Annotated in this window: 56 protein-coding genes (2 of these 56 running past the window's edge); 32 read left to right on the forward strand and 24 right to left on the reverse strand. The window is 68.8% G+C overall.

All coding sequences use genetic code 11. The annotated features are described in order from the left end of the window. A protein-coding gene (tkt, locus tag Q5696_RS10000; protein WP_305094973.1) for a transketolase crosses the window boundary here: on the reverse strand, positions 1-765 show its beginning. The gene continues 1,338 nt to the left of window position 1, outside the view; the window shows 765 of its 2,103 coding nt (coding positions 1-765); its start codon is at positions 763-765; its stop codon lies off the left edge, out of view. 206 nt (positions 766-971) lie between these two features. Between tkt and Q5696_RS10005 the strand changes: the two genes are divergently transcribed. Next, on the forward strand, positions 972-1,961 hold the full coding sequence (locus tag Q5696_RS10005; RefSeq protein ID WP_305094974.1) for a heme o synthase: 990 nt from the start codon (positions 972-974) through the stop codon (positions 1,959-1,961). Between the two features lie 76 nt (positions 1,962-2,037). Here Q5696_RS10005 and Q5696_RS10010 read toward each other — a convergent pair whose 3' ends face one another. After that, complete coding sequence (locus Q5696_RS10010; protein ID WP_305094975.1) at positions 2,038-2,625, reverse strand: hypothetical protein; 588 nt, start codon at positions 2,623-2,625, stop codon at positions 2,038-2,040. 104 nt (positions 2,626-2,729) lie between these two features. Next, positions 2,730-3,695 (reverse strand): quinone oxidoreductase family protein, encoded by a 966-nt coding sequence (locus Q5696_RS10015; protein WP_305094976.1) that lies wholly within the window; start codon positions 3,693-3,695, stop codon positions 2,730-2,732. 23 nt (positions 3,696-3,718) lie between these two features. Here Q5696_RS10015 and Q5696_RS10020 point away from each other — a divergent pair, with 23 nt between their 5' ends. Continuing rightward, a complete protein-coding gene (locus tag Q5696_RS10020) occupies positions 3,719-4,072 on the forward strand; it encodes a hypothetical protein (protein ID WP_305094977.1) in 354 nt (117 codons plus the stop codon). 67 nt (positions 4,073-4,139) lie between these two features. Here Q5696_RS10020 and Q5696_RS10025 read toward each other — a convergent pair whose 3' ends face one another. From Q5696_RS10025 to mptB, 6 genes are all read right to left on the reverse strand, one after another. Beyond that, positions 4,140-5,108, reverse strand: a complete 969-nt coding sequence (locus tag Q5696_RS10025; protein WP_305095221.1) for a COX15/CtaA family protein — start codon at positions 5,106-5,108, stop codon at positions 4,140-4,142. An 84-nt stretch (positions 5,109-5,192) separates the two neighbouring features. After that, entirely contained in the window at positions 5,193-6,482 is a 1,290-nt protein-coding gene (locus Q5696_RS10030; protein ID WP_305094978.1) for a hemolysin family protein, read from the reverse strand. A 137-nt stretch (positions 6,483-6,619) separates the two neighbouring features. After that, the gene (locus tag Q5696_RS10035; protein ID WP_305094979.1) at positions 6,620-8,209 is read right to left on the reverse strand and encodes a hypothetical protein; all 1,590 of its coding nucleotides are present in this window, start codon (positions 8,207-8,209) and stop codon (positions 6,620-6,622) included. Positions 8,210-8,265: 56 nt separating this feature from the next. After that, the gene (locus tag Q5696_RS10040; RefSeq protein WP_305094980.1) at positions 8,266-9,063 is read right to left on the reverse strand and encodes an ABC transporter permease; all 798 of its coding nucleotides are present in this window, start codon (positions 9,061-9,063) and stop codon (positions 8,266-8,268) included. Further along, a complete protein-coding gene (locus tag Q5696_RS10045; RefSeq protein ID WP_305094981.1) occupies positions 9,060-10,016 on the reverse strand; it encodes an ABC transporter ATP-binding protein in 957 nt (318 codons plus the stop codon). Before Q5696_RS10045 ends, Q5696_RS10040 begins: the two co-directional genes overlap by 4 nt. Before the next feature lie 11 nt (positions 10,017-10,027). After that, positions 10,028-11,671: a polyprenol phosphomannose-dependent alpha 1,6 mannosyltransferase MptB gene (mptB, locus tag Q5696_RS10050; protein ID WP_305095222.1), complete on the reverse strand. Its 1,644-nt coding sequence runs from the start codon at positions 11,669-11,671 to the stop codon at positions 10,028-10,030. A gap of 243 nt (positions 11,672-11,914) precedes the next feature. On the opposite strand from mptB, the gene Q5696_RS10055 reads away from it, so the two are divergent. Genes Q5696_RS10055 through Q5696_RS10090 form a run of 8 tightly spaced genes read left to right on the forward strand, consistent with a single transcriptional unit; the run spans position 11,915 to position 18,767 of the window. Then, the gene (locus Q5696_RS10055) at positions 11,915-12,607 is read left to right on the forward strand and encodes a helix-turn-helix transcriptional regulator (protein ID WP_305094982.1); all 693 of its coding nucleotides are present in this window, start codon (positions 11,915-11,917) and stop codon (positions 12,605-12,607) included. 59 nt (positions 12,608-12,666) lie between these two features. Next, positions 12,667-14,112 carry a Fe-S cluster assembly protein SufB gene (gene sufB / locus Q5696_RS10060; RefSeq protein WP_305094983.1) on the forward strand — a complete coding sequence of 482 codons (1,446 nt, stop codon included), beginning with the start codon at positions 12,667-12,669 and terminating at the stop codon, positions 14,110-14,112. A 26-nt stretch (positions 14,113-14,138) separates the two neighbouring features. Continuing rightward, the gene (gene sufD / locus Q5696_RS10065) at positions 14,139-15,308 is read left to right on the forward strand and encodes a Fe-S cluster assembly protein SufD (RefSeq protein WP_305095223.1); all 1,170 of its coding nucleotides are present in this window, start codon (positions 14,139-14,141) and stop codon (positions 15,306-15,308) included. Between the two features lie 54 nt (positions 15,309-15,362). After that, positions 15,363-16,148 (forward strand): Fe-S cluster assembly ATPase SufC, encoded by a 786-nt coding sequence (gene sufC, locus Q5696_RS10070; RefSeq protein ID WP_305094984.1) that lies wholly within the window; start codon positions 15,363-15,365, stop codon positions 16,146-16,148. A 4-nt stretch (positions 16,149-16,152) separates the two neighbouring features. Further along, positions 16,153-17,412 carry a cysteine desulfurase gene (locus tag Q5696_RS10075; RefSeq protein ID WP_305094985.1) on the forward strand — a complete coding sequence of 420 codons (1,260 nt, stop codon included), beginning with the start codon at positions 16,153-16,155 and terminating at the stop codon, positions 17,410-17,412. Between the two features lie 2 nt (positions 17,413-17,414). Then, a complete protein-coding gene (gene sufU, locus Q5696_RS10080; protein WP_305094986.1) occupies positions 17,415-17,900 on the forward strand; it encodes a Fe-S cluster assembly sulfur transfer protein SufU in 486 nt (161 codons plus the stop codon). Continuing rightward, the gene (locus tag Q5696_RS10085; protein WP_305094987.1) at positions 17,897-18,295 is read left to right on the forward strand and encodes a metal-sulfur cluster assembly factor; all 399 of its coding nucleotides are present in this window, start codon (positions 17,897-17,899) and stop codon (positions 18,293-18,295) included. The genes sufU and Q5696_RS10085 overlap by 4 nt, the downstream gene beginning before the upstream one ends. Further along, a complete protein-coding gene (locus tag Q5696_RS10090) occupies positions 18,273-18,767 on the forward strand; it encodes a DUF1990 domain-containing protein (protein WP_305094988.1) in 495 nt (164 codons plus the stop codon). The genes Q5696_RS10085 and Q5696_RS10090 overlap by 23 nt, the downstream gene beginning before the upstream one ends. Before the next feature lie 4 nt (positions 18,768-18,771). On the opposite strand, the gene ku is transcribed toward Q5696_RS10090, so the two are convergent. After that, positions 18,772-19,614, reverse strand: a complete 843-nt coding sequence (gene ku, locus Q5696_RS10095) for a non-homologous end joining protein Ku (protein WP_305094989.1) — start codon at positions 19,612-19,614, stop codon at positions 18,772-18,774. Positions 19,615-19,787: 173 nt separating this feature from the next. On the opposite strand from ku, the gene Q5696_RS10100 reads away from it, so the two are divergent. After that, positions 19,788-20,786: an alkaline phosphatase family protein gene (locus Q5696_RS10100; RefSeq protein ID WP_305094990.1), complete on the forward strand. Its 999-nt coding sequence runs from the start codon at positions 19,788-19,790 to the stop codon at positions 20,784-20,786. A 10-nt stretch (positions 20,787-20,796) separates the two neighbouring features. Here Q5696_RS10100 and Q5696_RS10105 read toward each other — a convergent pair whose 3' ends face one another. Then, positions 20,797-21,918: a lycopene cyclase family protein gene (locus Q5696_RS10105; RefSeq protein WP_305095224.1), complete on the reverse strand. Its 1,122-nt coding sequence runs from the start codon at positions 21,916-21,918 to the stop codon at positions 20,797-20,799. Beyond that, a complete protein-coding gene (locus Q5696_RS10110; protein WP_305094991.1) occupies positions 21,915-22,685 on the reverse strand; it encodes an SDR family oxidoreductase in 771 nt (256 codons plus the stop codon). Before Q5696_RS10110 ends, Q5696_RS10105 begins: the two co-directional genes overlap by 4 nt. 121 nt (positions 22,686-22,806) lie before the next feature. Between Q5696_RS10110 and Q5696_RS10115 the strand changes: the two genes are divergently transcribed. The 3 genes from Q5696_RS10115 to Q5696_RS21455 all read left to right on the forward strand — a co-directional run bounded on the left by Q5696_RS10115 (position 22,807) and on the right by Q5696_RS21455 (position 25,288). Further along, on the forward strand, positions 22,807-24,438 hold the full coding sequence (locus tag Q5696_RS10115) for an ABC-F family ATP-binding cassette domain-containing protein (protein ID WP_305095225.1): 1,632 nt from the start codon (positions 22,807-22,809) through the stop codon (positions 24,436-24,438). A 118-nt stretch (positions 24,439-24,556) separates the two neighbouring features. After that, complete coding sequence (locus Q5696_RS10120; protein WP_305094992.1) at positions 24,557-24,781, forward strand: helix-turn-helix domain-containing protein; 225 nt, start codon at positions 24,557-24,559, stop codon at positions 24,779-24,781. 315 nt (positions 24,782-25,096) lie between these two features. Beyond that, positions 25,097-25,288, forward strand: a complete 192-nt coding sequence (locus tag Q5696_RS21455) for a PLD nuclease N-terminal domain-containing protein (RefSeq protein WP_370654914.1) — start codon at positions 25,097-25,099, stop codon at positions 25,286-25,288. Here Q5696_RS21455 and druD read toward each other — a convergent pair. Genes druD through Q5696_RS10135 form a run of 3 tightly spaced genes read right to left on the reverse strand, consistent with a single transcriptional unit; the run spans position 25,257 to position 29,915 of the window. Next, the gene (gene druD / locus Q5696_RS10125) at positions 25,257-26,273 is read right to left on the reverse strand and encodes a Druantia-type antiviral defence protein DruD (protein ID WP_305094993.1); all 1,017 of its coding nucleotides are present in this window, start codon (positions 26,271-26,273) and stop codon (positions 25,257-25,259) included. The two genes, Q5696_RS21455 and druD, sit on opposite strands and share 32 nt — an antisense overlap. Continuing rightward, positions 26,270-28,402 carry a hypothetical protein gene (locus tag Q5696_RS10130; protein ID WP_305094994.1) on the reverse strand — a complete coding sequence of 711 codons (2,133 nt, stop codon included), beginning with the start codon at positions 28,400-28,402 and terminating at the stop codon, positions 26,270-26,272. Before Q5696_RS10130 ends, druD begins: the two co-directional genes overlap by 4 nt. Before the next feature lie 43 nt (positions 28,403-28,445). Beyond that, on the reverse strand, positions 28,446-29,915 hold the full coding sequence (locus Q5696_RS10135; protein ID WP_305094995.1) for a competence protein CoiA family protein: 1,470 nt from the start codon (positions 29,913-29,915) through the stop codon (positions 28,446-28,448). 115 nt (positions 29,916-30,030) lie between these two features. Between Q5696_RS10135 and Q5696_RS10140 the strand changes: the two genes are divergently transcribed. After that, positions 30,031-31,587, forward strand: coding sequence for a hypothetical protein (locus Q5696_RS10140; protein WP_305094996.1), 1,557 nt, complete (start codon positions 30,031-30,033; stop codon positions 31,585-31,587). A 13-nt stretch (positions 31,588-31,600) separates the two neighbouring features. On the opposite strand, the gene Q5696_RS10145 is transcribed toward Q5696_RS10140, so the two are convergent. Next, the gene (locus Q5696_RS10145) at positions 31,601-32,167 is read right to left on the reverse strand and encodes a TetR/AcrR family transcriptional regulator (RefSeq protein WP_305094997.1); all 567 of its coding nucleotides are present in this window, start codon (positions 32,165-32,167) and stop codon (positions 31,601-31,603) included. Positions 32,168-32,268: 101 nt separating this feature from the next. Then, positions 32,269-35,070: an aconitate hydratase AcnA gene (gene acnA, locus Q5696_RS10150; protein WP_305094998.1), complete on the reverse strand. Its 2,802-nt coding sequence runs from the start codon at positions 35,068-35,070 to the stop codon at positions 32,269-32,271. 295 nt (positions 35,071-35,365) lie between these two features. On the opposite strand from acnA, the gene Q5696_RS10155 reads away from it, so the two are divergent. From Q5696_RS10155 to Q5696_RS10195, 9 genes are all read left to right on the forward strand, one after another. Beyond that, complete coding sequence (locus tag Q5696_RS10155; protein WP_305094999.1) at positions 35,366-35,893, forward strand: Rv1476 family membrane protein; 528 nt, start codon at positions 35,366-35,368, stop codon at positions 35,891-35,893. 157 nt (positions 35,894-36,050) lie between these two features. Continuing rightward, positions 36,051-37,490 carry an NlpC/P60 family protein gene (locus Q5696_RS10160; RefSeq protein WP_305095000.1) on the forward strand — a complete coding sequence of 480 codons (1,440 nt, stop codon included), beginning with the start codon at positions 36,051-36,053 and terminating at the stop codon, positions 37,488-37,490. 65 nt (positions 37,491-37,555) lie between these two features. Next, a complete protein-coding gene (moxR1, locus tag Q5696_RS10165; protein WP_370654892.1) occupies positions 37,556-38,653 on the forward strand; it encodes a chaperone MoxR1 in 1,098 nt (365 codons plus the stop codon). Positions 38,654-38,730: 77 nt separating this feature from the next. Continuing rightward, on the forward strand, positions 38,731-39,627 hold the full coding sequence (locus tag Q5696_RS10170) for a DUF58 domain-containing protein (protein WP_305095227.1): 897 nt from the start codon (positions 38,731-38,733) through the stop codon (positions 39,625-39,627). Beyond that, positions 39,624-40,604 carry a VWA domain-containing protein gene (locus Q5696_RS10175; RefSeq protein WP_305095001.1) on the forward strand — a complete coding sequence of 327 codons (981 nt, stop codon included), beginning with the start codon at positions 39,624-39,626 and terminating at the stop codon, positions 40,602-40,604. The genes Q5696_RS10170 and Q5696_RS10175 overlap by 4 nt, the downstream gene beginning before the upstream one ends. A gap of 78 nt (positions 40,605-40,682) precedes the next feature. Continuing rightward, entirely contained in the window at positions 40,683-41,405 is a 723-nt protein-coding gene (gene fabG1 / locus Q5696_RS10180; RefSeq protein ID WP_305095002.1) for a 3-oxoacyl-ACP reductase FabG1, read from the forward strand. A 58-nt stretch (positions 41,406-41,463) separates the two neighbouring features. Continuing rightward, positions 41,464-42,297 (forward strand): NADH-dependent enoyl-ACP reductase InhA, encoded by an 834-nt coding sequence (gene inhA / locus Q5696_RS10185; RefSeq protein WP_305095003.1) that lies wholly within the window; start codon positions 41,464-41,466, stop codon positions 42,295-42,297. After that, the gene (locus Q5696_RS10190; protein WP_305095004.1) at positions 42,242-43,348 is read left to right on the forward strand and encodes a ferrochelatase; all 1,107 of its coding nucleotides are present in this window, start codon (positions 42,242-42,244) and stop codon (positions 43,346-43,348) included. Before inhA ends, Q5696_RS10190 begins: the two co-directional genes overlap by 56 nt. A gap of 355 nt (positions 43,349-43,703) precedes the next feature. Continuing rightward, positions 43,704-44,285, forward strand: a complete 582-nt coding sequence (locus tag Q5696_RS10195; RefSeq protein WP_305095005.1) for a dihydrofolate reductase family protein — start codon at positions 43,704-43,706, stop codon at positions 44,283-44,285. Between the two features lie 42 nt (positions 44,286-44,327). Here the strand turns inward: Q5696_RS10195 and Q5696_RS10200 are convergent, their stop codons facing one another. Next, positions 44,328-44,864 carry a GtrA family protein gene (locus Q5696_RS10200; protein WP_305095006.1) on the reverse strand — a complete coding sequence of 179 codons (537 nt, stop codon included), beginning with the start codon at positions 44,862-44,864 and terminating at the stop codon, positions 44,328-44,330. Between the two features lie 106 nt (positions 44,865-44,970). Between Q5696_RS10200 and Q5696_RS10205 the strand changes: the two genes are divergently transcribed. After that, entirely contained in the window at positions 44,971-45,453 is a 483-nt protein-coding gene (locus Q5696_RS10205) for a helix-turn-helix domain-containing protein (protein WP_305095007.1), read from the forward strand. Between the two features lie 12 nt (positions 45,454-45,465). Continuing rightward, positions 45,466-45,924, forward strand: coding sequence for an SRPBCC family protein (locus tag Q5696_RS10210; protein WP_305095008.1), 459 nt, complete (start codon positions 45,466-45,468; stop codon positions 45,922-45,924). 4 nt (positions 45,925-45,928) lie between these two features. Here Q5696_RS10210 and Q5696_RS10215 read toward each other — a convergent pair whose 3' ends face one another. Further along, positions 45,929-46,747 carry an Rv1486c family protein gene (locus Q5696_RS10215; RefSeq protein WP_305095009.1) on the reverse strand — a complete coding sequence of 273 codons (819 nt, stop codon included), beginning with the start codon at positions 46,745-46,747 and terminating at the stop codon, positions 45,929-45,931. Between the two features lie 65 nt (positions 46,748-46,812). Between Q5696_RS10215 and Q5696_RS10220 the strand changes: the two genes are divergently transcribed. The 3 genes from Q5696_RS10220 to Q5696_RS10230 are packed head-to-tail and all read left to right on the forward strand — an operon-like array spanning position 46,813 to position 49,290. Next, complete coding sequence (locus Q5696_RS10220) at positions 46,813-47,631, forward strand: DUF3097 domain-containing protein (RefSeq protein ID WP_305095010.1); 819 nt, start codon at positions 46,813-46,815, stop codon at positions 47,629-47,631. A 55-nt stretch (positions 47,632-47,686) separates the two neighbouring features. Continuing rightward, the gene (locus Q5696_RS10225; RefSeq protein ID WP_305095011.1) at positions 47,687-48,118 is read left to right on the forward strand and encodes an NfeD family protein; all 432 of its coding nucleotides are present in this window, start codon (positions 47,687-47,689) and stop codon (positions 48,116-48,118) included. Positions 48,119-48,123: 5 nt separating this feature from the next. Beyond that, positions 48,124-49,290, forward strand: a complete 1,167-nt coding sequence (locus Q5696_RS10230; RefSeq protein ID WP_305095012.1) for an SPFH domain-containing protein — start codon at positions 48,124-48,126, stop codon at positions 49,288-49,290. Here the strand turns inward: Q5696_RS10230 and Q5696_RS10235 are convergent, their stop codons facing one another. Genes Q5696_RS10235 through Q5696_RS10250 form a run of 4 tightly spaced genes read right to left on the reverse strand, consistent with a single transcriptional unit; the run spans position 49,291 to position 51,956 of the window. Continuing rightward, positions 49,291-49,812: a hypothetical protein gene (locus Q5696_RS10235; RefSeq protein WP_305095013.1), complete on the reverse strand. Its 522-nt coding sequence runs from the start codon at positions 49,810-49,812 to the stop codon at positions 49,291-49,293. Continuing rightward, positions 49,809-50,390 carry a hypothetical protein gene (locus Q5696_RS10240; protein ID WP_305095014.1) on the reverse strand — a complete coding sequence of 194 codons (582 nt, stop codon included), beginning with the start codon at positions 50,388-50,390 and terminating at the stop codon, positions 49,809-49,811. Before Q5696_RS10240 ends, Q5696_RS10235 begins: the two co-directional genes overlap by 4 nt. A gap of 39 nt (positions 50,391-50,429) precedes the next feature. After that, positions 50,430-51,101: a TVP38/TMEM64 family protein gene (locus tag Q5696_RS10245; RefSeq protein ID WP_305095015.1), complete on the reverse strand. Its 672-nt coding sequence runs from the start codon at positions 51,099-51,101 to the stop codon at positions 50,430-50,432. Between the two features lie 24 nt (positions 51,102-51,125). Then, positions 51,126-51,956: a PaaI family thioesterase gene (locus Q5696_RS10250; RefSeq protein ID WP_305095016.1), complete on the reverse strand. Its 831-nt coding sequence runs from the start codon at positions 51,954-51,956 to the stop codon at positions 51,126-51,128. A 171-nt stretch (positions 51,957-52,127) separates the two neighbouring features. Between Q5696_RS10250 and mutA the strand changes: the two genes are divergently transcribed. From mutA to meaB, 3 genes are read left to right on the forward strand one after another with little or no spacing between them, the layout of a single operon-like run. Further along, positions 52,128-54,041 carry a methylmalonyl-CoA mutase small subunit gene (gene mutA / locus Q5696_RS10255; protein WP_305095017.1) on the forward strand — a complete coding sequence of 638 codons (1,914 nt, stop codon included), beginning with the start codon at positions 52,128-52,130 and terminating at the stop codon, positions 54,039-54,041. After that, a complete protein-coding gene (gene scpA / locus Q5696_RS10260; RefSeq protein ID WP_305095018.1) occupies positions 54,038-56,299 on the forward strand; it encodes a methylmalonyl-CoA mutase in 2,262 nt (753 codons plus the stop codon). The genes mutA and scpA overlap by 4 nt, the downstream gene beginning before the upstream one ends. Then, positions 56,286-57,287: a methylmalonyl Co-A mutase-associated GTPase MeaB gene (meaB, locus tag Q5696_RS10265; RefSeq protein WP_305095019.1), complete on the forward strand. Its 1,002-nt coding sequence runs from the start codon at positions 56,286-56,288 to the stop codon at positions 57,285-57,287. Before scpA ends, meaB begins: the two co-directional genes overlap by 14 nt. 65 nt (positions 57,288-57,352) lie before the next feature. Here meaB and Q5696_RS10270 read toward each other — a convergent pair whose 3' ends face one another. Continuing rightward, positions 57,353-57,671, reverse strand: partial view of a ScbR family autoregulator-binding transcription factor gene (locus tag Q5696_RS10270; RefSeq protein ID WP_370654893.1) — the end only. Its footprint extends 359 nt past the window's final position; only the last 319 of its 678 coding nucleotides appear in the window; its start codon lies beyond the right edge, outside the window — the gene reads right to left on this strand; it ends in the stop codon at positions 57,353-57,355.

The raw sequence follows: 57,671 nt of genomic DNA on the forward strand, positions 1-57,671 counted from the left end.
CGCCTTCGCGGCTTCGACGGCGTCGAGGATCGCGGAAACGTTCTCGCCGCCCTCGACCCGCTGCACATGCCAGCCGTAGGCCTCGTAGCGCTTCGCGACGTCCTCACCGAACGCGATCGCCGTGTCGTGCTCGATGGAGATCTCGTTGTCGTCGTAGAAGACGATGAGGTTGCCCAGCTGCTGGACGCCCGCGATGGACGACGCCTCGGAGGTGACACCCTCCTGCAGGTCGCCGTCGGACGCGATCACGTACACGTAGTGGTCGAACGGGCTGGTGCCGGCCGCGGCGTCCGGATCGAACAGGCCACGCTCGCGGCGTGCCGCCATCGCCATGCCCACCGACGACGCCAGCCCCTGACCCAGCGGCCCGGTGGTCATCTCGACACCCACGGTGTGCCCGAACTCGGGGTGGCCCGGGGTGAGCGAACCCCACGTACGCAGCGCCTCGATGTCGGCCAACTCGAGGCCGTAGCCCGACAGGTACAGCTGCAGGTACAGCGTCAGGCTCGAATGCCCGCAGGACAGCACGAAGCGGTCGCGTCCGACCCACTCGGCATCCTTCGGGTCGTGCCGCAGCACCCGCTGGAACAACGTGTAGGCGAGCGGTGCCAGGCTCATCGCGGTGCCCGGGTGGCCGTTGCCGACCTTCTGGACGGCGTCCGCGGCGAGAACGCGAACGGTGTCGACGGCCTTGGTGTCCAGATCGGTCCAGTCGCTGGGATGGACCGGCTGGGTGAGGACGCGGATCTCGTCTGTGATCGACACGGGCAGATGTCTCCTGACATGGTTGGACGTGGAGCCGGAGGGTGGCCGGATGATGCGGTGGGCGTCGCCGAGCCTCTCGTGCGTCTCCAGACTAATGTGCAGCCCACTTCGGGTCGATTCGGTTGCCGTCCGAGCGGCGTCTACCATCGGTCGTAGTAGAGCACCGGCAAAAACGAGGATGTAGTCGCGTGGGGCAAGGAGACAGCGTGCGTACAGGGCATAGGCCGAGCGGACACGGCTTCGGCGGCCCTGGCGACGCTCCCGAATCGAACACTGCGCGGGACACCTCGACGCTGTGGGGTCGTGTGACATCGACCGTTCTGGCGTACGTCGCGCTCACCAAACCGCGGGTCATCGAGCTGCTGCTCGTCGCGACCATCCCGGCGATGTTGCTCGCCGACCGCGGACACGTCGACCTGGTCCTCATCATCAGCACCCTGTTCGGTGGCTGGATGGGTGCCGCGAGCGCCAACTCGCTCAACTGTGTGGTCGACGCCGACATCGACAAGGTGATGAAGCGCACTGCGCTGCGCCCCCTGGCCCGGCAGGCCGTGCCCACGAAGAACGCATTCGTCTTCGGCATGATCCTCGGCCTGGCGTCGTTCCTGTGGCTGTGGTGGGCCGCCACCCTGCTCGCCGGCATCCTGGTCGTCGTCACGATCGCGTTCTACGTGCTCGTCTACACGATGGTCCTCAAGCGCCGCACCTGGCAGAACGTCATCTGGGGCGGCGCGGCCGGCTGCATGCCCGTCATGGTCGGCTGGGCCGCCGTCACCGGGTCGCTCAGCTGGGAGCCGGTCGTCCTGTTCCTGATCATCTTCTTCTGGACGCCGCCGCACACGTGGGCCCTCGCGATGCGCTACAAGGAGGACTACAAGGCCGCGGGTGTGCCGATGCTCCCCGTGATCGCCTCCGAGGAACACGTCACCAAGCAGATCGTCATCTACACGTGGGCCACCGTTCTCGCGTCCCTGGCCCTGGTGCCGGCCGCCGGCTGGATCTATGCGATCGTCACCCTCCTCGCCGGAGCCTGGTTCCTGTTCGTCGCCCACCAGCTGTACCGCAGCGTCCGCGGCGGCACCCCCATCAAGCCGCTCAAGCTGTTCCTGCAGTCCAACAACTACCTCGCCGTCGTCTGCTGCGGCCTGGCCGTCGACTCGATCCTCGGCTGGAACACCATCGCCGGCTACTTCTGACAGGCAGGCCTGACCGGGCCGGGCCGTGAAGCATGCGACACAGCTTCGGCGCTCCACGCGGGACAACTGGCCGGCGTCAGTTCCAGTACAGCGGCTCTCGCATCCGATCGTCGAGCACCGCATCGATACGCCGGTCGACCACGACGAGGTCGACGGCTTCCGGATGATCTGCGCCGATGGAAGCGAAGTGGGGGTCCACATCGTTGGCGATGCACCATGCGCGGTCGGCAGGCCAGATGAACGCAGGATCGGGACAGTCGCCGTACCGCCACCGTGTGGGATCGCTGCTGTTCCAGTCTGCATAGTCGGCCAGTGCGCCTCGGAACAACCAGTAGTCGCGGTTGGGAATCAGAAAATTGGGTGAAGCGTCGACAGTGATCGTGCCCCACCCGTCCCACATGCAGAAATAGCATTCGTCCGGCGTCGTCGTGTACCGGGACAGGATCTCCAGTACGACGCCGACCTCGTCCTTCTCCGACAATTCATGCTGTTCGAAATCGACGTCCCTCGTCCGCTGGCCCGGAAAGCTCGGATCGGGAATGAACCGCAGCCGCGCATAGCGTGAGTATCCGGACGGACCGTGCACCGCCAGCCGATCCCACGGAAGACCCTGACCGACCAGCCATTCGGCGGCTGATGCATCACTGCACAGTTCGAAGCTCACCCCGCCATTGTGCGCATGCGGTACCGGCAACTCCTACTCTTATCGGATGCGGGGAGAACGCAACTACGATCTCGTGACCATCGAACTCGGCCCCTACGCGAATCTCACGGCACCAGCACGATCGATCCTGTCGTCCGCCGCCCTTCGAGGTCGCGGTGTGCTTGTGCGGCGTCGGCGAGGGGATAGCTGCCGCCGACCCGCAGCTGCAGGGTGCCGGCAGCGAGGGCGCCCAGGACATCCCCGGCCCGCCACGTGAGTTCCTCCCGATCCCGGACGTAGTGGGCGAGCGTGGGACGGGTCACGAACAGGGAGCCGCCCGCATTGAGGCGCTGCAGATCGAACGGTGGCACCGGCCCGCTCGCCGCCCCGAACAACACCAGCGTGCCGCGGATCCGCAGCGACGCCAGACTCGCATCGAACGTGTCCTTGCCGACACCGTCGTACACCGCGGCCACACCCTCACCGCCGGTCAGCGCGCGCACCCGATCGGCCAGGTCGTCGCCGTACCGCAACACCTGCCACGCGCCCGCCTCCCGGGACAGCTGCTCCTTTTCGTCCGTCGACACCGTCGTGATCACGCGCACGCCCTTCGCGGCCGCCAGCTGCGTCAGCAGCAGCCCCACACCGCCCGCCCCGGCATGCACCAGCACCGTGTCGCCCGGCTGCGCCGCATACGCCGACTCGATCAGATAGTGCGCCGTCATCCCCTGCAGCAGTGCCGACGCCGCCTGCTCGGGGGCCACCCCGTCCGGCACCGGCACCGCGACGTCCGCGGGCACGAGCACCTGCTCGGCGTAACTGCCGGGCGCTGCCGCCCACGCCACCCGATCACCCACCGCGAACCCGGTCACGTCGGCGCCGAGGGCGGTGACGACACCGGTGCCCTCGTCACCCGGGATGTACGGCAGGTCCCGCGCATAGATTCCGGTGCGGATGTAGGTGTCGATGAAATTGACGCCGATCGCCTCGGTCTCCACCAACAGATCACCGGCGCCGGGCCGGGGCGCCGGTATCTCCGACGGGGTGAGGACGTCCGGACCACCAGTGTGGGACACCACGATTGCGCGCATGATCCGCACAGTAGTCTGACCTCATGAGCACCGACACCCAGAGCACCGCCGCGGCCCCGGTTCTGCCGTCGGGCACGGTCGCCGCGATCCGCACATTCCTGTCCGAGCACGGCGGCACCGCCAGCGCCGTCGTCCAGCCCGTCGGCCGGGCCGGCGTCCGCATCACCCTCGTCGGCGCCGACGGCATCCTCGGCGACCAGGTGGTCGACACCCTCGAGATCGCGAACGCCGTCGTCGCGTCGTTCGACGAGATCACCGTCTCCGAATGGGAGCGCGAGCTGGTCAGCGTCGTCACCCCCCGCCAGGGCCACTGGGCCAAGATGGCCGGCTGGGTCGCGAACCAGACCCGGTTCCCCAAGGCGCGTAACGAGCGCTGACCGCAGCAGACGCCGAAGGCCGGGACCCGATCGGGTCCCGGCCTTCGCCGTCTGCGGGACATGTCTGTCAGGCCGCTGCGGTCACCCGGTCGGGTGCGGGGACGGTCTCACGGACCCGACCCGCGGCGTACAGGGCGGCGGTCGCCGCGGTACACGCGCCGGCGAGCGCCACGTGGATCGTGACCAGGGCCGCCGGAATGTCCATCCAGAACTGGATCAGTCCCACGCATGCCTGCGCCACGACGAGCCCGATCACGACCTTCAAACGCAGCTTGATCGCCGCCCGCGCCCCGATGGCGTACAGCGCGAATCCGAGACCGACCAGCAGCGCCAGATAGCCGACCAACAGTTCGGCGTGCAGATGCACCAGGTTCGTGATGTCGAGGTTCAGGCGTTCGACGGTGCGCTCGGGATTCTTGTCACCGGCGTGCGGTCCGGCGCCGGTCACCATCGTGCCCGCGACCAGCGTGCCGGCCAACACCACACCCGACAGGGCGGTCAGCCAGCGCAACTGCTTGGGCAGGGTGGTGGTGTCGACACCGTCGTCCGGTTGATCGATCTTGTGGTAGAGCAACACCGACAGCCACACCATGCCCATCGACACCAGCAGGTGGATCGCGACGGTCCACCACAGCAACCCGGTGAGCACGGTGATACCGCCGATGATCGCCTGCGCGACGGTCGACGCCGGCATCAGCCACGCATAGAACTGGACCTCGCGGCGGCGGGCCGCACGAGTGACCGCGATGACGATGGCCGCGGACACCGCGACCACCACGAACGTCAGGAGTCGGTTACCGAACTCGACGGCCTGATGGAACCACGGCGCCGTCGAATCCCCGGTCGGGACGAAACTGCCCGGATAGCATTGCGGCCACGTGGTGCACCCCAGCCCGGAGGCCGTCACACGGACCACCGAACCGGTGACCGCGATCCCGCCCTGGGCGACGATCACCGCGAACGCGATCCACTTCTGGACCGCGAGCGACGGTAGCGGCAGACGATTGACCAGGTTCACGAAACCGCGATACAGCACCACACCGACGATCGTAGAGGTCCGTCCACTACGCGATGTAGTTGGGGGTGCGTTCGATGCGGGGAAACGTGCAGGTAGCGGCGCCTACCGCGGTGCTGTGCGCCGTCCCGGTGTGAGTCGGACCTGGGCGATGCGGTAGCCGTCGAGCTTGCTGACCGTCATGCGGTGACCGTCCACGACCGCGGTGTCGCCCAGCCGGGGAATCCGCTGCAGTCGGTGCAGAACGCATCCCGCGACGGTGTCGTACGGGCCGCGGGGCAGTGTGATGCCGGTGAGATCGGTGAAATCGTCGAGGAGGAGCAGGCCGTCGATGTTCAGGTGCCGGGGCTGCGGCGACGGAGGTGGTGGGGGTGGATCGAACTCGTCACCGATCTCCCCGACGATCTCCTCGACGATGTCTTCGAGGGTGGCGATGCCCGCCGTGCCCCCGTACTCGTCGACGACGACGACGATCTGGGCGTTCACGCGCCGCATCTCGGCGAGGGTCGGAAGGACCCGCTTGCTGGTGGGGAACTCGAGGACGGGCCGGGTGATCGCGGCGACGGTGGTCGTGTCCGGTTCGGCGGCGCGCAGGAGATCACGGATGTGGACGAACCCGGTGACGTCGTCGAGCGTCCGCCCGACCACCGGGAACCGGCTGTGGCCGAGATCGAGGCCACGCCGGGCGGCCACGCCGATCGTCATGGATGCGGGCAGGAAGTCGACGTCACTGCGGGGCCGCATCACCTCACGGAGCGAGCGGCCCCCGACGTCGAACACCTCGGACAGGACGTGCCGTTCCTCGTCGTGCAGGGCGTCGTTGCCGGTGAGGAGTTCCCGCAGTTCCTCGTGGGTGACGCTCTCACCCTTGAGGTGCGGATCCCCACCGAGGAGTCGCACGAGGAGATCGGTGGTGACCGACAACAGCCAGATCACCGGTCGCATCAGGGTCGCGAACCGGTCCAGCGGTGGCGCCGTCGCGAGCGCGACCGCCGTCGACCGCTGCAGGGCGATCCGTTTCGGAACGAGCTCGCCCAGAACGAGGGACAGATAGGCGACGACCAGCGTGGTCAGGACGAGTGCGCCCGGTTCCGCGGCGCCGGGCGGGACACCCCACCGGTCGAGGACCGGGGCAATGTCGGGTGCGATCGTCGACGCGCCGTATGCCGCGGAGAAGAAACCTGCGACGGTGACGCCGATCTGGACGGCGGACAGGAACCGGTTGGGATTCCGGGCGAGCGTCGCGGTCCGCTCACCACGCGACCCTCTGCGGGACAGCCGGCGAATCTGACTGTCCCGCAGGGACACCAGGGCGATCTCGGTGGCTGCGAAGACGCCGCCGACCACGACGAAGAACAGAACCAGTGCGATGTCGAGGACCGTGTCGACAGTCATGGGGTCCGCCCGTCAGTATCCGGGCGGACGGGTCTGGGGCGGTCGTCCATGATCCTTTCTCCTCGGTGCCGGGGCTACCGGCCGGAGATGCGACTCAACTCACAGTCTAGAGAAAACGACCGTCGCGGTGCACGTGCTCAACTTCCCGTGGATCCACCCGAGCCGGAGCCGGCGGGGCCCACCGCCGCGATCCCGGAGATCGTGCCCTGCAGGTAGCGGCCGTCGGTGGTGATGAGCGCCGCCATCTGCAGCGTGTCCCCGAGCAGGGTGCCGGTCGCCGTCTTCGTCGTCTTCACAGCACCGGTCTCGGGGTCGATCACCGCGAACGCGAACGAGTCGAGGGGCGTCGTCGCAGCAGTATCCCCGAGTCCCTGCCGGACCATCGTGTAGATGTTCCCGTCGACGGTCGACAACTGTGGCACCGCAGAACTGCGCACTCCGTTCTGCCACACCGTCGCGCAACCCTCACCGTCGGCATCGACGTCGACGCGGGTCATGCCGCCGTGGAACGCGGCAGACGCCGGGACCGCGTCGCCCGCTCCGGCCGGGACCGTCGGATACGGGTAGCCGTACGTGCTCGCCACGAACACCGACCGGCCCACGGCGATGGGGGAGTTCTCGCTGCCGCTGCCCGATCCGACAGAACCGCCGACACTGCCGGACAGGCTTCCTGCCGACCCGGTGTTACTGCCGGAACCGACACCGGCCGAACCGCCGGCGCCGTCCGCGGCCGGGATCACCGGCTCCTTGCACACCTGGCTGCCGTCCGCGGTCCGGTAGACGAGCAGGTTCACCTGGCCGTCGGCGCTGTCGACGATCGTCACGTACTCCGATCCCGTCACCGGACCGAAGTAGGTGGGGGTGGAGCCGGTGCCCCAGCTGAGCTGTCCGGGCTTGCGGGCCGACCCGCGGTCGTACGGCTGCCGCCAGTCGATGTGCGGCTGCCCGGCGCCGTCGGCGCTGAGCTGGTACGTCGCGTGCGTCGACGCGACCGATGTGCCGAGCTGGGACGTCGAGATGCTGTTCTGGACCTGCTCGCCGGCCGGAAGCGTCACCGTCCGGGCCACCCCTGCGGAGTCGACGGTGCCGACGATGCCGCCGCCTGTCGCGAACCACACCCGTCCGTCCCAGTCGGGGGAGAGACCGGTGACGTTGTCGCCGTCGGGGATCGCGGAGGACAGGTCGATGCTCGAGTCGACGGTCAGCTCCCACTTCCCGTTCGTCTGCGAGTGCCCGATCCGCAACAGGTGCCGGGTGCCGTCGACGACGACGAGCCGGTCGTCGGAGTCGAGGTACGCGTACACGCCGCCGAGCAGGCTGCCCTTGGTGAGCTGTAGTTGTGCGAGTGTGCCCCCGACCGGAACCGTGGGTGCGGCCGGATCCAGAAGGTGCACGGTCGGGTTCTGTCCGATCATCGTGGTGCACAGCGCCACGACCAGTCCGTCGGAGCCCTGCAGCAGCGTCGGGCACGCCGACGCCAGCGGGTACTGCGCGATCGAGACGTCCCCGGTGCCCGGCCCGGCCAGTGGCGTCGCATCCGACGAGCCGGCGTCCCCGTGCATCGTGGACGTGCCGTCGGGGCCGAGGAACGGGTTGGGTGGGGCCAGCGGTCCCCAGGTGGGGGCCGCGGACGCGGTCAGAGGGGCGGTGGCCAGGGCGAACGCACCCAATACGGCGATCGAGGCGCGACGGACTCCGGTGATCGATGAGGCAGACACGACGCCCATTGTGGTACCGGACGGTCGGTCACGTGAGCGTTTCGCGTGATACGAGCCGAAAGTGCTTACGTGAACTTGAAGGTGCGGGTGGCGAGCCCGCCGGCGGCGAGCGCCCACACCGCGAGGATCGCGACACAGACGATGTTGATGCTGCCGTTCGACGCATCCTCGAGGGCCTGCGCGAGTGCACCGGACGGGACGAGCTGGGCGCCCGCCCGGACCCCGGCGTTCAGGTCGTCGGCGAAGATGACGCTACCGATACCGGCCATCGCGAACCACAGGATGTTGGCGAGTGCGAGCACGATCTCGGCGCGCAGGCTGCCGCCGAGGAGCAGGCCCAGCGCCGCGAACGTGACGGTTCCCAGCGCGATGACCACGGCGCCGAGCACGAGCCCGAGCAGGCCGGGACGCCAGCCCAACGCGAACCCGATGCCGCCGATGAGGATCGACTGCAGCGCGACGACGATCACCACGGCGGCGCTCTTGCCGGCGATGATGCCCCACTTCGGCAGGGGCGTCGCGCCGAGACGTTTGAGGGCGCCGTAGCGGCGGTCGAAGCCGACGGCGATCGCCTGCCCGGTGAACGCGGTCGACATGATCGCCACCATCATGACGGCGGGCACGATCGTGCCGACCCGGTCCGGGCCGAAGTCGCCGATGGGCAGCAGTGTGAGCCCGATCAGCAGTGTGATCGGAATGAACATCGTCAGCAGCAGCTGTTCGCCGTTGCGCAGCAGCAGCGTCAGCTCGAGCCGCGTCTGGGCGGCGAGCATCTGCGCGGGCGGCGCCGGCTGCGGGCGCGGGGTGAACGTGCCGGTGGCGAAGCGGTTGTCGGCCAGGCGGTCGTGATGTGTCACGGTCATCCCCTCAGATCCCGTCCCGTGAGTTCGAGGAAGACGTCCTCGAGGCGACGCTGGTCGACGCGAATCTCGGTGGCCAGCGCGTCCTGGCCGGCACACCACGACGTGACCGCCGCGACGACGTGCGGGTCGACGGCGCCGTGGACCACGTAGTGGCCGGGCGTCGCCTCCTGCACCCGGAACGCGGTGGGCAGCGCGGCCCGCAGTGGCGCGAGATCGAGACCCGCGGGCGCGACCAGGCTCATCCGGCCCTCGGCTCCGGTGCGGGTGACCTCCGACGGTGTCCCGGACGCCACGATCCGGCCGTGGTCGACGATGACGAGTTCGTCGGCGAGCTCTTCGGCCTCGTCCATGAGATGTGTGGTGAGCAGGACACTGACGCCGTCGCGGCGCAGCGCGTCGATCAGCTCCCACACGAGCAGCCGGGCCTGCGCGTCGAGGCCGGCGGTCGGTTCGTCGAGGAACACCAGTTCGGGGCGTCCGACGAGGGCGCAGGCGAGCGCGAGCCGCTGCTGCTGGCCGCCGGACAGGCGACGGTACGGGGTGCGGCGCGCATCGGTCAGGCCGAGGCTGGACAGCAGCCAGTCGGGGTCGAGCGGGTCGGCGGAGTACGACGCGACCAGGTCGAGCATCTCGCCGGCCTTGGATCCTGGGTAGGCGCCGCCGCCCTGCAGCATGACGCCGATGCGTGGTCGCAGCGCCGCGGACTCGGCGATCGGGTCGAGTCCGAGGACCCGGACGGTGCCGGCGTCGGGGGTGACGAAGCCCTCGCACATTTCGACGGTCGTGGTCTTGCCTGCACCGTTGGGGCCGAGGAGGGCGAGAACCTGGGCCTGTTCGACGACGAGATCGAGGCCGTCGACGGCCTGGACGTCGCCGAACGCCTTGACGACGCCTTCGAGACGGACAGCCGGTTCGGCCTTGCGGGGCGCCGCGTCCGACGCTCTGACACTCACGGGCAACCAGCCTAGGCGTCGACCGGTTCGGGTCGTCCGGGGGCCGTGACCTGGCCGCGCCACGGCAGGTGGTTGCGGGTCGCGGCGATGAGCACGACGGCGGTGATCGTGGTGGCGATCGCGGCCTGCACGATCATGAACGGCTCGTATTCGGCGCCGTTGGGCATGAGGATGCTGCTCACGACGGACGAGAACACGATGGCCGGGACGCGGAACACGGGCCGGGTGGCCCAGGCGGCGAGCGGGATGACCGCCCACAGCAGATACCAGGGCTGCACGACGGGGAACAGCAGCACGATCGCGCCGAGGGACACGCCGAGGGCGCCGACCGGGTGGATGCGGCCGAGCAGGACGGCGATCAGCATCCGGAGGGTGACGAACGCGGCGACGACGGTGGCGATCGGCCGGGTCAGGCTCAGGACCGCGGTGGTGTGGTCACCGAGACCGAGGAGGACCCCGACGAGCCCGGTGCCCAGTCCCAGCAGGGTCGGGATGGACATCCAGCTGCGGACCTCGGTCGCGGTGCCGAGGGTCTGGGTCCAGCCCATGCCGAGTCCGCTCGCGGTACTGACGAACACGGTGACGACGATCGTGACGGCACCGAGCAGGGCGGCCGCCGACGCGAGCGCTCTGAGTCCGCCGCCCCAGCGGCGGGCGAGGGCCATGCCGACGAAACCGAGGGCGAGCAGCGACGGGATCTTGATCGTCGACGACAGTGCGATGAGGGTGGCGCCGGCGAGGAGCAGCGCGAATCCGCGCCCGCGGACGGGATCGTCGCCCTCGATCGCCCGTAGTGCGAGTTCGACGCCGGCGAGCATGAGCCCGATCATCAGCGCCTCGTTGTGGATGCCCGCGACGAGGTGGAACAGCACGAGCGGGTTGGCGGCGCCGAGCCACAGGGCGCTCACTGCGGAGACGCCGCAGCGGCGGGCGAGGCGGGGCAGCGCCCACACGATCAGGCCGACGCCGGCGAGGGCGAGCAGGCGGTGCAGGAAGATGCCCGCGACGATGTTGTCGCCGGTCAACCATGTGATGCCGCGCCCCATCCAGAGGAACAGGGGACCGTAGGGGGCTGGGGTGTCGCGCCAGATGGTCGGCACCGTGCGGGTGAGGACGTGGTCGACGCCGAGGGCTCCGGCGGGGCCGATCGCGTACGGGTCCAGGCCGCGGGCGGTGATCTCGCTCTGCGCGAGGTACGAGTAGACGTCGCGACTGAACATCGGCGGCGCGACCGTGAGCGGAATCACCCACAGCAGCAGGGTGCGGTCGAGTTGGGAGCGGCTGAGTTGGCGGGGCGGGCGGCCGCCGCGCATCCCGCCGACGGCGAACCGTCCGAGGAGGAGCCACGCCAGGACGACCATGACGGTGCCGGTCATCGCCATGCTCAGGGTGGCGCTCGGCATGCGGGCCGGCAGCCCGAGGATCCGCAGCCCCTGCACGGGGTTCTGCAGCACGGGTTGCGCACCGGAGCCGAGCGCGCCGATCGCCATGAGGACCGCGCCGGTCGCGCCGAACAGGCGAATCCAGTGCAGTTGCCGGGTTTCACGGGCGTCGAGTGCCGGTGATTCGGCCTCGTCGCCGTGGAGGGCGTCGGCCACCGTCGGGCGGGTGCGTCCGCCGTCGATCCCGAGCGCACGCGCAGTGAGCGTCTTCACCCGGTCGACCCGGGATCGGGCCGGGGCGTCCGACTCGGGGGCGATCTCGGTCTGCGGCACAGGGTGCAGAGTAACGGGGCGAACGGGGCGCGGTTCCCACCGACGACCGAGGCCGATGTCGCGCTGTGGTGCGCGTCACGCAGGGTGCCCTTCGTGGACCGGAGCGGCTAATTCCGTCACACTGGTGTTGTGAAATCGGCAGCAGAGCGACGCGTGAACGGAGAAAGTGCAGGTCGGCGACCTGTGCGGACGTCCGTCGGTCCGTCGCTGCCCGCCGCCGGTGGGCACGAAGGCCAGACCCGGGCCGCTGTCGTCCAGTTGCTCGTCGAGGAGGGGCCGATCACGGCCACCGACATCGGTGACCGTCTCGGCCTCAGCGCGGCAGGCGTCCGACGCCACCTCGACGTCCTCATCGAGGCCGGGGAAGCGCAGGAGGCCAGCTCCGCGAGTTGGCGTCGGCGTGGCCGAGGCCGCCCCGCGAAACTGTTCCAGATCACCGCGGCCGGCCGCGGCAAGCTCGGCCACACGTACGACGATCTCGCCGGCGCCGCGATGCGGCAACTGCGGGAAATCGGTGGTGACGCGGCGATCGAGGAATTCGCTCGCCGCCGCGTGCGTTCCATCGTGGGCGATGTGGCACCGGCGACCGGGGGCGCACCGGAAGCTGTCGAATCCACCGCGGAGGAGATAGCGAACGCGTTCACCTCGGCCGGGTTCGCGGCATCGATCCGTCCCGTCGGCAACGGCGTGCAGATCTGCCAGCACCACTGTCCGGTCTCGCACGTCGCCGAGGAGTTCCCGGAACTGTGCGAGGCGGAACAGCGGGCGTTCGCGGACCTGCTCGGCCGACACGTCCAGCAGCTGGCGACGATCGCGAACGGCGACTGCGCCTGCACCACCCATGTTCCGCTCGCACCACCTCGACCGACTCCCTAGATGTTCCCGCCGGTGACCAGCTCGCACCGGTACGCAACAAGACTCCGGAAGGAGCTCGCATGACCGTCACACCAGACCAGGTGACCGCCGAGGCGCCACTCTCGCAGGAAGAGACGATCGCTTCGCTGGGCCACTACGAGTACGGCTGGTCGGATTCCGACACGGCCGGTGCCAGCGCGCAGCGCGGTCTGTCCGAGGACGTCGTGCGGGACATTTCCGCGAAGAAGAACGAGCCGGACTGGATGCTCGACATCCGTCTCAAGGCGCTGCGCACCTTCGACAAGAAGCCGATGCCGCACTGGGGTTCGAACCTCGAGGGCATCGACTTCGACAACATCAAGTACTTCGTGCGGTCGACGGAGAAGCAGGCCGCGTCCTGGGAGGATCTGCCCGAGGACATCAAGAACACGTACGACAAGCTCGGTATCCCGGAGGCGGAGAAGCAGCGTCTCATCGCGGGTGTCGCGGCGCAGTACGAGTCCGAGGTCGTCTACCACCAGATCCGTGAGGATCTCGAGGAGCAGGGCGTCATCTTCCTCGACACCGATTCGGGTCTGCGGGAGCATCCGGAACTGTTCCGCGAGTACTTCGGCTCGGTCATCCCGGCCGGCGACAACAAGTTCTCCGCGCTGAACACCGCCGTCTGGTCGGGTGGCTCGTTCATCTACGTTCCGCCGAACGTGCACGTCGACATCCCGCTGCAGGCCTACTTCCGGATCAACACCGAGAACATGGGCCAGTTCGAGCGGACCTTGATCATCGTCGACGAGGGTGCGTCGGTGCACTACGTCGAGGGCTGCACCGCCCCGATCTACAAGTCCGACTCGCTGCACTCCGCGGTCGTCGAGATCATCGTCAAGAAGGGCGGCCACTGCCGCTACACGACGATCCAGAACTGGTCGAACAACGTCTACAACCTGGTCACCAAGCGCACCAAGGTCGAGGCGGGCGGTTCGATGGAGTGGATCGACGGCAACATCGGCTCCAAGGTGACGATGAAGTACCCGGCCGTGTGGATGATGGGCGAACACGCCCGCGGCGAGGTGCTCTCCGTCGCGTTCGCCGGGGAGGGCCAGCACCAGGACACCGGCGCGAAGATGCTGCACCTGGCGCCGCACACGACCTCCAACATCGTGAGCAAGTCGGTGGCCCGCGGCGGCGGCCGGTCCTCCTACCGCGGCCTGGTCCAGATCAACAAGGGCGCACACGGCTCGAAGTCGAACGTCGAGTGCGACGCCCTCCTGGTCGACCAGATCAGCCGCTCGGACACCTACCCGTACGTCGACATCCGCGAGGACGACGTGACGATGGGCCACGAGGCGACGGTGTCCAAGGTCAGCGACGACCAGTTGTTCTACCTCATGAGCCGCGGACTGAGCGAGGACGAGGCGATGGCCATGGTGGTGCGAGGGTTCGTGGAGCCCATCGCGAAGGAACTGCCGATGGAGTACGCGCTCGAGCTCAACCGCCTGATCGAACTGCAGATGGAAGGGGCCGTGGGTTAGTGGCCAGCGCAAGTGAGACGACCGGTGTGAAGGCAGCGGTCGCCGCGGAGAACGTGGCTCCGGCCACCAACAAGGGTGAGGTCTTCACCTCGTTCGACGTGAACGCGTTCGAGGTACCGGCCGGACGGGACGAGGCATGGCGGTTCACGCCGCTGCGCCGGCTGCGGGGCCTGCACGACGGCACCGCGGTCCGCTCGGGTGCCGCGACCGTCGAGGTGACCGCCGGTGACGGCGTCGTCGTCGAGACCGTCGGACGCGACGACGCCCGTCTCGGGCAGGGCGGTGTGCCCGCCGACCGGGTGGCGGCGCAGGCGTATTCGGGATTCGAGTCGGCCACCGTCGTGACCGTCGGCGCCGAGCGTGAGGTCGCCGAACCGGTCACCGTCACGGTCACCGGTCCCGGCGCCGAGCAGGTGGCGTTCGGGCACCTGCAGATCCGGCTCGAGGCGTTCGCCTCCGCGACCGTCGTTCTCGACGAGAAGGGCAGCGGCACGTACGCCGAGAACGTCGAGTTCGTTCTCGGGGACAGCGCCAAGCTGACCGTCGTCGCCGTCCAGGACTGGGCCGACGACGCCGTCCACGCTGCCGCCCACCACATCCGGGTCGGCCGCGACGCGACGCTGCGCTACACGGCCGTCACCCTCGGCGGTGACGTCGTCCGGGTCACCCCGACCGTCCGCTACGACGGTCCGGGGGGCGACGCCGAACTGCTGGGCCTGTACTTCGCGGATGCCGGCCAGTTCTTCGAGCACCGGCTGCTCGTCGATCACGCGCAGCCGCACTGCAAGTCGAACGTCGTCTACAAGGGTGCGCTGCAGGGCGACCCCGGCTCGGGCAAGCCGGACGCGCACACGGTGTGGGTCGGTGACGTGCTGATCCGGGCCGAGGCCGAGGGCACCGACACGTACGAGATGAACCGCAACCTGGTGCTCACCGACGGTGCCCGTGCCGACTCGGTGCCGAACCTCGAGATCGAGACCGGCGAGATCGTCGGCGCCGGTCACGCCAGCACCACCGGCCGGTTCGACGACGAGCAGCTGTTCTACCTGCGCGCCCGGGGCATTCCGGAGGCCCAGGCCCGGCGCCTGGTCGTGCGGGGGTTCTTCCACGAGATCATCAACCGCATCGCCGTTCCGGAGGTGCGGGAGCGCCTCGAGGCTGCGGTCGAGGCCGAACTCGCCTCCATCGGCGTCTGATCCGGTCAGCCGCCTTTCCACCGATACTTCGCCGATACCCTGCTAGGAAATCGAATGTCTGCACCTGAAAACTCGGTTCTCGAAATCAAGGACCTGCACGTCGACGTCGCCAACTCGGACGAGAACGCCGAGCCGATCAACATCCTCAAGGGCGTGAACCTGACGGTCCGCTCGGGTGAGACGCACGCGATCATGGGCCCGAACGGCTCCGGCAAGTCGACCCTGTCGTACGCGATCGCCGGCCACCCCAAGTACGAGGTGACGTCCGGTTCCATCACCCTCAACGGTGAGAACGTCCTCGAGATGAGCGTCGACGAGCGTGCCCGGGCCGGCCTGTTCCTGGCCATGCAGTACCCGGTCGAGGTGCCCGGCGTCTCGATGTCGAACTTCCTGCGCACCGCCGCGACCGCGGTCCGTGGCGAGGCCCCGAAGCTGCGCCACTGGGTCAAGGAAGTCAAGGGCGCGATGAACGAGCTCGAGATCGATCCGGCGTTCGGTGAGCGGTCGGTCAACGAGGGTTTCTCCGGTGGCGAGAAGAAGCGTCACGAGATCCTGCAGCTGGGTCTGCTCGCGCCGAAGATCGCGATCCTCGACGAGACCGACTCGGGTCTCGACGTCGACGCGCTGCGCATCGTCTCCGAGGGCGTCAACCGCTACAAGGAGAAGCAGAACGGCGGCATCCTGCTGATCACGCACTACACCCGCATCCTGCGGTACATCGAGCCGGAGTTCGTGCACGTGTTCGCGAACGGTCAGATCGTCGAGTCCGGTGGACCCGAGCTCGCCGACGAGCTCGAGACCAACGGCTACGTGCGATTCACCCAGGTCGCAGGGGCGTAGGGCCGTGACCACCACGGTGCCTGCACTGGACGTCACCAGGATCCGGGAGGACTTCCCGATCCTGGGACGCACCGTGCGTGACGGAAAACCTCTCGTGTACCTGGATTCGGGTGCGACGTCGCAGCGCCCGGTGCAGGTGCTCGACGCCGAGCGGGAGTTCCTCACCACGTGCAACGCCGCGGTGCACCGGGGTGCGCATCAGCTGGCCGAGGAGGCCACCGACGCGTACGAGGGTGCCCGTGCGGCGATCGCCTCGTTCGTCGGTGCCGACTCCGACGAGCTGGTGTTCACCAAGAACGCCACCGAGTCCCTCAACCTGGTGGCGTACGTGTTCGGCGACGACCGGTTCGACCGGGTCGTCGGCCCCGGTGACGAGATCGTCGTCACCGAACTCGAACACCACGCGAACCTGGTGCCGTGGCAGGAGCTGGCCCGCCGTACGGGTGCCACGCTGCGCTGGTACGGCATCACCGACGACGGCCGCATCGACCTGGAGTCGCTCGAGCTGACCGACAAGGTCAAGGTCGTCGCGTTCACGCACCAGTCGAACGTGACGGGCGCGATCTCGCCGGTCGCCGAACTGGTCCGCCGGGCGCAGGCCGTCGGTGCGATCACGGTGCTCGACGCGTGCCAGTCGGTGCCGCATCTCGCCGTCGACTTCCGTTCCCTCGGCGTCGATTTCGCGGCGTTCTCCGGGCACAAGATGCTCGGCCCGTCCGGGGTCGGCGTGCTGTACGGGCGTCGCGCACTGCTGGCGTCGATGCCGCCGTTCATCACGGGCGGCTCGATGATCGAGACCGTCACGATGGAGGGCAGCACGTACGCGCCGCCGCCGCAGCGCTTCGAGGCCGGTGTGCCGATGACGTCGCAGGTGGTGGGTCTCGGTGCGGCCGTGAACTATCTGTCGGCGATCGGGATGGACGCTGTCGCCGCGCACGAACACCAGCTCGTCACCGCGGCCCTCGACGGGCTGGCCGGTATCGACGGGGTCCGTATCGTCGGCCCCACCGACGGCGTCGACCGGGGATCGGCGGTGTCGTTCCTGGTCGACGGGATCCACGCCCACGATCTGGGGCAGGTCCTCGACGACGACGGTGTCGCTGTCCGCGTCGGACATCACTGCGCGTGGCCGATGCACCAGCGGTTCGGTATCGCCGCGACCGCGCGGGCGTCGTTCGCGCTGTACAACACGCTCGACGAGGTCGATGCGCTGGTCGCCGGGATCCGGCGGGCGCAGGCCTTCTTCGGAGTCGGAGGGAACTGAACGTGCGACTCGAGCAGATGTACCAGGAAGTGATCCTGGACCACTACAAGCACCCGCACGGCCGTGGGCTGCGGGATCCGTTCGGCGCCGAGGTGCATCACGTCAACCCGACATGCGGCGACGAGATCACGCTGCGGGCCGCGCTCACCGAAGGCGCGGACGGGCGGCTCGTGGTCTCCGACGTCTCGTACGACGGTCAGGGCTGCTCGATCAGTCAGGCGTCGACATCGGTGCTGTTCGATCAGATCGTCGGTATGCCGCTAGACGAGGCCCTCGCGGCCGTCGACGCGTTCAACGAGATGATCACCAGCCGCGGCACCGTCGAGGGCGACGAGGACGTCCTCGGTGACGGCATCGCGTTCAGCGGGGTGTCGAAGTACCCGGCGCGCGTGAAGTGCGCACTACTGGGATGGATGGCGTTCAAGGACGCCGTCGTGCAGATCCTGGACGACAACGAACTGGCTCGAACCGGAGGACAGGCATCATGACGGATACCCAGGCCGAGCAGGCCGGCACCGAGCCCACCGCCGAGGTGGGGGAGTACGGCGCGACGCTCACCCCGGAGCGTCTCGACGAGCTCGAGGAGGCGATGCGTGACGTCGTCGACCCCGAACTCGGCATCAACGTCGTCGATCTCGGACTGGTCTACGACTTCAAGGAGATCGACGAGAACGGCATCGACGTCGTGCAACTCGACATGACGCTCACCTCGGCGGCGTGCCCGCTGACCGACGTCATCGAGGAGCAGTCGAAGCGGGCGCTGGTGAACGGGAGCCTGTGCGACGAGCTGCGCATCAACTGGGTGTGGATGCCGCCGTGGGGTCCGGACAAGATCACCGACGACGGACGCGAGCAGCTGCGTGCCCTCGGGTTCACCGTCTAGGTCCCTGACCTATCCGGAGGTCGGGGCCACGGCCGGCGCACTGCCGGCCGGCTACCGGCACATCCGGGAATCACTGTGCATCGGACGCGGTGAGGACACGTTCCTCGCCGCGTCCGACGCGTTGATGCGCTGGGACGTGCACCGGCGGGCGGGGCTGCGGGTGGAGGCGCCGGGGCCGGCCGCGGTCGGCACCGAGGTGGTGCTGCGCTGGTGCGGGTTCCGGATCCCGTGCCGCGTCGTCCACACGATCGACGAACCGGGCCGACGCGGCTTCGCGTACGGCACCCTGCCCGGACATCCGGAATCGGGGGAGGAACGGTTCTGTGTGGAGCACCGCCCCGACGGTTCCGTGCATGCCGTGATCACCGCGTTCTCGCGGCCGGGACGCTGGTTCACCCGGATCGGGGACCCCGTCGCGCGGCGGGTGCAGCAGCATATGACGGCGCGGTACCTGCGGGCGATGGCCGGGTGACGGGTCACGCGTGCCTGCGCCGCGCCGACCCCTTCTTCGAGGGAACCGATGCGGGGTGGCTCTTCCTCTCGGCCTCGTCGAGGCTGCGTTGCAGGGCGGCGACCAGATCGACGACGTCGGCGTCCTCCGCGGCCCGGGCGCGTTCGGCGGCGGGAATGACCTTCTCCCCGCCGTGCGCGAGGGTGTCGTCGATCAGTTGACGGAGTTCGATCTGGTAGTCGTCGGTGAATTCGGAGGGGACGAAGTCGTCGGCCATGTTCTCGACGAGGCTGCTCGCCATCGTCAGTTCCTGCGGCCGGGGCGCGGAGGCGGCATCGAGGGCGGGGAAGTCGACGGCCCGCACCTCGTCGGGCCACAGCAGTGTCTGGAGGACCAGGACGCCGCCACGTTCCCGCAGTGCGGCCAGTCGCGTCTTCTGTCGGAGGGTGAAGTGCACGAGCGCGGTGCGTTCGGTCTTCGCGAGCGTCCTCGCCAGCAGCACATAGGCTTTCGGTGAGGTCGAGTCGGGCTCGAGGTAGTAGCTCTTCTCGAACAGGATCGGATCGATCTGGTCGCCGGGCACGAACTGCAGGACCGGGATCTCGTGGCTCTCGGCGGCGGGCAGCTTCTCGAAGTCGTCGTCGGTGAGGACCACTCGGTCGCCGTCCTCCGAGTCGTAGGCCTTCTCGATGTCGGTGTACCGGACCGTCTCCCCGCATTCGCTGCACACCCGGGTGTAGCGGATCCGTCCACCGTCCCGGGCGTGGACCTGGTGGAAGTGGATGTCGTGGTCCTCGGTGGCCGAGTAGATCTTGACCGGCACGTTGACCAGCCCGAATGCGATGGATCCCTTCCAGATGGAACGCATGTCTCCACTATCGTCCCGATCGGTCGGGAGTGTGGGCAGCGGAGATCGTTCCGAGACGTTCCGGTGTCCGGCAGGTGACCTCGGCGTGCCTGCGGCGAACACCGCGCCAATACCGAAACAACACTTGCTACAAGGCCTTCTCGATTGGTCCAGACCGATTCACGCTGGTGTCCGTGATCAAGAACAACACCCCCAAGGCCCTGTCCCTCCTGCTCGCCGCGGGCGCCCTCACCGCCGGTGTCGCCACCGCCTCCGCCGGTATTGCCGGCGCCGCCCCCGGCTCGTCGGCCCCCGACGGCTCCGGCATCACCAAGACCGTCGTCATCGGCCTCGACGGCACGATGCTCGACCAGGTCGAGGCCGCAGACGCCCCCAATCTGCACCGGCTGATCGCCGAGGGAACCAGCGGCCAGTCGTCGATCCTCGGCCACCCGACGATCTCCGGCCCGTCGTGGTCGACGATCCTCACCGGCGTGTGGCACACCAAGCACGGCGTCGTCGACAACACGTTCACGGGATCGAACTACGAGCAGTACCCGTCGGCGTTCACCCGCATCGAGACGGCGAAGCCGGAGATGCGCACCGCCGCCATCTCCACGTGGGGTGGCATCGCCACGATCGCCGGATCCGGCACCCCGAAGGCCGACGTTGTCGTCACCACCCCCGGCGCCGGCAGCGGAGCCGCCACCGATGCCGCTACCGCCGACGCCGTCGTGAACGAAATCGCTTCGAACGGGCCGGAATTCGTGTTCACCCAGCTCGACCAGGTCGACGGCGCCGGTCACTCGTCGGGCACCGCCGGCTCCGAGTACCGGCCGTCGCTCGAACGCGTCGACGTCGAGGTCGGCAAGATCGTCGACGCCGTCGACGCCCGCAGCAAGGCCACCGGCGAGAAGTGGACGATCCTCGTCACCTCCGACCACGGCCACAAGCCGAACGGCGGACACGGCGGCCAGAGCGAGGCCGAAGGCGTCACGTTCGTGATCGCCCGCGGCGCCGGCTACCAGGCGGGTGTCGTCGACGACACGCTCACCATCGCCGACATCACCCCCACCGTTCTCGACAACCTGGGCCTGGACCAGCCCGCCGACCTCGACGGCACCCCGATCGAGAAGGGCGCGCCGACCGCGACCGGATCGCTGGGGCTCCTGACCGGCTCGCTCGGCAACTGAGGTAGCGACGTCACGCCCGCCGGGCACCGGCTCGCGCCAGTGTCCGGCGGGTCCCCGGCTCCGCGGCCCGGAACAGCGACCACATCGCGGCCGTCGTGCCGAGAACGTCGGTACGCCCGGACAGGTAGGCGCGTTGCCGGGCGATCGGCAGCGCGAAGAACGCGTCGAAGAACCCGGCCGTGGCCGACGGCTCGAGATCCAGCAGCGCGGACAGGCCGATGTCCCGCAGGCGCCGCACCGTGCGGGCGTGCCACGGCCACAACGCCTTCGACGGATCGTGTCCCCGCGCGAGAGACTCGACGACGGTGTCGACCGCAGCCAGCGACGCCGCGACGCTGTAGCCGGTGCCGGGATGGACCAGGCCCGCCCGAGCCCCGAACGCGGGCACCGACGTCGACTCGCGCGGCGCCTGCACCGGGAACCGGACCCGTTCCACCTCGACGTTCGCCGGGAGTTCCACGCCGCGGGCGGCGAGCCGGGCATCGAGACGCCGACGTAGTTCGCCGAGGGGCAGGCCCGGACTGCCGACGAGGCAGGTCTCCTCGAGCAGCACCGTGTCCTCGCCGAGCGGCACCGCGTACAGGAACGACGGCGGATCGTCGGGGCCGGTGCCGTTGTCGGGCCGCCAGTCCATGAACCAGCCGTCACCGCCACCGAGCGCGGGTGCCGCCACCACCGCCGGCACCACCACCCCGAACGCCGTCTGTTCCGCGAGCGTCGGATCCGGTTGCAGCCCACGGGCATCGATCACGCGGTGGGCGTCGACGCGGGTGCCGTCGCGCAGCGTCACCGACCACGGGGTGAGGGCGTCCGAGAAACCGGTCACCACCCGGACACCGGTGAGATCGAGACGCCGGTGCAGCGCGACGTTGTCGAGGACGCCGTACGTGCGGTCGAGGATCCGCTCGCGGATGCCGTGCACGCGGGGTCGGGGGAGCCGGGCACGCCAGACATCGCAGTCGCCGAGCCAGCCGGGGATCTCGTCCACCCACGCGGCATACGTGGCCTGCCACGGACGATCCGGATGCGGATCGACCGCGACCACGTCGAGTCCCCGGACGGCGGCACGATGCGCGAGGGCGCGGCCGGCGGGACCGAGGCCGACGACCGCGAGATCCGGGACGGCGTTCAGAGCGACCCCGTCGCGAGCAGGCCGCCGTCGACGCGCACCGTCTCCCCGGTGATCCAGGAGGCGGCGTCGGAGACGAGGAAACCGACGAGCCGGGCGACGTCCTCGGGGCTGCCGAAACGCTGCATCGGATACATGCTCGACACCTGATCCTCACCGGCCGCGACGAGAGCGGCCGCGAACTTCGTCTTCACCACACCCGGTGCGACGGCGTTGACCCGGATCCCCGGACCCAGCTGCCACGCCAGTTCCTCGGTGAGCCGGATCAGGGCCGCCTTCGACGCCCCGTACGCGGCGATCACCCCCGACGACCGGATACCCGCGACGCTCGCGAGGTTGACGACTGCACCGCCGTGCTCGCTCATCCACACCCGGTACGCCTCCTGCACGAACCCGAGGGCGGCGACGACGTTGACGTCGAAGATCTTGCGGACCGCATCGAGGTCGGCGTCCATCAGCGCCCCGAAGACGGGGTTGATGCCGGTGTTGTTGATCAGGACGTCGAGGGACCCGAACTCAGCGACCGCGCGGGCGACGGCGTCGTGGCGGTGCTCACGGTCACCGGAGTTCCCGGGAACGGCGAGGACCCGCCCGTCGTGCCCGAGGCCGCGCAGCCGGGCCGCGGCCTCCTCGAGTGGATCCGGTTTGCGGGCGGTGACGACGACGTTCGCGCCGCGCCCCAGGAGTTCGGCCGCAATCGCCTCACCGATACCACGGCTCGCGCCGGTGACGAGCGCGGTGCGTCCCTGCAGGTCCTTCTCGCGTGTCATGGATCCGGACGGTAGTGCACGCCACGGGGTCGGGGAGTGGCGACAGGCCGGGCTACCGGTAAAATCGGTGGTTCTTGTGCCCGGCGTCGCCGGGACGATCCCCGCTCTCGAGGAGTTCTTGTTGATTACCGCCACCGACCTGGAAGTTCGTGCCGGTGTGCGGACGCTGCTGTCCGCCCCTGGTTCGGCCCTGCGTGTGCAGGCCGGCGACCGGATCGGGCTGGTCGGCCGTAACGGTGCCGGCAAGACCACGACGCTGCGGATCCTCGCCGGTGAGGGCGAGCCGTATGCGGGCACGGTCGTCCGGAGCGGTGATCTCGGCTATCTGCCGCAGGACCCCAAGGAGGGTGACCTGACGGTGCTCGCGAAGGACCGGGTGCTCTCCGCGCGCGGCCTCGACGACATCATCAAGAAGATGGAGAAGCAGCAGGCCATCATGGCCGAGGCCGCCGACGACGCCACCCGGGACAAGGCCGTGCGCAAGTTCGGCAACCTCGAGGACCGGTTCTCCGCGCTCGGCGGGTACGTCGCCGAATCCGAGGCCGCCCGCATCTGCCACAGCCTCGGCCTGCCCGACCGGGTCCTCGGGCAGCCGCTGCAGACCCTCTCCGGTGGTCAGCGTCGCCGCGTCGAACTGGCCCGCATCCTGTTCGCCGCGTCGGACGGCTCGGGCGGCAAGTCGAACACGACGCTGCTGCTCGACGAGCCCACCAACCACCTCGATGCCGACTCCATCACGTGGCTGCGCGGATTCCTGCAGAACCACGACGGCGGCCTCATCGTCATCAGTCACGACGTCGACCTGCTCGCCGACGTCGTGAACAAGGTGTGGTTCCTCGACGCGGTGCGCGGCGAGGCCGACATCTACAACATGGGCTGGAAGAAGTACCTCGACGCCCGCGCCACCGACGAGGCCCGGCGTCGCCGGGAGCGCGCCAACGCGGAGAAGAAGGCCGGTGCGTTGCGGGCCCAGGCCGCGAAGCTCGGTGCGAAGGCCACCAAGGCCACCGCGGCGCAGAACATGGCCAAGCGTGCCGACAAGATGATGGCTGCGCTCGACGAGGTGCGGGTGGACGACAAGGTCGCGCACATCCGGTTCCCGGAGCCCGCGCCGTGTGGCAAGACGCCGCTCATGGCGAAGGAACTCACGAAGGTGTACGGGTCGCTGGAGATCTTCACCGGTGTGGACCTGGCCATCGACCGTGGTTCCCGCGTCGTCATCCTGGGCCTCAACGGTGCCGGCAAGACGACGCTGCTGCGTCTCCTCGCCGGCACCGAGCAGCCCGACCTCGGCGAGCTGGTCCCCGGCCACGGCCTGAAGATCGGGTACTTCGCGCAGGAACACGACACCCTCGACGACGACGCCACCGTGTGGGAGAACATCCGGCACGCCGCCCCCGACGCGGGCGAGCAGGATCTGCGCGGCCTGCTCGGCGCGTTCATGTTCACCGGCCCGCAGCTCGAGCAGCCCGCCGGCACCCTCTCCGGTGGTGAGAAGACCCGACTGGCGCTGGCCGGGCTGGTGTCGTCGGCGGCCAACGTGCTGCTCCTCGACGAACCCACCAACAACCTCGACCCCATCTCCCGGGAACAGGTCCTCGACGCCCTCCGCAGCTACAAGGGTGCCGTCGTCCTCGTCACCCACGACCCCGGCGCCGCCGAGGCCCTGAATCCGGAACGCGTCATCCTGCTGCCCGACGGCACCGAGGACCACTGGTCCCAGGAATACCTCGACCTGATCACCTTGGCATAGGCGGCTGCGTCGCTTGTGCGCCTTTTCGGTGGTGGCTATCACCGAAAAGGCGCACGAGCACTGCAGGTGCTCTAGCCTGGGTGGAACGGAGACTCGTTCAGCCGACCGGAGGTCCGTCATGGCGGAGAGCACGGGAATCTCACGCGGTGCCCGCGTCACAGGGGAGTCGCGCGACAGGTTACGCGACGAACTCAAGGCCGAATACGAGGCGGGAAAGAGTATCCGCAGCCTCGCCGAAAAAACCGGCCGCTCCTACGGTTTCGTTCACAACGTTCTCGTCGAAGCCGACGTGACGCTGCGACGCCGGGGCGGGCCGAACCGGCGCAAGAAGGTCGAGCACTAGCAACGGCGGCGGGAGTGCGGTCCGCGCCGCGTCCCATCACCGGATCGAAATGGGCAGTGGGAGGCACGGCGGGTTCGCCTGTGCACACTCGGATCCAGCGGCGAGGTGGTTGCGGCACCGAGCGCGGTGCAGGGAGTCGTAGCGCGGAATTCGGCGAGGTACCTTGGCGTGATGACTGGGGGAATACTCGCCGGTTCCGGCCTTAGCGATTGCGTACAGAGTGGTGCCGACGATTGTCTGCCCGGGTTCGGGGCGTTCCTGATACTTTTCGGGGCCGGTGTCGTGGGCGTCGTTGTGGTGACCGTGTGGCTGAGCATGGCGACAGTGGCGAGTATCGATATTGTCCGGTCCGATGGGGAAGCGTCGCGGAAGATGCTGTGGTCGGTCGCGGTGTGGGGGCTACCGATCGTCGGAGTGCTGCTCTGGAGGTGGCGCGACAAGCAGTGCTCGAACTCTGCGAGTCGACTGAGCCTGGTCAGTCCTGAAGGTCCACCCCGAGATCTGTGAGGATTTTCCGGACTTCGGTGGCATCGTGCCGGACGGTCCACACCGCGTTGTCTGGTGGTCCGGCCAGGACGATCAGCGCTCGGGTCTCTGCGTGCGGAAGCCGATTGTGAAGACGCAGTTGTCTGCCGTCCGGCGTATAGGTCCATCGGGCAACTGTCGGATTGCGGTGGATCCGATCGAACCCGAACATCAACCGCCGGATATCGCGGCGATCGCACGACCGGTACTCGATCGCTGCACCGGCCTGTACGACGGCGAAGTTGTAGTCGGCCGACCCGTCGAGATGTCGGCGGCGAACGAGATAGGTGCCGTCGAGGAGGTTGTTGCGAGTGACCCATCGCTTGTCCTGGACGGTGCCGGGTGAGGAGTGATCCGGGGCGTAGTACTGCTCGGTGACGGCGGGATCGTACGGGATGTCGACGACCAGCGCATCTCGAACGGTGCCGTGAGTCCATTCGACCAGAGGCTGCCGCGGCCTCCGGAGCCAGTCGTCGAAGTCGATTGTCGGGAACCTGTAGTCCCCAGAGGAGTCTTCGCCTATCAGTCGGCGGACCGGACCTGCCACGTTTATCAATGCCCGCGTGCGTCCGTCGAGATGACGCAACGGGATGCCGCTGACCAGCAGACCATCGGGCCTGCCCTGCTGGCGGACCACCGTTCCACCGACGGATAGCCATTGGTCGCGTCCGACTCGGGCGACGTCCCCGACCGCTGACAGCATGCTCAGGCGCAGCCGAAGTGTTCTACGGAGGGTAGCGTCGTCGACGTCGTCGAAGAACATCTGTGAATCCATCGCGCGGTCCAGCAGCGTTCGGGTGGAGACGGGAACCTCACCCCGCGTCGAGGCCCACGCCACGGCACGTAGTGCTTCGTATGTGAGTTCCTCGTTACCCGCGTGCTCGGGTAGGGCGAGACTCTCCCGTAATCTGCTGCTCGCTTCCAGTGCGCTGATCCGTTCGAGACGCAGTGGACCGTCGTCGATCATGTAAACCGCTGGCGGAGTCGGTATGCCACCCGCTGCAGGCGAGGTGCTGAGGATCCAGGGGCAAGAGAGTTGACCGCCTCGACGACATCGGGTTCGGTGAGTGACGTCGTGAGTGCGGGCAGTAAGACACACTCGACGATGGATTCTTCGAGGTCGGTACCTGATTCGAACGCGGACATCGTCGACCCGAACCTGCGGGCGACGTCGAGAACCCCGTTGTCGATCGGCCAGTAGCGGGCAGTATCCGCGGCTAGTCGCTCGATGAGTGTCTCGACATTCTTCGGTGTGTGGGGGGCGGGCTGTGTCTCGAACACGGCGTGCATGGCGGACAGGTCTGACACGTCGGATGCTGCTGCGGCGACGTCGATCGCCACACAGAACCCCCACACGTCGGGGCTGACGGGTGCGGTGGCGGCACCGGCGACGGCCGTGGCTGCCACGACGAGACCGTCGGAGGGAACGAACCGATCGAGCCCGACCACACTGCGCGCCGCCGTCGGGACGTCGATCCGGCGCCCGGGTGTCTGTAGCCACGGGACGAGAAACGATTCGGTGGGCGCCTGATTGATTCCGTCCAATACGAGAATGCCGGGGCCGTCGGCGTGTACGGCACTGTCTGCCCCGGTGAGCACGCCCAGCGTGCTGCGGGCGGTTCCTGGATCGCGGGAGGTAACACCGAGAAGGTCGAGGGGGTGCAGGACATCGTGGGCAATCGGCATCCGGACGATGCGGCTGGCGCAGGTGATCGCAGCGTAAACGTCGAGGGCGGACGGGCCACCGTTGCCGAGGAGTAGGGGGACCAGCCTGGCCCGGAACGCTGCATGGAGTTGCTGCAGGACTCGGGGCATTACACCCGCTGCGCTGCCGGCCGTTTCGAAACTGCGGGCAATCTTGTCAGAGGAGACCAGTGTCACGTCGGCGGCGACTGGAGGGAATGGGGCGTCGAGCACGGCTCGTGTGGCGGGGCGAGATGGGGTGGCAGACGCACCGTGTCCGAGCGCGCGGAGTAGGACGGAATCCCCGAGCAGTTCGCTCGCGCCGTCAGCGATTTCACCGACCCGCTGTGTCACATGGTCCTCGAGCGCTGCGAGTTGCCGGGCGACGTCCGCATCGATGTTTGCGGCCTCCTGACGGACGTACTCCACCTCGGTAGTGAGCTGATCGTGTTCGGTACGCAGTGCCGCGATCGACTCGCGTAGAGACGTGAGTTCGGTATTCGCGGAAGCTGTCTCAGCGGCGATCCGTGCGTGGGCCTCCTGTAGTGCAGTGCGGTTGGCTTCCTCGGTGGCGTGCGTGATGCGATCAGAGACGCGCGGGTGCTCGAGAACTAGATCGATCAGGTCCGTAGCCCAGCCTTCGACCGAACCGCTGTCCTCGCAGATCATGAACGCGCGTTCGAATCGTGCTCGATCGATTCGGCGTTCACTCATGGTGGCAGCCTCGCGGAGGAAATCAGCCACCTGGGCTCGGAGATTCTTCGTCTCCAAGGCAGGAGGGGCCTCGCGGGAGCGCTGCGCGATCACGACTGCACGCCGGAGCGCGGTCTGGAGGGTCTCGTCGTCCGGTCGGCAGTCCAGGAATGCCGTGAATGGCGGTGAAGGTGTGTGGTAACGGCGTCCGTTCACGACGACGAGGGCATTGTCGTCCTCGCTGAACGGAACACGTTCCGGTGGGAAGCCGCTCGGTTCGAGGAAGAATCGGGTGCCGTCCTCCCGAGCACGGAACGGACCGAGGGTGATCTTGTCTGCGGCGAGAACGTAGACGTCCCGTCCGGCCTCAACTTCGGGCATGGTGTCGAACCAGATCTTCATCGCCCGCTGGTACGCCTCCCAGTAGCGGAGGTGCCGGAGATCGAGGACCGGGCATAGATACTCGGGGCGACTCACCTTGAAATGGTCGTCTCGCCCTGGCTGGTTCTCGACAACTGTTAGGAGGATCGCGGACCCTTGCTGGACGTCGAAGGCGTTCCACCAGAAGATGTTTCCGTTGGTGGGGGCGTCTGCAGGGTCGGCCGGACGCCAGGAATCCTTGTCGAGAACGAATTGCGGCTCGACACCCGCGATACGGGGAGAACCGCTATTGATCCAGCTGATGGAACCGATGATCTGTGTTCCGATGGAAACTGCCACCCGGACATGTTACGGACAGCGATTGCGGCGAGTCGCCGCCCGGTCACCGTTGCGTGCGGGGCCAGTGGGGAGGCATCGCTCCTACCGGTCTGCCGGTCGCGGCAACGTGCGCCGACATCCACGACGGTCTCAGCCGCGGCTCCCTGGCGAGTGTTCGTTCGGGGGCCGTAACCCGCACGAATCCGAGGTTCCCGGCGTCGACCTCGAACTCGTGTGCGTGGGCGGCGTGCTCGTTCAGCCAGGCTGTCGTGGTCTCCGCATTCGCATTGTGGAGTGCGTGCCTGGCGTGAGTGTGCGTGCGAACGGTCGCCGAGAACGTCAACGCCGGAATCCTCGTGGTGATCCGGTAGACGGCGGCAGTGCTCGCGGAGCGATAGGTGCCGTGGACCGGTAACGACGTGTCGTCGGCGATCAGTGCCCACGGGTCGTCGGGACGATCGATTGTCGCTCGGTCGGCCGGAACGACCTCATAGTGGAGGGCATCACCACGACGGTCGGTACGCAGTCGCACCGCCCCTCGTCGGGTGACTGTGACGGAAATCAGACGTTGGGCCGACGTGGACCGCTTAGAGATCTCGATACCGCGTACCGTGTTGTCCGCCGATTCGGCAGCCACGACGCTGGCGTCCCGGGCAGGAAGCGCGACGACCGGCATCCCAGCGTGATAACAGGGCCCGTTCGTGTCGTACTCGATGGGTGGTGTCAACAGACGAGTCCGGGAGTAGGCGGTCTCGAGAAGAGCGGCGAACCGGCTCAGCCACTTTGTTGCATGCCGGGATTCTTGCTGGGGGAGCGTTACCAGCCATGCGGACCACAGGGTTCCGTCGGAGTGAATCGATTCGAGCCGTCGGGCGTCGAGCTGTCGTGGCGGCTCGGCGGTTTTGCTGCCAATCAGGACGAGTCGCTGTCCCCAGTGGAGCGGTACCCACGGATCGTGTCGGTGGAACGCGCCCCCGCGGTACTGAGCGAACAAGGCCCCGGTCTCCGGAATGCCTGGAAGGACGACGTTCCACCGGTCACGGCGGACGGTCGACGGCCAGCGCCCGATCGTTCGGAACTCGGTGTGGTGCCGGGACGGCCCGATTCGCACGACGTTGCGGGTGGATCCGGGACTGAGGCGGTCGATCTCGAGGGATTCGTGGTGAACACCGTTGTGTCGCACCTCGATCCCCTCGAATCGGAGGAGAGAGACCGCAGTCATGAGACTCTCGTCGACTGGAATCTCGTCCAGCTCGATGATCAGATCCCAGGAGCGGGTCAGTGGATTGATGTGAACGAGGTGCCGGGCGCCGCGCCGGACGCCCCAGTTAGTGCCGGACCGTCCGAAACTCGGGTGGTAGTTCTCGCAGTCCTCGGGCGCTGTGTACTTCTGGTGTGCGAAATGAGCGGTGTTGATTCTCCCGGCTCTCAGGTCAGCAGCGCCCAGACAGATCGGGCATCGATAGAAGCCGGCTCGATTCGCGTTCGTGGCCGGGATGACGATGCCCTTCCGTGCGTCCAGTGCGTGTTTCACAGCTCCGGTCCCGTCCTTCTCCGATTCGGATCAACGCCCGATCTGGCGTCTCGTTTCCTCGACAATAGAATCCTGTCGACGGTGGGAGCGACGAGACCTCGGAGTGTGGGAGACAGTGGGTGGCGAGGCGTTCGCGGTGATGGCGGCGGAACTCGACGAAAGTGCGGTGCTGGAGTTCCTCGGTGCCACTCCGGATGATCCGAGTGCGTTGGTCCTGTTGCGCGGTATGAGCGTCGCATTGATGAGCGAACGCTACCGCGCACAGCTCTCGACGCGGGTTCCCGAGGTGACCGCGGAAACCTTGACAGCGCTGGTAGCGATCGGGAAGACGTGGCTGAAGCGGGAACTTATTTCGCGACTGTTCGTCGATTCGTGGTACCTCGCGGGGACACAACTGGAGGAACGCGCCGACGAACTATGGCGGACATTGGCGCGCTCGGTCAGCGATTCACCGCAGTTCCTCGCGCTGACTCGGCTGTCGGAACAGGACCATCCTGCTGTCGCCTCGCAGGTGTCGATGCAAGTCGTGGGGTTGCTCGTTTACCTCGGCGAGGAAGCCCGCGCATGGCACATAGTCGCAGATACGGTCGACCGTGTGCTTGCGAGTAGGCGCAATACCGTCTACCTGAGCCGGAGCTTCAATCTGCTACTCCCCGAGCGGGACCGGGCATCGGCATGGGACAGCGCCAGTCGAACGTTCGTGTTCGACGACAGACGAGGTCGATCGGCCAGTGCCAAAGGCTCTGACCGTGGTGCGGCACGAGAGCGTGCCGCTGCAGTGTTCGTCGATCGGTATGGGCAGCGGAACGTCTCGAGTGAATGGCCTGATCGATTTGAGTTGCCGGGCCTCCTGGAAGGAGTACCTACGGGGTGGCGTAGTGCGCGTCTGCGCATGACCGATGGCTTCGATCTGCCATCCGAATGGTCGGGACTGATCGATCAGGCGTTCGTTCACACAACACGGCCGAATCACCATCGAGGTACCGGCGGAGTTGGAGTGTCGGACAATTCGCAACTCGCGACGGTCGGATACGCGGTGCTGCGCCACGAGCATGCTTTCGCAGGGGCGAGTGGTCTCTTGAGCGGTAAGATCTCGGTTCTTCCCGAATGGCCGGGAACTCCAGCCTTGATTCGTGCGGCAACGGAGTTAGGCGTCGGTCCGTTGTTGCAGATCGGGCGGCGCGGGCCATCGCGGAGCGGAGAAGCGGCGGCACGCGGGTTCGTAGCACTGGCCGGGGCGATTCACCTCGCGAAACGGTCGTCGGGTTCCGCGGGGCTGAGGCCATTGCCGATGCGGTGGGAGCCGATCAGGGGCACGTTCGTCGGGCCTGATTCCGGGACCTTCGGTGTCGGTACCGGATCCGACCTGGCTGCAGCGTTGGATGGATCAGTCGCAGCTGTTAGGTCCCTCTACGAGGCCGCCGGGTATCGAGTCGAGACGGGAAGCGGCACCGCGTCCTACGGTCTGGACGTTCGCTGCGGAGACGAGCATCTCCAGGTGAAGGTCAGCTCTACTGTCTGGGACACGTGGACGTCGAATCAGATGGGCGTAGACGAGGTACGTCACTACCATGAGTGGTATCCGAATACCGTTCTTGCGGTCGTTCATCCGGCAAGCCCGCCACGGGTCGATCTGACGTTCCCGTGGCTACCGGAGATGCCTCCGGGGTGAGAGCTGTCCCTCCCTACCGTGTCCGCCGCACCGATTCCTCGACGAGATCGAGGACGGCACTGAGGTTTTCGGTGCCGTGCCCGGAGGCGATGCGGGCGATGAGTCCGTCGAGGACGAGGTCGAGGTAGTCGATGAAGACATCGGTGGGCAGGTCGTCACGGAGACGTCCGGCCGACTTCTGGGTTTCGAGCCGGCGGGCGGTGGCCTCGGTGAGTTCGGCGCTGCGCTGACTCCAGGCGCGCGCGAACTCGGGGTCGGTGCGCAGTCGGCGCGCGATCTCCAGACGTGTTCCGAGCCAATCGAACTGTTCCGGTGTGGCGAGCATGTCGCGCATCACCTGGACGAGGCCGCCCTCGGCGACGACATCGGCCATACGGGTGGCGTCCTCGTGTGCGAGAGCGAGGAACAGGCCGTCCTTGTCCTTGAAATGGTGGAAGATCGCGCCGCGGGAGAGCCCGGTGGTCTCTTCGAGACGGCGTACGGTGGCGCCGTCGTAGCCGTACTGTGCGAAGCACTGGCGGGCGCCGTCGAGGATCTGGCTCCGCCGTGCCGCGAGATGGTCTTCACTGACCTTCGGCACGCCGACTTCCTTTCGTCCGATATTGCGAACGGCGGGCCCGAGACAGCTGTCCCGGGCCCGCCGTCGGTGCACTGCGTGAGAGCGTGCGACAGGAACCGCTACTAGCCGCGGATCATGTTGCGCAGCACGTACTGCAGGATGCCGTCGTTGCGGTAGTAGTCGGCTTCACCGGGGGTGTCGATGCGGACGACCGCGTCGAATTCGATCTTGCCGCCGTCGGTCTTGGTCGCGGTGACCTTGACCGTCTTCGGGGTGACGCCCTCGTTCAGCTTCTCGATGCCCTCGATGTCGAAGGTCTCGGTGCCGTCCAGTCCGAGGCTCGCGGCAGATTCTCCGGCCGGGAACTGCAGCGGGACGACGCCCATGCCGATGAGGTTGGAGCGGTGGATGCGCTCGAACGACTCGGTGATGACGGCCTTGACGCCGAGCAGGCGGGTGCCCTTGGCGGCCCAGTCGCGCGACGATCCGGAGCCGTACTCCTTGCCGCCCAGGACGACCAGCGGGATGCCGGCGGCCTGGTAGTTCTGCGACGCGTCGTAGATGAACGCCTGCGGCGCACCCTCGACGGTGAAGTCACGGGTGTAGCCGCCGGAGACGCCGTCGAGCAGCTGGTTCTGCAGGCGGATGTTCGCGAACGTGCCGCGGACCATCACCTCGTGGTTGCCACGACGGCTACCGAGCGAGTTGTAGTCCTTGCGCTCGACACCGTGCGCGTCCAGGTACTGGGCGGCCGGGGTGCCGGGCTTGATGGGGCCGGCCGGGCTGATGTGGTCGGTGGTGACCGAGTCGCCGAGCAGAGCCAGGACGCGGGCGCCCTTGATGTCGGAGACCGGAGCCGGGTCCATCGTCATGCCGTCGAAGTACGGCGCCTTGCGGACGTACGTCGAGTTGTCGTCCCACGCGAACGTGTCGCCCTCGGGGGTGGCCAGGTTCTGCCAGCGCTCGTCGCCCTCGAAGACGGAGGCGTAGGACTTGCGGAACATGTCCTGGCTGATCGCCGACTTGATGGTGTCGTCGATCTCCTGCGCGGACGGCCAGATGTCCTTCAGGAAGACGTCGTTGCCGTCGGCGTCCTTGCCCAGGGCGTCGGTCTCGAAGTCGAAGTCCATGGTGCCGGCGATGGCGTACGCGATGACCAGCGGCGGGGACGCCAGGTAGTTCATCTTCACGTCGGGGGAGATGCGTCCCTCGAAGTTGCGGTTACCGGACAGGACGGCAGCGGCCGCGAGGTCGTTGTCGTTGACGGCCTTGGAGATCTCCTCCGGCAGCGGACCGGTGTTGCCGATGCAAGTGGTGCAGCCGAAGCCGCCCAGGTAGAAGCCCAGCTTCTCGAGGTACGGCCACAGGCCGGCCTTCTCGTAGTAGTCGGCGACGACCTGCGAACCGGGCGCCATGTTGGTCTTGACCCACGGCTTCGACGACAGGCCCTTCTCGACCGCGTTGCGGGCGAGGAGTGCGGCACCGATCATGACCGACGGGTTCGAGGTGTTGGTGCAGGACGTGATGCCCGCGACGACGACGGCGCCGTGGTCGAGGACGAAGTCACCGCGCTCCTCGGAGCGCACCTGGACCGGGTTGGACGGACGGCCGTGCGAGCCGTTGGCGGCCGACGGAACGGTGGGCTCGTCGTGCGCGGTCGACGATGCCACCGGATCGGACGCCGGGAAGGACTCCTCGACGGCCTCGTCCAGCGAGGTGTGCGCGGCCGGGGTCCCGTCGGTGACATAGGTGACGATGTCGCGGCGGAACGCGTCCTTCGACTCCGACAGCAGGATGCGGTCCTGCGGGCGCTTCGGGCCGGCGATCGACGGCACGACGGTGCCGAGATCCAGCTCGAGGTACTCGGAGTAGGCGGGCTCGTGGTCCGGGTTGTGCCACAGGCCCTGCTCCTTGGCGTAGGCCTCGACGAGCGCGAGCTGCTCGTCGTCGCGGCCGGTCAGGCGCAGGTAGTTGATGGTCTCGGCGTCGATCGGGAAGATCGCGGCGGTCGAACCGAACTCGGGGCTCATGTTGCCCAGGGTGGCGCGGTTGGCCAGCGGCACCTCGGCGACGCCCTTGCCGTAGAACTCGACGAACTTGCCGACGACACCGTGCTTGCGGAGCATGTCGGTGACGGTGAGCACGACGTCGGTCGCGGTGACGCCCGGCTTGATCTCACCGGTCAGCTTGAAGCCGACGACGCGCGGGATCAGCATGGAGACCGGCTGGCCGAGCATCGCGGCCTCGGCCTCGATACCGCCGACGCCCCAGCCCAGCACGCCGAGGCCGTTGACCATCGTGGTGTGCGAGTCGGTGCCGACACAGGTGTCGGGGTAGGCCTGACCGTTACGGACCATGACGGTCGGCGCCAGGTACTCGATGTTGACCTGGTGGACGATGCCCATGCCCGGGGGGACGACCTTGAAGTCGTCGAACGCACCCTGGCCCCAGCGCAGGAACTGGTAGCGCTCGCCGTTGCGCTGGTATTCGAGGTCGACGTTGCGCTCGAGGGCGTCGGCGCGGCCGAACACGTCGAGGATCACCGAGTGGTCGATGACCATGTCGGCCGGCGACAGCGGGTTGACCTTGTTGGGGTCGCCGCCGAGGGTGGTGACGGCCTCGCGCATGGTGGCGAGGTCGACGACGCAGGGGACGCCGGTGAAGTCCTGCATGATCACGCGGGCGGGCGTGAACTGGATCTCGACGCTCGGCTCGGCCGAGGGATCCCAGCCCGCGATGGCGCGGATGTGGTCGGCGGTGATGTTGGCGCCGTCCTCGGTACGCAGGAGGTTCTCGGCGAGAACCTTGAGCGCGTAGGGCAGTTTCTCGGTGCCGGGAACGGCGGCGAGGCGGAAGATCTCGTACGAGTTGTCTCCGACTGCGAGGGTTCCCTTGGCGCCGAACGTATCGATACTGGTGGTCACGTCAGCTCCACTCGTCATTGAGGTTCGCCGTCGACGGGGCTGTGACGACGGCTGAAGCGAGGCACGGCAGCAGTGTTCGGTTCGATCTACGGACCGAACCGGACCTGTCGCGGGCTTCTCGACATCGAGTCTAACAGTACGCTTGTCCTGTGAGACCGCAGGGTCCGGCTTCCGGCACGCGCCACCTCATCCTCACGTACGTGCGGCGCCGGTGCAACGGAACCCGGCGACCCGTCACGTACTGTGCATTCAGGCGTTCCGCCTGCCCTGTCCGTCCACCGAACCCGGATGAGAGATGCCTGCCCACATCGCGCCCGCTCGACTGCCGCTCGCCGCCACGATCCCAGACGGAGTGTCCGTGGACACCGTGCTCGCCGATCTCGCCGACGACGGGGTATCGGCCCCCGCCGCGGACGTCGACGGTCTACGGGACGTGGTGGCCCGTGCACAGAGCGAGGGCATCGATCTGCGGATCGTGGTGCTCGAGACGAGCCCGCCGCGGGCCGAGCAGCTGCGTGACCTGGCCACCGAGATCGGCACCACCGACGGCGGCACTGTGCTGGTGCTGAGCCCGTCGGCGCCCGGCACGTACAGCGACACCCTCAGCCGGGTCGTCCTCGAGGGCGCCCAGGACCACACGTACACCGGCGGCAACGCGGTGCAGTCCGCGAACAACTTCGTCGACGAGGTCACCGCCCCGCACATCTCGTGGGGTGCGATCACCGCCGTGCTGATCCTGCTCGTCGCGCTCGTCGGCGGCGTCTCCTACTGGGCGAAGGCCCGTCGCGGCCCGGCTCCCGCCGACTCCGACACCCCTGCCTGATCCCGCCCGACACACCCGCGGTCTCTTTTGTGACAAGAGAGCGCCGACGGGCGTCATGTGTCGTACGGTGCCTGTGGTGTTTCCGGGAGGGAAGTGCCGTGACGGTGACGTGCCCGGCCGGGAGAGTGATGTGAGACGACGGAGTTCACGCGCAGGCGTGCGGAATCCGAGTCTCGCTCGTGCGCGTTCCCGTCTCGGACGCGCCCTGCTCGCCGGCGGGATCGCCGGAACCCTGGTCCTGGGGCTCCCGGGTGCCGCGCTCGCCGTACCGCCGCCGCCCCCGAACCCGTCCGACGCCGAAATCGACAGTGGTCGTGCGCAGGTCGCCGACAGCGTCGCGCAGGTCGGCGACCTCGTCAATCAGGTGGCGTCCGCGAACCAGCAGCTCGCCGCACTCGACGACGAGGTCGCGATCAAACGGGAGGGCGTCAACCGGGCGCTGGTCGACCTGCAGACCGCGCGCGACGAGGCGGACGCCGCGGGCGCACTCGTCGAGAGCAGCCGGCAGGCGCTCGACGACGCGAACACCCGGATCGATCAGGCGCAGCAACGGTTCACCGACTACGCCGTCGAGAGCTACACCAAGGGCCGCAACGTGGCGTCCCTGTCGTCGTTCTTCGGCGCGACCGGCCCGGACGACATCCTCGACCGTGCGCAGATCATGCGGCGCCTGTCGGCGAGCCAGAAGGCGGTCCTCGAAAATCTGCAGCGGGCCCGTACCGCGCAGGCGAACCGGGACTCGGCGGCCCGCGAGGCGAAGGAACGTGCCGACGCCGCCGCGAGCGAGGCCGAGGCCAAGAAGGCCGAGGCGGAGCAGGCGATCGCGAGCGCCCGCGCGGCCCTCGAGGAACAGGCCGCCCGCAAGGCCGAGATCGAGGCGTCCCGCAACGCCGCGCAGGCGCAGCTCGACGCGGCCCGGGACAACGTCGCCGGTCTGCAGGGACAGCGGGACGCGTACCTGGTGTGGGACGAGCAGCGCCGCGCGGAGGAGGCGGCCGCTGCCGCGGCGGAGGCCGCGCGCCGGGCTGCGGAGGATCGGGCCGCGAACGAACGTGCCGCGCAGCTCGCGAACGGGCAGCGATCCCACACCCAGCTCGACGACGACGGCCCCGCAATCCCTTCGGCCCCCTCGTCACCGTCCTCGCCACCACCGATGGGGCCGGCGGTGACCGGCAGCGCCGCCATCGAAACGGTGATCGACCGGGGCATGTCGCAGCTCGGCGTCCAGTACGCGTGGGGCGGTGGCAACGCCGGCGGCCCCACCCTCGGCATCCGGGACGGCGGCGTCGCCGACAGCTACGGCGACTTCGCGAAGGTCGGCTTCGACTGCTCCGGCCTGATGATCTACGCGTTCGCCGGTGTCGGTATCTCGCTGCCCCACTACACCGGCTACCAGTACACCGCCGGCACGCAGGTGCCGTCGTCCCAGATGCGCCGCGGCGACATGCTGTTCTGGGGGCCGGGTGCGAGCCAGCACGTCGCCCTGTACCTCGGGGACGGGCAGATGCTCGAGGCCCCGCAGTCCGGGTCGGTCGTGAAGGTCTCGCCGGTGCGATGGGACGGGATGACGCCCTACGCTGTCCGTATGGTGTCGTGAGAGATGACGTGTCGACTCGGGCTAGTGGGAAGCGAGGGTTCTTGGTGACCTCAGGTGACGGTGCTGTGACGGGGTCCGGCCAGGCCGGAGCGGTGCAGGGAGTGGGTGGACCGGTATCCGACCTGGCCCGTGACGTGCACCTGCTCGAGCGGGCGATCTACGAGGTCAAACGGGTCATCGTCGGTCAGGACCGGCTCGTCGAACGCATGCTCGTCGGGGTCCTCGCGAAGGGGCACGTGCTGCTCGAAGGTGTGCCCGGGGTCGCGAAGACGCTCGCGGTGGAGACGTTCGCGAAGGTCGTCGGCGGCTCGTTCTCCCGCGTCCAGTTCACCCCCGACCTGGTGCCGACCGATCTGATCGGCACCCGCATCTACCGGCAGGGCCGAGAGGCGTTCGACACCGAACTCGGCCCCGTCGTCGCGAACTTCCTGCTCGCCGACGAGATCAACCGCGCCCCGGCGAAGGTGCAGTCGGCGCTGCTCGAGGTGATGGCCGAACGGCACGTCTCGATCGGCGGCACCACCTACCCGATGCCCGAACCGTTCCTGGTGATGGCCACCCAGAACCCGATCGAGAACGAGGGCGTCTACCCGCTGCCGGAAGCCCAGCGCGACCGGTTCCTGTTCAAGGTCCTCGTCGACTACCCGTCGATCGAGGAGGAACGCGAGATCGTCTACCGGATGGGGGTCGCGCCGCCCGAGCCGCAGCAGATCCTCGACGCGCAGGAGATGGTGCGGCTGCAGAAGGTGGCGAGCACCGTGTTCGTGCACCACGCGCTCGTCGACTACGTGGTGCGGGTCATCGCCGCGACCCGAAGCCCTCGCCGGTACGGGCTCGACGACGTCGCCGGCTGGATCGCGTACGGGGCGTCCCCGCGCGCCACCCTCGGCATCATCTCCGCGTCCCGCGCGCTCGCGCTGCTGCGCGGCCGCGACTACGTCGTCCCGCAGGACGTCCTCGAGATCGTCCCGGACGTGCTGCGGCACCGGCTCGTCCTGTCGTACGACGCGCTCGCCGACGAGGTGTCTCCCGACGACGTGATCGGCCGCGTGCTGCAGACCGTCGGGCTGCCGCAGGTGGGTGCGCAGCCGGTGCCGGGACCCGCGCGCACCGGTGAACCCGGCCCGGTTCCCGCGACGTCGCCCGGACCTGCGCCGCAGTGATCCGCCGCTCGGACGCCGGGGCCGGTTCCGGACCGGGGGTGCCGTCGTTTCGCGGCGGATCGTTGCGCGACCCGGAGATGACAGCGGCCCTGCGCACTCTCGAACTGACGGTCCGACGCCGTCTCGACGGCGTCCTGCACGGCGACCATCTCGGTCTCATCCCGGGGCCCGGATCCGAACCGGGTGACGCCCGCGAGTACCAGCCCGGGGACGACGTCCGGCAGATGGACTGGTCGGTCACCGCGCGCACGACCCACCCGCACGTGCGGCAGACCGTCGCCGACCGCGAACTCGAGACGTGGCTGGTGCTGGACCTGTCGTCGAGCCTGGACTTCGGTACCACCGGCTGCGAGAAGCGGGATCTCGCGGTCGCCGCGGCCGCCGCGGTCACCCATCTCGCGGGTGGCAGCGGCAACCGGATCGGGGCGATCGTCGCGACCGGGGAACGGCTGCAGCGCATTCCGGCCCGCGGCGGACGTGTCCACGCGCAGGCGATGCTGCGGCGCATCGCGTCCACCCCGCACGCACCCGACGGGGTCCGCGGCGATCTGCGCGGCGCCCTCGAATCACTGCGGCGGCCGCAACGGCGCCGCGGCCTGGCGGTGGTGATCAGCGATTTCCTCGGCCCCATCGACTGGGAGCATTCGCTGCGGGCCCTGTCCGGGCGGCACGATCTGCTCGCCGTCGAGGTCCTCGACCCGCGCGATCTGGAACTGCCCGACGCCGGCGACGTGGTGCTGTACGACCCGGAATCCGGTCGCACCCGCGAGTTCTCGACGACCCCGTCGCTGCGGGCCGACTTCGCCCGCGCCGCCGCCGCGCACCGCGCCGACGTCGAGGCGACGCTGCGCCGGTGCGGGGCACCCCGGCTGAGCCTGCGCACCGACCGGGACTGGATCGCCGACGTGGTCCGGTTCGTCTCCGCCCGCCGGCACACGTTCGGGACGCCGACACACCGGGTGGCCCGCGGATGAGCCTGTCGCAGTTCGCGTCCCCGTGGTGGCTGCTGTTCCTCGCCGTCGTCGCCGCGCTCGCCGCCGGATACGTGTTGATCCAGCGGCGCCGGCAGAAGCACGTGCTGCGGTTCGCCAACATGGAGCTGCTCGAGAAGGTGGCGCCGAACCGGCCTCGCTTCACGCGGCATCTGCCGACCGCGCTGGTGCTGGTGGGTCTGTTGCTGCTGACGGTCGCGCTGGCCGGGCCGACGTCCGACAAGCGGGTGCCGCGCAACCGGGCGACCGTCGTCCTGGTGATCGACGTGTCGCTGTCGATGAAAGCCACCGATGTCGAGCCGAGCCGGCTCGAGGCGGCGCAGGAGGCGGCGAAGTCGTTCGCCGAGGGCCTGACCCCCGGCATCAACCTGGGCCTGGTCGCGTTCGCGGGCACCGCGTCGGTGCTGGTGTCGCCCACCCCGAACCGGGACGACACGAAGGCCGCGATCGACAACCTGAAACTCAGCGAGCGCACCGCGACCGGTGAGGCGATCTTCACGTCGCTGCAGTCGATCGACACGCTCGCCGCCGTCCTCGGTGGCAGTGAACAGGCGCCGCCCGCCCGCATCGTGTTGCTGTCCGACGGCAAACAGACCGTGCCCGAGTCCGGCGACGATCCGCGCGGCGCGTTCACCGCCGCCCGCAAGGCGAAGGAGAAAGGGGTGCCGATCTCGACGATCTCGTTCGGCACCAACTACGGCACCGTCGACATCGAGGGCGACCGGATCCCGGTCCCCGTCGACGACCCGTCGCTGCGGGAGATCGCCGACCTGTCCGGCGGAAGCTTCTTCACCGCATCCAGTCTCGAGGAACTGCGCAGGGTGTACGACACGCTCGAGGAGCAGATCGGGTTCGAGAACACCCGCGGTGACGCGAGCCGGCCCTGGTTGGTCCTCGGGGTCCTGTGCACCGCAGCCGGTCTCGGAATCGCCCTGGTACTGCGGCAACGTCTTCCGTGACCCGGAGCTTTCCGTCCGATCCGTCGAATTCGTCCAGCCGCGCCCGCAACCCACCGCCCAGCAGATAGGTTGATCCGCATGTCGAATACTTCCGTCCCGTCCCGTTCCGTGCTCGTCACCGGAGGCAACCGTGGCATCGGTCTGGCCGTCGCCCGGCGACTGCTGGCCGACGGCCACAAGGTCGCCGTCACCCACCGCGGTTCCGGGGTGCCCGAGGGGCTGTTCGGGGTGAAGTGCGACGTCACGGACTCCGATTCGATCGACCGCGCGTTCAAGGAGGTCGAGGACCATCAGGGGCCCGTCGAGGTGCTGGTCGCCAACGCCGGCATCACCGACGACACCCTGCTCATGCGGATGGACGAGGACCAGTTCACCAAGGTGATCGACGCCAACCTCACGGGCGCGTTCCGGTGCGCCAAGCGCGCCAACCGGGCGATGTTGCGGGCCCGCTGGGGCCGCATGATCTTCCTCGGCTCGGTGGTGGGTCTGGCCGGTCAGGCCGGGCAGATCAACTATGCGGCGTCCAAGGCCGGTGTCGTCGGCATGGCCCGGTCCCTCACCCGTGAACTGGGGTCGCGTTCGATCACCGCGAACGTCGTCGCCCCCGGTTTCATCGAGACCGACATGACCGCGGACCTGTCCGACGATCTGCGCGACACCGCCAAGAAGTTCATCCCGCTGCAGCGGCTCGGCAAGCCCGAGGACGTCGCGGCAGTGGTCAGTTTCCTGGCGTCCGACGACTCGGCGTACGTCTCCGGCGCGGTGATCCCCGTCGACGGCGGCATGGGCATGGGTCACTGACCCGCTTCGGTACCCGCACGGACACAACGGCTTTCATCACACAGGAGGACCACCACCCATGGGCGGACTGCTCGAGGGCAAGACCATTCTCGTCACCGGCATCATCACCGACGCGTCGATCGCGTTCCACACCGCGAAGGTGGCGCAGGAGCAGGGTGCGAAGGTGATCATCACCGGTATCCCCGAGCGCCTGCGGCTGATCGACCGGATCGCCAAGCGGCTGCCGCAGGAGGTGCCGCCGGCCATCGCACTGGACGTCACCGACGAGGAGTGCCTCGGTGCGCTCGCCGACCGGGTCCGCGAACTGGCACCGGAGGGGCTCGACGGGGTCGTCCACTCGATCGCGTTCGCCCCCAAGACGCTGATGGGTCCCGACGCGCTGCCGTTCCTCGACGGTCCGGGCCCCGACGTGGCCAGGGCGTTCGAGATCTCCGCGTGGAGCTACGCGTCCCTCGCGCGCGCGGTGCTACCCGTCATGAACGAGCGCGGGTCGATCGTCGGCATGGACTTCGATCCGCGCACCGCGATGCCGGACTACAACTGGATGGGTGTCGCGAAGGCGGCGCTCGAATCGGTGAACCGGTACGTGGCCCGGGAAGTGGGCTACGCCAAGAAGATCCGCTCCAACCTGGTGGCGGCGGGCCCGATCAAGACACTCGCGGCCAAGGCGATCTCGGGGACGGCCACCGACGACGCCAAGAAGCTGAACATGCTCAACGAGTACTGGGACGGGGCGTCGCCCATCGGCTGGAACGTCGACGATCCGGGCGTCGTGGGCACGAGCGTGTGCGCGGTGCTGTCGGACTTCCTGCCCGCCACCACCGGTTCGATCATCTATGTCGACGGCGGGGCCAGCCACAACACGTGGTTCCCCGAGAACTTCATGGGCTGACGCCGTGTACGACGCACTGCTGCTGCTGTCCTTCGGTGGACCCGAGAAACCCGACGACGTGCGACCGTTCCTGGAGAACGTCACCCGCGGCCGCGGGGTGCCCCCGGAACGCCTCGACGAGGTTGTGGAGCACTATCTGCACTTCGGGGGAGTGTCGCCGATCAACGCCCTCAACCGCGACATCATCGTGCGGGTCGAGGACGAGTTGCGGGCCGCCGGAATCGAACTGCCGGTGTACTTCGGGAACCGCAACTGGCATCCGATGGTCGAGGACACCGTCGCCCGGATGCGCGACGACGGCGTCCGCAACGCACTGGTGTTCCCGACGTCGGCGTGGGGCGGCTACTCGGGGTGCCGGCAGTACCACGAGGACATCGTGCGGGCCCGGACCGCGGTCGGCGACGACGCCCCGGCGTTGACGAAACTGCGCCAGTACTACGACCATCCGCTGCTGGTCGCGTCGTTCGCCGACGCGATCGGGGTGGCCCGTGAACAGTTGCCCGCCGAGGTGCGCGATCGGGCGCGACTGGTGTTCACGGCGCACTCGGTGCCGCTGTCGGCCGACACGGCGGCCGGCCCGCCGAGTGCGGGCGGGCACCTGTACAGCCGTCAGGTGGCGGAAGCCGCGCGACTGGCAGCCACCGCGGCCGGTGTCGACGACTTCGATGTGGTGTGGCAGTCCCGGTCCGGGCCGCCGCAGGTACCGTGGCTCGAACCGGACATCTGCGAGCATCTCGAGGCGGTCGCCGCCGACGGGGTGCCGGCGGTGATCGTCTGCCCCGTCGGGTTCGTCTCCGACCATCTCGAGGTGGTGTGGGACCTCGACACCGAGGCCCGCGACAAGGCCGCCGAACTCGGGATCGGGTTCGCCCGGGCCGGAACACCGGGCACCGATCCACGCTTCGCCCGCATGGTCCGGGAACTGGTCACCGAACGCACCGGCGGGACCCCGCTCGAGCGGCTCGGAACCGAACCACTCCTCGGCGCGACCGTCGACGGCGCGATCTGCGCCGTCGACTGCTGCGTGCCGGTGCGGCGGCCGGGGTCCTGAATCCAGGGCCGGTGACACGAACACCGCACGGCATTCCCGTTTTCGGCGCACGATGGAGTCATGCTCGCCACGTGACATCCACCATGACCGGAGGAGGGCGCGATGACCGACCGCCGGAATCCCGGTGCCGCGCTGGTCCGGCCCGACCGGGCCGAGGTACTCGGAAACGCGGATGCGTCGATGCACCTGTTACTCGACGCATCCGACACCGCGGTGCCGTCGGTGCTCTCGAGGTGCGGGTCCTCGTCGTCCTCTCGTCGACGCCCCCGCACTGGTGGCGTGGCCGAGGGCGATGAGTTTCGCCGCCGGGGCGAGTCCGTCTCGTCGTATGGTTTCGACGACCGAGGAGCACATCATGTCCGCCACGTACACGTTCGACGTCTTCTCCAGCCTCGACGGCTACGGATCGTACGAGGGAGGCGACTGGGGCGGGTACTGGGGCAAACAGGGCCCGGAGTTCCTCGCGCACCGCCTCGAATCGTATGCACGCGAGCAGCGGACGGTGTTCGGTGCCAACACGTTCCGGGAGTTCGTGGCGATGCGGGGTGCATCCGACGATTTTCCCGACGTGCTCGATCCGTGGGTGACCCGGATGGTGCACCTGCCGGCGACGGTGGTGTCGACCACGTTGACCGGGCCGCTCGACTGGCCGGACGCCTCCGTCGCACACGGTGACGCCGTCGACGTCGTGGCCCGACTGAAGGAGGAATCGGCGGTGCCGTTGCGCTCGCACGGCAGCCTGTCGATGAACCGGGCCCTGATGGCTGCCGGCCTGGTCGACCGCATCCAGGTGACGATCTTCCCTGTCCTCACCGGACACACCGGCACCGCCCCGATCTTCCACGGCGCCGCGGACTTCGACCTCGACCTGCTCGAGAGCCGGACCTTCGACGGCCGGATCCAGGAACTCGTGTACCGGCCGACGCGACACGGGTGACCGGTCGGCATCGAAGGCGAGATTCGGGGAAGATCCGGTCGATCAGGGCTCGGACCGGACTGCAGGCGTGCCCGCGTCCCGCTCCTGCTGTGGAACGACAGGTTCCGGAAAGACGAACCTGCGCATCGCCCACCAACGGAAGACCGTGGCGAGGAGGGTTCCGACGACGGTGGCGCTGACGAAGTCGGCGATGTTCTCCGCAGCGGGCGACACGTGCGGGGTCTGCAGGGCGAAGGCGTAGCGGGACACGGCCAGTGGTAGTTGGTTGATCACCAAACCGACGCCGGCGACGACGAAGAACAGGGCGGCCTCGTGCCGACGCTCCCGACCACCACGGGCGGTGAACGCCCATTCGCGGTTGAGGACGTAGGAGAGCACCGTGGCGACGAGGACGGCGGTCACATTCGCTGTGATCGGTTTGCCCTCCAGGATCGTCCACTTCAAGCCGAAGAACAGTGCCGACGTGGTGACGAACGCGAGCGACCCCACCGCAAGGAACTTCACCAACTCGGCGTTGCGCACGAACGCAGAAAGCAACGGTGCGGGAATGCGGGACGCGACGATCCTGCCGAGGAACATTCGGTCAGGCTACCGATCGACAGATGATCCGGTGTGGAAGCACGTCTCGTCGCGGGCACATCGTTTCCGAATGGAAACGTGGCCGTCGGCTCGCTAGGTTCGTGGGGTGTCCGACGGCCTGTATCACCGCTACGAGTTCACGTTCATCGTGCCGTTGCTGACGGCGTCGCGGGAGGCGGTCGTCGCCGACGGTTTCGATGCCCGGCTCCACGATCACGCCGGTATCCAGTTGCTCACCGTGGTGACCGAGGGAATGCGGTGTGCGACAGCGGGAATGAGCCTGGTCGACCAGTTGGTGAGTGAGGGAGTGCGGCCCACCCGCACGCACCCGGATCTGGTGACGCGGCAGGACATCGCGGACCGGGCCGGGGTGACACGGCAGGCCGTCGGCCAGTGGGTGCGCGGGGTGCGGCAGCGCGGCACCCCGTTCCCCACGCCGTTCAACACCGTCTCCGGCGGCATCTGGTTGTGGGGCGATGTGTATGCATGGCTACGTAGTCGCGGCTACGGTCGCGATACCGGTCTGCTGTATCCGACGCTCGACGAGCACGTCCGCATCGACCGGCACATCGTCATGAACCACCGTTGAAAGGGGACGAGCATGACCGACAAGCTCGAGGTGACACGCCACATCGCTGCCGCACCGGAGAAGGTGTACGCGGCGATCTCGGACGTCACCCGCATGGGGGAATGGTCCGAGGAATGCCACACGTGTGAATGGCAGGGCGGCGCCGACGGCCCGTCGGTCGGCGCGGTGTTCGACGGCCACAACCGCAACGGCGACCACGAATGGACGACGCAGGGCACCGTGATCGAGGCCGATCCGGGCCGCAGCTTCGTGTTCGAGTGCTCGATGTACGGCGTCCACTACGCCACCTGGGGCTACCGCCTCGAGGCCGTCGACGACGGCACCCGGATCACCGAGTGGACCGAGGACCTGCGCACCGACGAGGCCCGCGCGTTCGGGGCGCGGGTGTCCGGCGTCGAGGACCGCGTCGCCCGCAACGAGCACACGATGGGCGGTACCCTCGACCGGCTCGCGGCCGCACTCGAGAACTGACCGGTCAGACTCGGGACCGGCCGCTGCCCACGCACGCGGTCACGGCCGCGACGCGGGCCGTCCGCACCGCCGTCCACAGGGGGCGCAGCAATGCCTCCCGGGCGGCGGCACTCGACGCCGACGGGGCTTCGGTCGGTGAATCTTCTTCGGCGACAGCAAGAATCGCAGCCACCTGATCCGCCGAATCCAGGATCCGCAGTGCCCGCGCCGGGAGCGTCTCGGGGTAGCGGTGGTGGGCGCGGTCGTCGATGGCCTCCGCGATCCGGCGTCGTGGATCGGTGCCGGGCCGGCCCGTGTGCACCGACGAGATCTGCAGCAGTGCGTCCGCCGCGTCCCGGATCGCCTCCCGCATCGCGTACTCGGCCTCCCCGAGTCCCGCGTACTCGCCGCCGGTGGCGGGCACCGTCGCGATCGGGAACACCGTCCAGCGCAACACGTCCGGGCCTTCGACCACCGGGACGAGGCCGATACCACCGTCACCGGGCGCCCCGACCAGCACCCCCTCACCGGCGTCGAGCGCGGCCCGCGCGAAACCGGTCGCCGCCGGCAGCCCCCGCACGTCACCGGCGGCGGGCAACACCAACCGCAACTCGGTGCCGGGCGCCTCGGCGGCGTGCCGCAGCAGCCGCAGCAGGATCGGCGCCCCGCCGTCCTGGACCCCCGGCCACACCAGGTCCGCGGCCAGGGCCGTCGCCGCATCCGACGCACCCACCAGATGCATCGGAGCCCACGCGTGGAGGGCGTCGATCACGTCGTCGGGGGCGCTGCCGCCGGCAAGCCAGGAACCGGCCCACAGAGTCAGCGTCGCGCTGGGAGAACTCACGCATTCGAGCATAGGCGGCGTGGCGGGGCCTCCGCCCCGGCCGCACTCGCCTAGCGTGGACGGGCGTGAACGCGCGCAACAGCTACGGCGACATCTTCGCCGGCCACTCCCGCACCCGGAAACCCGCGACACCGCAGGTGGCGGCCGAGAAGGACCTCGTCGTCGAGGACGCGGCCACCGGATTCTGCGGGGCCGTCGTCGGCTTCGAACGCACCTACGACGGCGACTTCGTCCGGCTGGAGGACGCCGGACGCCGCACCCGGCTGTTCGCGATGCGCGAGGCCGCGTTCCTGATCGACGGCCGACCCGTCACCCTCGTCCGCCCGGCCCCGCAGGCGCAGAAGCCGCAGCGGTCGGCGTCCGGTTCCACGAAGGTCGACGGCCTGCGGGCCCGCACCGCGCTGCCCAGCCGGATCTGGGTGGAAGGCGTGCACGACGCCGCCCTCGTCGAACGCGTGTGGGGCCACGACCTGCGGGTGGAGGGCGTCGTCGTCGAACACCTCGAGGGCCTCGACAACCTCGCCGACCGGTTGGTCGAGTTCGAGCCCGGCCCCGGCCGCAAGGTGGGGGTGCTCGTCGACCACCTCGTCACCGGTTCCAAGGAGGAACGCCTCACCCAGGGCCTCGGCCCGTACGTCATGGTCACCGGCCACCCCTACATCGACGTGTGGGAAGCGGTGCGGCCCACCGCCGTCGGCATCGACGCGTGGCCGCGCATTCCCCGCGGCCAGGACTGGAAGACCGGGATCTGCGACGCCCTCGGCTGGGGCACCCCGCAGGACGGCTGGCGCCGCGTCTACAACGCGGTGAACAGCTTCCGGGACCTCGAGGCCCCCCTCATCGGTGCCGTCGAACGACTCGTCGACTTCGTGACCGTCGACTGAGCTGCGGGACGCCCGGCCCGAGCAGCGATTCGTCCGTTCGTGATTGGATGGTGGCGTGGCAGCATTGATGTGGCTGGTGGCGGGGGTGTTGCTGGCGGCCGCGGAGGCGTTGGTGGGGGAGTTCTTCCTGCTGATGCTCGCGGGCGGCGCACTGGTGACCGCCGGTTTCAGCGCGGTGACCGATGTTCCGGTGTGGATCGACGCCGTCGTGTTCGGCGTCGTCTCGCTCGCCCTCGTGCTCGGGGTGCGGCCGGCACTGTTGCGTCGCTTCGACAAACCGCCGCTGACCGCGACCAACGTCGACGCGCTGCCCGGCAAACGGGCCCTCGTCCTCGACGAGGTCGCCGAGCACAGCGGCACGGTCAAGCTCGACGGTGACGTGTGGACCGCCCGTCCACTCGACGTCACCGAGGTGTACCCACCGGGGACGACGGTCACGGTGATGGAGATCGACGGCGCGACGGCCGTCGTATGGAGGGGACCTTAGAAGACATGGCAGCACTGATAGTTCTGGCGGTACTGGTCGTACTCGTCGTGATAGTGGTCGCGAAGTCGGTGGCACTGGTGCCGCAGGCCGAGGCGGCCGTGATCGAGCGGCTCGGCCGCTACGCGCGGACCGTGTCCGGGCAGCTGACGTTCCTGGTGCCGTTCGTGGACCGGATCCGTGCCAAGGTGGACCTGCGCGAGCGGGTGGTGTCGTTCGCGCCGCAGCCCGTCATCACGCAGGACAACCTGACCCTGTCCATCGACACGGTCGTGTACTTCCAGGTCACCAACCCGCAGGCCGCGGTGTACGAGATCAGCAACTACATCGCCGCCGTCGAGCAGCTCACCATCACGACGCTGCGCAACGTCGTCGGCGGGATGACGCTCGAGGAGACGCTCACCTCGCGTGACTCGATCAACGGCCAGCTGCGCGGTGTGCTCGACGAGGCCACCGGACGCTGGGGCCTGCGTGTCGCCCGCGTCGAGCTCAAGAGCATCGATCCGCCGCCGTCGATCCAGGAGTCGATGGAGAAGCAGATGAAGGCGGACCGCGAGAAGCGGGCGATGATCCTCACCGCCGAAGGCCACCGCGAGTCCTCGATCAAGACCGCAGAGGGCGACAAGCAGAGCCAGATCCTCGCCGCCGAGGGCGCCAAGCAGGCCGCGATTCTCGGTGCCGAGGCCGACCGGCAGTCCCGTATCCTGCGTGCGCAGGGTGAGCGGGCCGCCAAGTACCTGCAGGCGCAGGGCGAGGCCAAGTCGATCGAGAAGGTGTTCGCGGCCATCAAGTCCGGCAAACCGACCCCCGAGATGCTCGCCTACCAGTACCTGCAGACGCTGCCCGAGATGGCCAAGGGTGACGCCAACAAGGTGTGGCTGGTGCCCAGCGACTTCGGCGACGCACTCAAGGGATTCGCGAAGACCCTCGGCGCGCCCGGCGACGACGGCGTCTTCCGGTACGAGCCGACACGCACCGACGAGCGGGACCTGCCCCGACCGGAGGACGACTCCGACGAGGTCGCCGACTGGTTCGACATGAAGCCCGACCCGGCGGTCGAGAAGGCCGTCCGCGCCGCCGAGGCCGTCGCCCGCACCCCGGTCGAGAACCCGCTGTCCGGTCCCGCCCTCGGCGAGGGTGGGAGGCACGGACAGCTGCCACCCGGACAGGAATAGTCAGCCGATCAGTGCCTGCCCCACACCGGCGACCGCGACCGCCCACAGCACGCTGGTGAAGGTGCCGATGATGAACTGCTCGGAGGCGTGCGGCTCCCGCAGTTCGGGGTAGCGTGCGAGGCCCTTGACGGCCAGCACCACGGCGATGCCCTCGGGCCAGCCCGCGAGGATCGACACGACGACGGCGGTCCGCTCCAACAGGCCGATCACCCGGCCGCCCCGGAGCGGGCCGCCGTCGTTCGTTCCGGCCCCGGCATCGGGTTGGCGCCGCGCGAACCGGAAGGCAGCCAACACCATGGGGGCACCACCGGTCGCGGCCGCCACCACCGCGGTGACGTACGTCGCCGCGAGTGCGGCGCCGTGGACCGGGGGCGCGGCCAGTGCGGCGAGGGCTGCACCCGCGGTGGCGAGCGCGGTGACGGCGGCCAGGGCGGCTCCGAGCAGTCCGTGGGCGGACAGGCGTCCGGCGATCGCCCCGACCACCGCGGTGAGGGCGACGAGGATCAGTGCGAGCGCGGTCATCGGTCGGCCCTCGCGAGCAGTCGCGCCGCGAGCCTGCGCCCCGCCGGCTCGGTGTGCCAGCCGGCGGCACTGAGACGCTGGGACACCGCCTGGGTACTGATGCCGAGCTCGGCGGCGGCCTCGGCCTGGGTGAGGCCGCTCTCGACGAGGTCCACGGCGGCCTGCCCGGCCGTGGACCGGCGGGCGATCAGCAGTGCGAGCAGGGTGAGCGCGGTGTCGGCGTCCGCGCCGGCAGCAGGATCCGGGGCCTCGACGGCCACCGGCACCGGCGCCTTCTTGGCCCGTTCCACGGCGCGGCGTGCCGCCTCGAAGGCGGGGCCGCGTCCGGCCCGGGTCTGCTGCGGCAGGGGGTGTTCGACGGGGCCGGCCCCGACCCCGATGCTCCAATGGCTGCGGCGCAGCAGGTCGAGGGCGAGGTCGACGGCCAGGTCCGCGTCGTCGGTGACGGCCTGGACCTCGTCGCCGGCGGTGCGTTCGAACGGGCGCAGCAGCGGACGATCGGCCAGGTCGGTGAGCAGAGAACCGACCCGGTCCACATCGCGTCGACTGCCGCGTTGGTCCACGGTGAGTACGAACATGGTGAAAGGTTAGAGCCTTGATTTGCTCATATCAAGGTTTCAGGCTTGATTTTCGGGTGTTTTCTCGGCGGAGGCGACCGGTGTGCGGGCGTCGAACAGCAGTCCGACGACACCGATCGCGATACATACCCCGGACAGCACCAGCAGGCCGGGATTCGCGGTGCCGGCCAACGCGTCGCCGAGCAGGACGACACCGACCGTGCCGGGCAGGATGCCGACCACCGTGGCCAGCGTGTACGGCAGCACCCGGATCGACGACACCCCACAGCAGTAGTTGATCACCGAGAACGGGATGGGGGCGATCAGCCGCAACGATCCGACCGCGAGCCAGCCGCGTCGCGCCAGCCGGGCGTCCACGGCCCGCACCGCCGGATGCGTCAGGTGCGGGACGACGGCGTCACGGCCCATCGCCCGCACGATCACCAACGCCAGGACCGCGGAGATCGTCGTCGCCACGATCGTCACCGTCAGACCCGTCGCCGCGCCGAACAGCACCCCCGCGCTCACCGTGAACAGGGTGCGCGGCACCGGCGCGATCGTCACCACGGTGTGCACCAGGAAGAACACGAGCGGAAACACCGGACCGACCGCGTCCGCCCACGCCCGGATCTGCTCGATCGACGGGTGCGGCAGCAGCGCCGCCACGACGAACAACGCCACGACACCGACGAGCGCGCCGAGCAGTCGGGGGTCCCGCAGGCGTGTGATCACGATGGATCAGGGTACGCGCGGCCGTTACCGGGCCGGAGTGGTCGGCGCGCTCGGCCGCCGGCACGTCACGGTCCCGACCGCGCACACCCGGCCCTCACCGTCGGTGCTCGTCACCCGTACCACCGCGATCGAGCGTCCGGCCCGGACCACCTCCGTGGTGAACACGACGTCCGTGTCGACCGGGGCGGGTCGAAAGTAGTTGATCCGCAGCGATGCGGTGTGCATCGGTGCGTTCGGGGTGGAGACGGCCGCGTTGCCGACCAGATCCATCGCACACGCCTGGACACCGCCGTGCATCACGCCGAGCTTGTTGGCGAGCGCCGGGTTCGACGGCACGACCAGCCGGTCGGTGCCGACGAGACGTCCGCCGATCCGTTCCAGTGGTGACAGTGGGGCGGGCGGAATCCCGGACGCCGCGGCGACGGGACGCACGACGGTCCCGCTGCGGTCGACGCCGCCGTCGACGAAGTTTCCCCACGCGGTCGCGGTGGCGACGAGGACACCGTCGGCGTCACGGATCTCGGTGACGGCCACACCGCCGTCACCGGTGATCGCCACGACCCGGCCCTCGGCGCACAGTTCGGGACCGGTCCATCCGGTCGGTGTGACAAAGTCCACTGACAGGTCGGCGGTCACCAGACCGGCGTGTGTTCCACGCCGGTCCCGCAGTGTCGCGCCGACACTGTCGTCGACGAGGACACCCAGAGCCGCCGTGGCAGACCCCGAAGCGGAGGCGATCCCGTCGATGTCCATGGTCAGCCGGGTGACGTCGCCGAGACGCTGCAACGTGCTCATTCGGAACAACCACTGCGGAGTGATCACGACACCGTCGTCGAGAATGTTCGCCACGCTCATGAGCCGAGGCTAGCGAACGGGGGTGGCCTGACACGGGGCGCCGGACAGGTGCGGTTAGCATCACAGATCAACAGGACGGAAGAGTCCTTTGTAAGTCCTATTGTTCTGTTCGATCGGAAAACCTGTTCGCCCTCCGGGCGGACGTTCATGAGAGTGAGAGGGAGCCGCCTCGTGTCACCAGCTTCACAAGCCGAGGACGCTGCGCACGCCTACTCGGAATGGCAGCAGGCCGTCGCCGGTGTGCTCGCCAAGTCGCGTCGAGTCGACGCCGCCGAGCTGGGCCCGGAGCCGCAGAAACTTCTCGAGACCACGACGTACGACGGTGTCACCGTGTCGCCGCTGTACACCGGCCGTGACGAGCTGCCCGAGGCGCCGCTGCCCGGTGAGTTCCCGTTCGTCCGCGGTGCGAACGGCACCCGCGACGTCAACGCGGGCTGGCTGGTGGCCGCACTGTTCGGTCGCGGCGGAAGCGACGTCGCCGCCGTGAACCGTGCGATCCTCGACGGCCTCGAGAACGGTGTGAGCGCCGTGACCCTGACCGTCGGCGCCGCCGGTGTCCCGGTCGCGTCACTGGATGCCGCACTCGAGGGGGTCCTGCTGGACCTTGCGCCGCTGACCCTCGACGCCGGAGCGGACACCGCCGCGGCCGCACAGCAGCTGTACACGCTCCTCGACGCGCGGGCCGCCGCCGGTGACGGAGTCACCGACCGTGCCGCGATCCGTGTCGGCCTGGGCGCGTCCCCGCTGACCGACGCGTTCTCCGGCGCCACCGGCACCTCGTTCGACGCCGTTGCCGCGCTCGCCGAGACCGCCGCTGCCCGCGCCGAGACCGTCCGCGCGATCACCGTGGACGGCACCGTCTTCCACAACGCCGGCGCCTCCGACGCCGAGGAGCTCGGTGCCGCGGTCGCCGCCGGTGTCGAGTACCTGCGCGCACTGACCGCGGCGGGCCTGCCGATCACGCAGGCGCTCGGCCAGCTCGAGTTCCGCCTCTCCGCCACCGACGACCAGTTCCAGTCCGTCGCCAAGTTCCGGGCCGGCCGCCAGGTGTGGGCGCGGATCGCACAGGTGTGCGGCGCGTCCGAGGCCGGTGCCGCCGTGCAGCACGCCGTCACGTCGGCGGCGATGATGTCGCAGCGCGACCCGTGGGTGAACATGCTCCGCACCACCCTGGCCGCGTTCGGTGCCGGTGTCGGCGGTGCCGACTCGGTGACCGTCCTGCCGTTCGACGTCGCCCTGCCCGCCGGTGCTGCCGGTGTGTCGACGTCGTTCTCCGAGCGCATCGCCCGCAACACGCAGCTGCTGCTGCTCGAGGAATCGCACCTCGGCCGCGTCCTCGATCCGGGTGCCGGTTCGTGGTACGTCGAGCAGCTGACCGAGCAGGTCGCCGCGAAGGCGTGGGAATTCTTCCAGCAGATCGAGGCCGCCGGCGGTTACCGTGCCGCGCTCGACGCCGGTGTCGTCGCCGAGAAGATCGCCGCCACCAAGGCCGCCCGCGACTCCGACATCGCGCACCGCCGCACCGCCGTCACCGGCGTCAACGAGTTCCCGAACCTTGCCGAGGATCCGCTGCCCGCGGGTGTCGCCGAGGCCGGGACCACGGTCGCCGGCACCCCCGTCGCCCGCTACGGTGCGGCGTTCGAGGCACTGCGGGACCGCTCCGACGCCTACGTCGCCGCCCACGGCGTCCGCCCGCGGGTGCTGCTGGCGCCGCTGGGTTCGGTCGCCGAGCACAACGTGCGCACCACGTTCGCGGCCAACCTCCTCGCCTCCGGTGGCATCGAGGCCGTCAACCCGGGTCCGCTGGATCCGGCCGACGGCTCCCTCGCCGCCGCCGTGCAGGACGCCGGCGTGTCGATCGCCGTGCTGTGCGGCACCGACAAGCGCTACGGCGACCAGGGTGGCGCCGCGGTGGCCGCGCTGCGCGACGCGGGCATCGGACAGGTTCTGCTGGCCGGCCCGGAGAAGATTTTCGCGGAGGCTCCCGACGCCCAGCGTCCGGACGCCTTCCTCACCGCTCGCATCGACGCGGTCGCGGCCCTGACCGCGCTGTTCGACGCTATCGAGACTGGGAGCACCAAGTGAGCACCAACGAGGTCACGCACGAGATCGGCAGCTTCGCCGACGTCGCGCTGACGGACCCGCAGTCCCCGACCCCGGCCGCCCCCACCGCGGAGCAGGCTCAGGAGCTCGTCGAGAACCTGGCGTCCGCGAACGGCTACACGCCCGAGCAGGTCGTGTGGTCGACGCCCGAGGGCATCGACGTCAAGCCCGTCTACACCAAGGCGGACCGGGACGCCGCCGCGGCCGACGGCTACCCGCTGGGCAGCTACCCGGGTGCGGCGCCGTACCTGCGTGGCCCGTACCCGACGATGTACGTCAACCAGCCGTGGACCATCCGCCAGTACGCGGGCTTCTCCACCGCCGCCGAGTCCAACGCGTTCTACCGGCGCAACCTCGCGTCCGGTCAGAAGGGCCTGTCGGTCGCGTTCGACCTCGCGACGCACCGCGGCTACGACTCCGATCACCCGCGCGTGCAGGGTGACGTCGGCATGGCCGGTGTCGCGATCGACTCGATCCTCGACATGCGTCAGCTGTTCGACGGCATCGACCTGTCGCAGGTGTCGGTGTCGATGACCATGAACGGCGCGGTGCTGCCGATCCTGGCGCTGTACGTCGTGGCCGCCGAGGAGCAGGGTGTCGCTCCCGAGCAGCTGGCCGGAACCATTCAGAACGACATTCTGAAGGAGTTCATGGTCCGCAACACGTACATCTACCCGCCGAAGCCGTCGATGCGGATCATCTCCGACATCTTCGCGTACACGTCGGCGAAGATGCCGAAGTTCAACTCGATCTCCATCTCCGGCTACCACATCCAGGAAGCCGGTGCGACGGCCGACCTGGAGCTGGCGTACACGCTGGCCGACGGCATCGAGTACATCCGCGCCGGCCTCGACGCGGGCATGGACATCGACAAGTTCGCGCCGCGGCTGTCGTTCTTCTGGGCGATCGGCATGAACTTCTTCATGGAGGTCGCCAAGCTGCGCGCCGGGCGTCTGCTGTGGGCCGAGCTGGTCGAGAAGTTCGCGCCGAAGAACGCCAAGTCGCTGTCGCTGCGCACGCATTCGCAGACGTCGGGCTGGTCGCTCACCGCGCAGGACGTGTTCAACAACGTCGCCCGCACGTGTGTCGAGGCGATGGCCGCGACGCAGGGCCACACCCAGTCGCTGCACACCAACGCCCTCGACGAGGCGATCGCGCTGCCGACCGATTTCTCGGCCCGTATCGCGCGTAACACGCAGCTGCTGATCCAGCAGGAGTCGAACACGGTCCGGCCGATCGACCCGTGGGGCGGCTCGCACTACGTCGAGTGGCTCACCAACGAGCTCGCGAACCGTGCCCGCAAGCACATCGCCGAGGTCGAGGAGGCCGGCGGCATGGCCCAGGCCATCGGTGAGGGCATCCCGAAGCTGCGCATCGAGGAGGCCGCGGCCCGTACGCAGGCCCGTATCGACTCCGGCCGGCAGCCGCTGATCGGTGTCAACAAGTATGTGCCGGACGAGCCGGACAGCATCGAGGTCCTCAAGGTCGACAACACCAAGGTGCGTGCCGAGCAGCTCGCGAAGCTGAAGCAGCTGCGCGCCGAGCGTGACGAGGCCGCCACCCAGGCCGCGCTCGCCGAGCTCACCCGTGCCGCTGCCTCGACCGAGGGTGGCATGGAGAACAACCTGCTGGCCCTCGCGATCGACGCCGCCCGCGCCAAGGCGACCGGTGGCGAGATCTCCGACGCGCTCGAGAAGGTGTACGGGCGTCATCAGGCCGAGATCCGGACCATCAGTGGTGTGTACCGGGACGAGGCCGGAAAGGCGGGCAACATCAGCTCCGCAATCGAACTCGTCGAGAAGTTCGCCGAGGCGGAGGGCCGTCGCCCCCGCATCCTCGTCGCGAAGATGGGTCAGGACGGTCACGACCGCGGCCAGAAGGTGATCTCCACCGGTTTCGCGGACCTCGGCTTCGACGTCGACGTCGGACCGCTGTTCCAGACCCCCGAGGAGGTCGCCCAGCAGGCGGCCGACGCCGACGTCCACATCGTCGGTGTGTCCTCCCTCGCCGCCGGTCACCTCACCCTGGTGCCGGCGCTGCGGGAGGCTCTCGCGGAGGTCGGACGCCCCGACATCATGGTCGTCGTCGGTGGTGTCATCCCGCCGGGTGACTTCGACGAGCTGTACGAGGCCGGTGCGGCCGCCATCTTCCCGCCCGGCACGGTCCTCGCCGACGCGGCGGTCGGCCTGCTGAACAAGCTGTCGGAACAGTTGGGACACGAGACGATTGCTGCAGACTAGTCGTCCGCCGCTGGACCTGGACGCGCTCGGTGACGCGGTCCTGGCGGGTTCGCGAGCACAGATCTCCAAGGCGATCACGCTCGTCGAGTCCACCCGGACCGATCACCGGGAACAGGCGCAGCAGCTGCTGCTGCGCCTGCTCCCGCACGCCGGCAAGGCGATCCGGGTAGGGATCACCGGTGTCCCCGGGGTGGGTAAGTCCACGACCATCGAGGCTCTCGGGATGCACCTGCTCTCGCTGGGGCACAAGGTCGCGGTGCTCGCGGTCGATCCGTCCTCGACCCGCACCGGCGGGTCGATCCTCGGTGACAAGACCCGGATGCAGAACCTGTCGGTGGAGCCGAACGCGTTCATCCGACCGTCTCCGACGTCGGGCACGCTCGGCGGGGTCGCGAAGGCGACCCGGGAGACGATGGTGCTGCTCGAGGCCGCCGGCTACGACGTGATCCTCGTCGAAACCGTCGGGGTGGGGCAGTCGGAGGTGACGGTCGCCAACATGGTCGACACGTTCACGTTCCTCACCCTCGCCCGCACCGGCGACCAGTTGCAGGGCATCAAGAAGGGTGTCCTCGAGCTCGCCGACATCGTCAGCGTCAACAAGGCCGACGGCAAGCATCAGGCGGAGGCGCGGGTCGCGGCCCGGGAACTGTCCGGGGCGCTGCACCTGATCTATCCGCACGACGCCCTGTGGCGGCCGCCGGTGCTGACGATGAGCGCGCTCGAGAACGACGGCATCGACAAGTTCTGGGACGAGGTGCTGCGGCACCGGCAGGTCCTCGGTGACGCCGGGGAACTCGAACGCAAGCGGCACCAGCAGCAGGTGGACTGGACGTGGTCGATGGTCCACGACCAACTGCTGCGCCGTCTCGAATCCAACGAGCAGGTCAAGGCGATCCGTGGCCGGGTCGAGCAGCGGGTGCGGGAGGGGTCGCTCACCGCGGCTCTCGCCGCCCGCAGCATCCTCGACGCGTTCGACGGCACGGACTAGATTCGACGTCTCGGGCCCCGCACCTGCACAGGTGCGGGGCCCGAGACGTATGCCGGACAGGGCCGCTAGGCGCAGGCCTGTTCCGTGACCGGCGTGTTCGGGATCGATTCAGGGCGCGACCAGCGGGCTGCGCGGATGCCGGCGAGTTCGTCGACGTCATCGGTGGCGGCGACGGACGGGAGCAGCAACTGCCACATGGCGTCGACGCGATGCTCGAGGTCCTGCCGGCAGGTCAGGACCTGGGACACCAGCTGGGCGCCGGTGAACGCTTCGGCGAGGAACCGGGCGAAGGTGCCGGCGTCGATGGTCGCGGCGATCTGCCCGCGCGCGATCCCGGCCTCGACGATCGCCCGGGCGGCCTCGATCCAATCGCGGTACGGCTGG

Origin of the sequence: Prescottella sp. R16, assembly GCF_030656875.1 — a bacterium.
Classification (GTDB): Bacteria; Actinomycetota; Actinomycetes; order Mycobacteriales; family Mycobacteriaceae; genus Prescottella.

What these genes read in the sequence shown, in the direction of transcription:
- Q5696_RS10015 (WP_305094976.1), bottom strand. Translation starts at nt 3,695, where the DNA reads ATGCGCGCAATCGTGGTGTCCCACACTGGTGGTCCGGACGTCCTCACC.
- Q5696_RS10020 (WP_305094977.1), top strand. Translation starts at nt 3,719, where the DNA reads ATGAGCACCGACACCCAGAGCACCGCCGCGGCCCCGGTTCTGCCGTCG.
- Q5696_RS10030 (WP_305094978.1), bottom strand. Translation starts at nt 6,482, where the DNA reads ATGACTGTCGACACGGTCCTCGACATCGCACTGGTTCTGTTCTTCGTC.
- Q5696_RS10035 (WP_305094979.1), bottom strand. Translation starts at nt 8,209, where the DNA reads ATGGGCGTCGTGTCTGCCTCATCGATCACCGGAGTCCGTCGCGCCTCG.
- Q5696_RS10040 (WP_305094980.1), bottom strand. Translation starts at nt 9,063, where the DNA reads ATGACCGTGACACATCACGACCGCCTGGCCGACAACCGCTTCGCCACC.
- sufB (WP_305094983.1), top strand. Translation starts at nt 12,667, where the DNA reads ATGACCGTCACACCAGACCAGGTGACCGCCGAGGCGCCACTCTCGCAG.
- sufC (WP_305094984.1), top strand. Translation starts at nt 15,363, where the DNA reads ATGTCTGCACCTGAAAACTCGGTTCTCGAAATCAAGGACCTGCACGTC.
- Q5696_RS10085 (WP_305094987.1), top strand. Translation starts at nt 17,897, where the DNA reads ATGACGGATACCCAGGCCGAGCAGGCCGGCACCGAGCCCACCGCCGAG.
- ku (WP_305094989.1), bottom strand. Translation starts at nt 19,614, where the DNA reads ATGCGTTCCATCTGGAAGGGATCCATCGCATTCGGGCTGGTCAACGTG.
- Q5696_RS10110 (WP_305094991.1), bottom strand. Translation starts at nt 22,685, where the DNA reads ATGACACGCGAGAAGGACCTGCAGGGACGCACCGCGCTCGTCACCGGC.
- Q5696_RS10120 (WP_305094992.1), top strand. Translation starts at nt 24,557, where the DNA reads ATGGCGGAGAGCACGGGAATCTCACGCGGTGCCCGCGTCACAGGGGAG.
- Q5696_RS21455 (WP_370654914.1), top strand. Translation starts at nt 25,097, where the DNA reads ATGGCGACAGTGGCGAGTATCGATATTGTCCGGTCCGATGGGGAAGCG.
- druD (WP_305094993.1), bottom strand. Translation starts at nt 26,273, where the DNA reads ATGATCGACGACGGTCCACTGCGTCTCGAACGGATCAGCGCACTGGAA.
- Q5696_RS10155 (WP_305094999.1), top strand. Translation starts at nt 35,366, where the DNA reads ATGCCTGCCCACATCGCGCCCGCTCGACTGCCGCTCGCCGCCACGATC.
- Q5696_RS10170 (WP_305095227.1), top strand. Translation starts at nt 38,731, where the DNA reads ATGACAGCGGCCCTGCGCACTCTCGAACTGACGGTCCGACGCCGTCTC.
- Q5696_RS10175 (WP_305095001.1), top strand. Translation starts at nt 39,624, where the DNA reads ATGAGCCTGTCGCAGTTCGCGTCCCCGTGGTGGCTGCTGTTCCTCGCC.
- fabG1 (WP_305095002.1), top strand. Translation starts at nt 40,683, where the DNA reads ATGTCGAATACTTCCGTCCCGTCCCGTTCCGTGCTCGTCACCGGAGGC.
- inhA (WP_305095003.1), top strand. Translation starts at nt 41,464, where the DNA reads ATGGGCGGACTGCTCGAGGGCAAGACCATTCTCGTCACCGGCATCATC.
- Q5696_RS10190 (WP_305095004.1), top strand. Translation starts at nt 42,242, where the DNA reads ATGTCGACGGCGGGGCCAGCCACAACACGTGGTTCCCCGAGAACTTCA.
- Q5696_RS10195 (WP_305095005.1), top strand. Translation starts at nt 43,704, where the DNA reads ATGTCCGCCACGTACACGTTCGACGTCTTCTCCAGCCTCGACGGCTAC.
- Q5696_RS10200 (WP_305095006.1), bottom strand. Translation starts at nt 44,864, where the DNA reads ATGTTCCTCGGCAGGATCGTCGCGTCCCGCATTCCCGCACCGTTGCTT.
- Q5696_RS10210 (WP_305095008.1), top strand. Translation starts at nt 45,466, where the DNA reads ATGACCGACAAGCTCGAGGTGACACGCCACATCGCTGCCGCACCGGAG.
- Q5696_RS10230 (WP_305095012.1), top strand. Translation starts at nt 48,124, where the DNA reads ATGGCAGCACTGATAGTTCTGGCGGTACTGGTCGTACTCGTCGTGATA.
- Q5696_RS10235 (WP_305095013.1), bottom strand. Translation starts at nt 49,812, where the DNA reads ATGACCGCGCTCGCACTGATCCTCGTCGCCCTCACCGCGGTGGTCGGG.
- Q5696_RS10240 (WP_305095014.1), bottom strand. Translation starts at nt 50,390, where the DNA reads ATGTTCGTACTCACCGTGGACCAACGCGGCAGTCGACGCGATGTGGAC.
- Q5696_RS10250 (WP_305095016.1), bottom strand. Translation starts at nt 51,956, where the DNA reads ATGAGCGTGGCGAACATTCTCGACGACGGTGTCGTGATCACTCCGCAG.